At 72.6% G+C, this 57671-nt stretch carries 51 protein-coding genes (1 of these 51 running past the window's edge); 21 read left to right on the top strand and 30 right to left on the bottom strand.

Annotated features, from left to right (window positions below; genetic code table 11):
* The 5 genes from cydC to FLX08_RS28535 all read left to right on the top strand — a co-directional run.
* On the top strand, positions 1–1020 hold the 3' portion of the coding sequence (gene cydC, locus FLX08_RS28550) for a thiol reductant ABC exporter subunit CydC (RefSeq protein WP_244312956.1). It extends 705 nt beyond the left edge of the window; only the last 1020 of its 1725 coding nucleotides appear in the window; the start codon falls outside the window, past its left edge; the stop codon is at positions 1018–1020.
* Positions 1021–1185: 165 nt separating this feature from the next.
* Positions 1186–2478: an extracellular solute-binding protein gene (locus tag FLX08_RS41580; RefSeq protein ID WP_208761715.1), complete on the top strand. Its 1293-nt coding sequence runs from the start codon at positions 1186–1188 to the stop codon at positions 2476–2478.
* 95 nt (positions 2479–2573) lie between these two features.
* On the top strand, positions 2574–3473 hold the full coding sequence (locus FLX08_RS41575; RefSeq protein ID WP_208761714.1) for a carbohydrate ABC transporter permease: 900 nt from the start codon (positions 2574–2576) through the stop codon (positions 3471–3473).
* On the top strand, positions 3470–4300 hold the full coding sequence (locus FLX08_RS41570; RefSeq protein ID WP_244312955.1) for a carbohydrate ABC transporter permease: 831 nt from the start codon (positions 3470–3472) through the stop codon (positions 4298–4300). The genes FLX08_RS41575 and FLX08_RS41570 overlap by 4 nt, the downstream gene beginning before the upstream one ends.
* Before the next feature lie 59 nt (positions 4301–4359).
* Entirely contained in the window at positions 4360–5211 is an 852-nt protein-coding gene (locus FLX08_RS28535) for a MurR/RpiR family transcriptional regulator (RefSeq protein ID WP_142623238.1), read from the top strand.
* 85 nt (positions 5212–5296) lie between these two features.
* Here FLX08_RS28535 and FLX08_RS28530 read toward each other — a convergent pair whose 3' ends face one another.
* The 7 genes from FLX08_RS28530 to lon form a co-directional block, all read right to left on the bottom strand.
* Positions 5297–6592, bottom strand: coding sequence for a S1C family serine protease (locus FLX08_RS28530; protein ID WP_142623236.1), 1296 nt, complete (start codon positions 6590–6592; stop codon positions 5297–5299).
* Between the two features lie 134 nt (positions 6593–6726).
* A complete protein-coding gene (locus tag FLX08_RS28525) occupies positions 6727–8262 on the bottom strand; it encodes an acyl-CoA synthetase (protein ID WP_142623234.1) in 1536 nt (511 codons plus the stop codon).
* Between the two features lie 61 nt (positions 8263–8323).
* Positions 8324–9463: a Fic family protein gene (locus tag FLX08_RS28520; protein ID WP_142623232.1), complete on the bottom strand. Its 1140-nt coding sequence runs from the start codon at positions 9461–9463 to the stop codon at positions 8324–8326.
* 67 nt (positions 9464–9530) lie between these two features.
* Positions 9531–10364, bottom strand: coding sequence for a MetQ/NlpA family ABC transporter substrate-binding protein (locus FLX08_RS28515; protein ID WP_142623230.1), 834 nt, complete (start codon positions 10362–10364; stop codon positions 9531–9533).
* A gap of 21 nt (positions 10365–10385) precedes the next feature.
* Positions 10386–11042, bottom strand: a complete 657-nt coding sequence (locus FLX08_RS28510; protein WP_079319974.1) for a methionine ABC transporter permease — start codon at positions 11040–11042, stop codon at positions 10386–10388.
* Positions 11039–11983, bottom strand: a complete 945-nt coding sequence (locus tag FLX08_RS28505; protein ID WP_142623228.1) for a methionine ABC transporter ATP-binding protein — start codon at positions 11981–11983, stop codon at positions 11039–11041. Before FLX08_RS28505 ends, FLX08_RS28510 begins: the two co-directional genes overlap by 4 nt.
* Positions 11984–12258: 275 nt before the next feature.
* Complete coding sequence (gene lon / locus FLX08_RS28500) at positions 12259–14619, bottom strand: endopeptidase La (RefSeq protein ID WP_142623226.1); 2361 nt, start codon at positions 14617–14619, stop codon at positions 12259–12261.
* A gap of 153 nt (positions 14620–14772) precedes the next feature.
* Between lon and FLX08_RS28495 the strand changes: the two genes are divergently transcribed.
* Positions 14773–16209 (top strand): MFS transporter, encoded by a 1437-nt coding sequence (locus tag FLX08_RS28495; protein ID WP_244312954.1) that lies wholly within the window; start codon positions 14773–14775, stop codon positions 16207–16209.
* A gap of 124 nt (positions 16210–16333) precedes the next feature.
* On the opposite strand, the gene FLX08_RS28490 is transcribed toward FLX08_RS28495, so the two are convergent.
* A complete protein-coding gene (locus FLX08_RS28490; protein ID WP_142623222.1) occupies positions 16334–16912 on the bottom strand; it encodes an HAD-IA family hydrolase in 579 nt (192 codons plus the stop codon).
* A gap of 29 nt (positions 16913–16941) precedes the next feature.
* Positions 16942–17775: a hypothetical protein gene (locus tag FLX08_RS28485; RefSeq protein WP_142623220.1), complete on the bottom strand. Its 834-nt coding sequence runs from the start codon at positions 17773–17775 to the stop codon at positions 16942–16944.
* A gap of 180 nt (positions 17776–17955) precedes the next feature.
* Between FLX08_RS28485 and arfB the strand changes: the two genes are divergently transcribed.
* Positions 17956–18378 carry an alternative ribosome rescue aminoacyl-tRNA hydrolase ArfB gene (arfB, locus tag FLX08_RS28480; protein ID WP_142623218.1) on the top strand — a complete coding sequence of 141 codons (423 nt, stop codon included), beginning with the start codon at positions 17956–17958 and terminating at the stop codon, positions 18376–18378.
* Positions 18379–18463: 85 nt separating this feature from the next.
* Here arfB and FLX08_RS28475 read toward each other — a convergent pair whose 3' ends face one another.
* From FLX08_RS28475 to FLX08_RS28450, 6 genes are read right to left on the bottom strand one after another with little or no spacing between them, the layout of a single operon-like run.
* Positions 18464–18919, bottom strand: a complete 456-nt coding sequence (locus FLX08_RS28475; protein WP_142623216.1) for an SRPBCC family protein — start codon at positions 18917–18919, stop codon at positions 18464–18466.
* Positions 18916–19158 (bottom strand): hypothetical protein, encoded by a 243-nt coding sequence (locus tag FLX08_RS28470; RefSeq protein ID WP_030507053.1) that lies wholly within the window; start codon positions 19156–19158, stop codon positions 18916–18918. The genes FLX08_RS28475 and FLX08_RS28470 overlap by 4 nt, the downstream gene beginning before the upstream one ends.
* A 26-nt stretch (positions 19159–19184) precedes the next feature.
* The gene (locus FLX08_RS28465; protein ID WP_142623214.1) at positions 19185–20819 is read right to left on the bottom strand and encodes an amidohydrolase; all 1635 of its coding nucleotides are present in this window, start codon (positions 20817–20819) and stop codon (positions 19185–19187) included.
* A gap of 21 nt (positions 20820–20840) precedes the next feature.
* The gene (locus FLX08_RS28460) at positions 20841–22130 is read right to left on the bottom strand and encodes an MFS transporter (RefSeq protein WP_208761712.1); all 1290 of its coding nucleotides are present in this window, start codon (positions 22128–22130) and stop codon (positions 20841–20843) included.
* Positions 22131–22149: 19 nt separating this feature from the next.
* Positions 22150–23817 (bottom strand): urease subunit alpha, encoded by a 1668-nt coding sequence (locus FLX08_RS28455; protein WP_142623210.1) that lies wholly within the window; start codon positions 23815–23817, stop codon positions 22150–22152.
* Positions 23814–24380 carry an urease subunit gamma gene (locus FLX08_RS28450; protein WP_142623208.1) on the bottom strand — a complete coding sequence of 189 codons (567 nt, stop codon included), beginning with the start codon at positions 24378–24380 and terminating at the stop codon, positions 23814–23816. The genes FLX08_RS28455 and FLX08_RS28450 overlap by 4 nt, the downstream gene beginning before the upstream one ends.
* A gap of 122 nt (positions 24381–24502) precedes the next feature.
* Between FLX08_RS28450 and FLX08_RS28445 the strand changes: the two genes are divergently transcribed.
* On the top strand, positions 24503–25669 hold the full coding sequence (locus tag FLX08_RS28445) for a PucR family transcriptional regulator (protein WP_142623206.1): 1167 nt from the start codon (positions 24503–24505) through the stop codon (positions 25667–25669).
* On the opposite strand, the gene FLX08_RS28440 is transcribed toward FLX08_RS28445, so the two are convergent.
* Both FLX08_RS28440 and FLX08_RS28435 read right to left on the bottom strand, forming a co-directional pair.
* Positions 25666–26301: a hypothetical protein gene (locus FLX08_RS28440; protein ID WP_142623204.1), complete on the bottom strand. Its 636-nt coding sequence runs from the start codon at positions 26299–26301 to the stop codon at positions 25666–25668. The two genes, FLX08_RS28445 and FLX08_RS28440, sit on opposite strands and share 4 nt — an antisense overlap.
* Before the next feature lie 42 nt (positions 26302–26343).
* Complete coding sequence (locus tag FLX08_RS28435; RefSeq protein WP_142623202.1) at positions 26344–27123, bottom strand: HAD-IIA family hydrolase; 780 nt, start codon at positions 27121–27123, stop codon at positions 26344–26346.
* Positions 27124–27212: 89 nt separating this feature from the next.
* Here FLX08_RS28435 and FLX08_RS28430 point away from each other — a divergent pair, with 89 nt between their 5' ends.
* Entirely contained in the window at positions 27213–28265 is a 1053-nt protein-coding gene (locus tag FLX08_RS28430; RefSeq protein WP_142623200.1) for an LLM class flavin-dependent oxidoreductase, read from the top strand.
* Positions 28266–28271: 6 nt separating this feature from the next.
* Here the strand turns inward: FLX08_RS28430 and FLX08_RS28425 are convergent, their stop codons facing one another.
* The 3 genes from FLX08_RS28425 to FLX08_RS28415 all read right to left on the bottom strand — a co-directional run bounded on the left by FLX08_RS28425 (position 28272) and on the right by FLX08_RS28415 (position 31637).
* On the bottom strand, positions 28272–29540 hold the full coding sequence (locus FLX08_RS28425; RefSeq protein ID WP_167530607.1) for a molybdopterin-dependent oxidoreductase: 1269 nt from the start codon (positions 29538–29540) through the stop codon (positions 28272–28274).
* 193 nt (positions 29541–29733) lie between these two features.
* Positions 29734–30393 carry a response regulator transcription factor gene (locus FLX08_RS28420; RefSeq protein WP_142623196.1) on the bottom strand — a complete coding sequence of 220 codons (660 nt, stop codon included), beginning with the start codon at positions 30391–30393 and terminating at the stop codon, positions 29734–29736.
* On the bottom strand, positions 30372–31637 hold the full coding sequence (locus FLX08_RS28415; protein WP_244312953.1) for a sensor histidine kinase: 1266 nt from the start codon (positions 31635–31637) through the stop codon (positions 30372–30374). The genes FLX08_RS28420 and FLX08_RS28415 overlap by 22 nt, the downstream gene beginning before the upstream one ends.
* 135 nt (positions 31638–31772) lie before the next feature.
* Here FLX08_RS28415 and FLX08_RS28410 point away from each other — a divergent pair, with 135 nt between their 5' ends.
* A complete protein-coding gene (locus FLX08_RS28410) occupies positions 31773–32414 on the top strand; it encodes a class I SAM-dependent methyltransferase (protein WP_244312952.1) in 642 nt (213 codons plus the stop codon).
* Entirely contained in the window at positions 32407–33075 is a 669-nt protein-coding gene (locus tag FLX08_RS28405) for a DedA family protein (RefSeq protein WP_142623194.1), read from the top strand. Before FLX08_RS28410 ends, FLX08_RS28405 begins: the two co-directional genes overlap by 8 nt.
* Here FLX08_RS28405 and FLX08_RS28400 read toward each other — a convergent pair.
* Entirely contained in the window at positions 32981–33874 is an 894-nt protein-coding gene (locus tag FLX08_RS28400; RefSeq protein ID WP_142623192.1) for a TIGR03619 family F420-dependent LLM class oxidoreductase, read from the bottom strand. The genes FLX08_RS28405 and FLX08_RS28400 overlap by 95 nt on opposite strands.
* A 23-nt stretch (positions 33875–33897) precedes the next feature.
* Here FLX08_RS28400 and FLX08_RS28395 point away from each other — a divergent pair, with 23 nt between their 5' ends.
* Positions 33898–34743 (top strand): phosphotransferase, encoded by an 846-nt coding sequence (locus FLX08_RS28395; protein WP_244312951.1) that lies wholly within the window; start codon positions 33898–33900, stop codon positions 34741–34743.
* An 18-nt stretch (positions 34744–34761) separates the two neighbouring features.
* Complete coding sequence (locus FLX08_RS28390; protein WP_142623188.1) at positions 34762–35019, top strand: TFIIB-type zinc ribbon-containing protein; 258 nt, start codon at positions 34762–34764, stop codon at positions 35017–35019.
* A gap of 118 nt (positions 35020–35137) precedes the next feature.
* On the opposite strand, the gene FLX08_RS28385 is transcribed toward FLX08_RS28390, so the two are convergent.
* Positions 35138–36124: a hypothetical protein gene (locus FLX08_RS28385; RefSeq protein ID WP_142623186.1), complete on the bottom strand. Its 987-nt coding sequence runs from the start codon at positions 36122–36124 to the stop codon at positions 35138–35140.
* 43 nt (positions 36125–36167) lie between these two features.
* Positions 36168–37751: an ABC-F family ATP-binding cassette domain-containing protein gene (locus FLX08_RS28380; protein ID WP_142623184.1), complete on the bottom strand. Its 1584-nt coding sequence runs from the start codon at positions 37749–37751 to the stop codon at positions 36168–36170.
* 424 nt (positions 37752–38175) lie between these two features.
* Between FLX08_RS28380 and efeU the strand changes: the two genes are divergently transcribed.
* Genes efeU through efeB form a run of 3 tightly spaced genes read left to right on the top strand, consistent with a single transcriptional unit; the run spans position 38176 to position 41447 of the window.
* Positions 38176–39018, top strand: coding sequence for an iron uptake transporter permease EfeU (efeU, locus tag FLX08_RS28375; RefSeq protein WP_142623182.1), 843 nt, complete (start codon positions 38176–38178; stop codon positions 39016–39018).
* A 15-nt stretch (positions 39019–39033) separates the two neighbouring features.
* Positions 39034–40170, top strand: a complete 1137-nt coding sequence (gene efeO / locus FLX08_RS28370) for an iron uptake system protein EfeO (RefSeq protein ID WP_142623180.1) — start codon at positions 39034–39036, stop codon at positions 40168–40170.
* Entirely contained in the window at positions 40167–41447 is a 1281-nt protein-coding gene (gene efeB, locus FLX08_RS28365) for an iron uptake transporter deferrochelatase/peroxidase subunit (RefSeq protein WP_142623178.1), read from the top strand. The genes efeO and efeB overlap by 4 nt, the downstream gene beginning before the upstream one ends.
* Before the next feature lie 102 nt (positions 41448–41549).
* Here the strand turns inward: efeB and FLX08_RS28360 are convergent, their stop codons facing one another.
* The 4 genes from FLX08_RS28360 to FLX08_RS28345 all read right to left on the bottom strand — a co-directional run bounded on the left by FLX08_RS28360 (position 41550) and on the right by FLX08_RS28345 (position 48624).
* On the bottom strand, positions 41550–43538 hold the full coding sequence (locus FLX08_RS28360) for a CehA/McbA family metallohydrolase (RefSeq protein ID WP_142623176.1): 1989 nt from the start codon (positions 43536–43538) through the stop codon (positions 41550–41552).
* A gap of 99 nt (positions 43539–43637) precedes the next feature.
* Positions 43638–44636 (bottom strand): methylmalonyl Co-A mutase-associated GTPase MeaB, encoded by a 999-nt coding sequence (gene meaB, locus FLX08_RS28355; RefSeq protein WP_142623275.1) that lies wholly within the window; start codon positions 44634–44636, stop codon positions 43638–43640.
* A gap of 2 nt (positions 44637–44638) precedes the next feature.
* On the bottom strand, positions 44639–46729 hold the full coding sequence (gene scpA, locus FLX08_RS28350; RefSeq protein ID WP_425280647.1) for a methylmalonyl-CoA mutase: 2091 nt from the start codon (positions 46727–46729) through the stop codon (positions 44639–44641).
* Between the two features lie 80 nt (positions 46730–46809).
* Positions 46810–48624 carry a methylmalonyl-CoA mutase family protein gene (locus tag FLX08_RS28345; RefSeq protein ID WP_142623173.1) on the bottom strand — a complete coding sequence of 605 codons (1815 nt, stop codon included), beginning with the start codon at positions 48622–48624 and terminating at the stop codon, positions 46810–46812.
* A gap of 53 nt (positions 48625–48677) precedes the next feature.
* Here FLX08_RS28345 and FLX08_RS28340 point away from each other — a divergent pair, with 53 nt between their 5' ends.
* Positions 48678–50531, top strand: coding sequence for a serine/threonine-protein kinase (locus FLX08_RS28340; RefSeq protein ID WP_208761711.1), 1854 nt, complete (start codon positions 48678–48680; stop codon positions 50529–50531).
* A gap of 8 nt (positions 50532–50539) precedes the next feature.
* Here the strand turns inward: FLX08_RS28340 and FLX08_RS28335 are convergent, their stop codons facing one another.
* Entirely contained in the window at positions 50540–51313 is a 774-nt protein-coding gene (locus FLX08_RS28335; RefSeq protein ID WP_142623169.1) for a peptidoglycan recognition protein family protein, read from the bottom strand.
* 162 nt (positions 51314–51475) lie between these two features.
* Here FLX08_RS28335 and FLX08_RS28330 point away from each other — a divergent pair, with 162 nt between their 5' ends.
* The 4 genes from FLX08_RS28330 (at position 51476) to FLX08_RS28315 (ending at position 56941) form a co-directional block, all read left to right on the top strand.
* On the top strand, positions 51476–52597 hold the full coding sequence (locus tag FLX08_RS28330; protein WP_142623167.1) for a DUF5925 domain-containing protein: 1122 nt from the start codon (positions 51476–51478) through the stop codon (positions 52595–52597).
* Between the two features lie 108 nt (positions 52598–52705).
* Complete coding sequence (locus tag FLX08_RS28325; protein ID WP_244312950.1) at positions 52706–53827, top strand: C39 family peptidase; 1122 nt, start codon at positions 52706–52708, stop codon at positions 53825–53827.
* The gene (locus tag FLX08_RS28320) at positions 53824–55668 is read left to right on the top strand and encodes a S9 family peptidase (protein ID WP_244312949.1); all 1845 of its coding nucleotides are present in this window, start codon (positions 53824–53826) and stop codon (positions 55666–55668) included. Before FLX08_RS28325 ends, FLX08_RS28320 begins: the two co-directional genes overlap by 4 nt.
* Positions 55661–56941 (top strand): M20/M25/M40 family metallo-hydrolase, encoded by a 1281-nt coding sequence (locus FLX08_RS28315; protein ID WP_142623163.1) that lies wholly within the window; start codon positions 55661–55663, stop codon positions 56939–56941. Before FLX08_RS28320 ends, FLX08_RS28315 begins: the two co-directional genes overlap by 8 nt.
* A gap of 6 nt (positions 56942–56947) precedes the next feature.
* Here the strand turns inward: FLX08_RS28315 and FLX08_RS28310 are convergent, their stop codons facing one another.
* Together FLX08_RS28310 and FLX08_RS43035 are read right to left on the bottom strand one after the other, a co-directional pair.
* Positions 56948–57238, bottom strand: a complete 291-nt coding sequence (locus FLX08_RS28310) for a nucleotidyl cyclase domain-containing protein (protein WP_142623161.1) — start codon at positions 57236–57238, stop codon at positions 56948–56950.
* A gap of 66 nt (positions 57239–57304) precedes the next feature.
* Positions 57305–57427 carry a hypothetical protein gene (locus tag FLX08_RS43035; protein ID WP_280117139.1) on the bottom strand — a complete coding sequence of 41 codons (123 nt, stop codon included), beginning with the start codon at positions 57425–57427 and terminating at the stop codon, positions 57305–57307.
* Positions 57428–57671 lie beyond the last annotated feature (244 nt).

Genomic DNA, 57671 nt, shown 5'->3' with positions numbered 1-57671 from the left:
CGGAGGCAGGCCCGGATCAACGCCGCCGCGCTGGGCCTCGGCATGCTGACGCAGGGGCTGACCGTCGTCGCCGTGGTCCTGACGGCGCAGGCCGCCGGTCTCGACCGCGTCGCGACCGCCGTGGCCGCCCTGACCTCGCTGGTCGCCTTCGAGCCCGCGCTGCCGCTGGCGGCGGCCGGCGAGCGGTTCGCCGGCGTGGTCGCGGCGCTGCGCAGGCTCAGGGAGACCGCCGCCACTCCCCCGGCCGTGCGCGAGCCGGCGGACCCGGCGCCCGCGCCCGAATCGCCGCTGACGGTCGAGGTCGACGACCTCGTGGTGCGCCACGGCGGGCGCGAGCCCGCGCTGAACGGCGTGAGCCTGACGCTGACGCCGGGCCGCCGGGTCGCCGTGGTCGGCCCGAGCGGCGCGGGCAAGAGCACCCTGCTGTCGGCGCTGATGCGGACGGTGGAGATCGAGTCGGGCACGATCCGGCTCAACGGGACGGACGTGCGGCGCCTGTCCTCCGACGACGTCCGGGCGCTCGTCACGGGCCTCACCCAGGACCCGTACGTCTTCCAGGCCACGGTGGGGGACAACCTGCGGCTGGCCGGGCCGGAGGCGTCCGCCGAGGACGTCGGGGCGGCCGTGCGGCGGGCCCGCCTGGACACTTGGGCCGAGCGCACCGGCTGGGACACGGTGCTCGGCGAGGACGGCCGCACCGTCTCCGGCGGCCAGCTCCAGCGGCTCGCGCTGGCCCGGGCCCTGCTGTACGACCCGCCGGTACTGCTGCTGGACGAGCCGGCCGAGGCCCTGGACGAGGAGACGGCCGACCTGCTGATGGCCGACCTGCTCGACGCCACCCGGGGCCGCACCACGCTGCTGGTCACCCACCGCCTGCGCGGCCTGGAACAGGTCGACGAGATCGTCGTGCTGGAGGGCGGCAGGGTCACCCAGCGCGGCACGCACGCCGACCTCGTCGCCGTGCCCGGTTACTACCGGGATCTGTGGGAGTCCGAGGCCCTCACCCGCCACCGCGGCTGACCCCCCCCGCACCACCGCTTCGGGTGAACCTTCCGTGAAGAAGGCATTGCGGATCATGTCAGATGTAAGTAATTTTCAGACAATGCGATGGCCTTGCAGGGCATTTACCTACACGCGTGGCATGCATGGCGCTCGCCGGACTGGCTACGAGCCGAAGGGGATCTCATGAAGAGAGGGTGGATCGCGGGAGCGATCGGAGTGCTCACGGTGGCGCTGGCGGCCTGCGCGCCCGGAGGCGGCGCGTCCGGCCAGGGCGGCGAGGCCGGCGGTGACAAGGTCACGCTGAGCCTGTGGTCGTGGCGGGTGGAGGACGTCAAGGCGTACGACAAGATCCTCGCCAAGTTCGAGGAGTCGCACCCGAAGATCGACGTCGAGTTCAAGCCGTTCCAGGCCACCGAATACAACAACATCCTGGCCACCGGCCTGTCCGGCACCGCCGGGCCCGACGTCGCCCAGCTCCGGGCGTACGGCGGGCTCCAGCCGCTGGTCGAGGCGGGCCAGCTCGTGCCGCTCGACGGCAAGGTGGAGGCACTGTCGGGCTTCGACGCCAAGCTGCTCGAAGGCGCCAAGGGCCACAAGGACGGCAAGATCTACGGCGTGCCGTTCGCCTACCAGACGCTCCAGGTCTTCTACAACAAGAAGCTGTTCGGCGACAACGGCATCCAGCCGCCCGCCACCTGGGACGAGATGATCAAGGCGGCCGACACGCTGAAGGCCGCCGGGATCACGCCGTTCGCGGTCGCGGCCGGGCCCGACGCGACCTGGACGCTGCCGATCGTCCACGAGATCTTCGGCAACGCCCGCTATGGCAGCACCGCGTTCCGCGACGCGCTGCTGAGCGGCGGCAAGAAGTTCACCGACCCCGACTTCACGGCGTCGATCAAGCTGCTCAAGGACCTGGAGCCCTACTTCCCCAAGGACGTGGCGGCCGTCAAGATCCCCGACGTCCAGGCGTTGTTCGCCACCGGCAAGGCCGCGATGTATCCCACGGGCAGCTTCGACCTGGCGCCCGTGCTCGCGGCCGACCCGAGCCTGGAGATCGGCGCCTTCCAGGTGCCGCCGCCGCCCGGCTCCCCGGTGACCACGCCCGTCACGCCGGGCTGGGCCGACGGCTCGTTCGGCGTCAACGCCAAGTCGGCCCACCAGGCCGAGGCGCTCGAACTGGTCAAGTGGATGGCGACGCCGGAGTTCGGGCAGCTCTACGCGAGCGAGCTCAAGCAGCTTTCCGCGGTTCCCGGGGTCACGCCGTCGGACCCGCTGCTGGCCGAGATGGCGAAGAACTACGCCGCCAACGGCGCGCCGTACACGCTGCTCGTCGACTTCCGGTATGGCCAGCCGAACGGCGACGCGGTCTTCCGGGACGAGGTGCAGAAGATGCTGGTCGGCCAGACCGATCCCAAGGCGGTCGCCGAGAGCGTGCAGAAGGGCGTCGAGCAGTGGTTCAAGCCGGGGAACTGAGCACGCCCCGACGCTCCGCAGGGCGCTCCCCCGGGCGCTTTTCCGGGCGGTTCTCCCGTCCTCGCGCGGCACGCACCGGCTCCGGCCGCCGGTACGTGCCGCGCTGGCGGGTGCTGGCCGTCTTCCTGCTGCCCGCGTTCCTGCTCTACTCGGTCTTCATCGTCTATCCGCTGGTCACCGCGCTCGAATACAGCTTCTTCGAGTGGCGCGGGATCCGGCAGACGGGGTTCGCGGGGCTCGCCAACTATCGGGACCTGTTCACCATCTACCCCTACGACCAGCAGCTGTGGCGGGCGTTCGGGCACAACGCGCTGTTCTTCGCCGGGACCATGCTGATCCAGAACACGGTCGGGCTGCTGTTCGCCCTCCTGCTGTTCCGCCACGGCCGCGGCAAGCGGTTCCTGCAGGCCGCGTTCACCACGCCCTACCTGGTCGACCCGCTGGTCGTCGGCTACCTGTGGAGCCTGCTGCTCAACCCGACGTTCGGCCCGGTCAACTCGCTGCTGGAGGCGGCCGGGCTGGACTCGTGGGCGCTGCCCTGGCTGGGCGACACCCGTACGGCATTGCCGGTCGTCATCGTCGTCAACGCCTGGCAGTGGGTGGGCTTCCCCATGCTGCTGTTCTCCGCCGCGCTCGCCGGGATCCCGGCCGAGTATCACGAGGCGGCACGGGTCGACGGCGCGTCGGCCTGGCAGGCGTTCCGCCGGGTGACGCTGCCGCTGCTCACCCCGGCGATCGGCGTGGTGAGCGTGCTGACGTTCATCGGCAACTTCAACGCCTTCGGGCTGGTCTACGCGATGGCCGGGTCGACCGGGTCTCCGGCGGGCTCGACCGACGTGCTCGGCCTGCTGTTCTACCGGGTCGCGTTCGTGGAGGGCGGCACGGAGGCGATCGGGCGGTCGTCCGCGCTGGCCGTGCTGATGTTCGTGTTCATCTTCGGAGTGTCGATGCTGGCCGGCTCCTACTTCCGCCGCCGTGAACGGAGACTGCTGTGACGGCCCGGGGCCGGGCTCCAGGGCGCGTCGCGGTCCACCTGCTGCTGTGGGGCTACGCGGTCGTCGCGCTGCTGCCGCTGGTCGTCATGCTGCTCAACTCGCTGCGGCCCACGAGCGAGATCTTCACGACGCCGCTCGGGCTGCCGGCCTCGCCCACGCTGGACAGCTACGCCCGGGTGTGGACGGAGGCGTCGTTCAGCACCTACCTGCTGAACTCGCTGGCCGTCACCTGCGGCGCGGTGCTGCTCGGCACGGCCGTCTCCGCGCTCGCGGCCTATCCGCTGGCCCGCTACGACTTCGCCGGCAACCGGGTGCTCGGGGCGTACTTCCTGGCGGGGCTGATGCTGCCGATCCGGCTGGGCCTGGTGCCGATCTTCTACCTCATGGACTCCATGGGCCTGATCGACTCGCTGCTCGGGCTGACGCTGCTGTACGCCGCGTCCGGGGTGCCGTTCTGCATGTTCGTGCTGTCGGCGTTCTACCGTTCCCTGCCCGGCGAGCTGGACGAGGCGGCCCGGATCGACGGGGCGGGCGAGTTCCGGATCTTCGGGCAGATCATGCTGCCGTTGGTGCGGCCCGCGCTGGCGTCGGTGATGCTGTTCCAGTTCGTGCCGCTGTGGCATGAGTTCCTCTACCCGCTGGTGCTGCTGCGCTCCGACGAGAAGTTCACGATCCCGCGCGGGTTGTCGCAGTTCTTCGGCGAGTACACGACCGACTGGTCGGCGCTGTTCGCCGGGCTGGTCCTCGCCACGGCGCCGCTGTTCGTGCTGTTCGTCCTGGCGACCAGGCAGATCATCGCCGGGCTGACCGCCGGCATGAGCAAGTGAGGCAGGGCGGAGTGCGCTCCGGTGGTGACCATTCCGGTGACTATTCGAGCGGTATTCTCGTGCGGCTGCGCGGTGCCATCCGATCGCTGCGGCCCGCGGAGCAACGGGTCGCCCGCGCGGTGCTGGCCGACCCGCAGAGCGTCGCGGACCGGCCGATCGGGGCGCTCGCCCGCGAGTGCGGCACCTCGGAGGCAACCGTGCTGCGCTTCTGCCGGGCCATCGGGCTGCGCGGCTACCCCGAGCTGCGGATCGCGCTCGCCCGCGAGGCGACGCTGGAGGCCGAGCGCGCCGGGAGCGCCCGCCCGCTCGACGGCGACATCAGCGCCGACGATCCGCTGCGTGAGATCGTCGCCAAGATCGGCTACAGCGACTCCCGGGCGGTCGCGGAGACGGCCGGGCATCTCGACATCGCCGCTCTGGAGCGCGCGGTCGACGCGATCGCCGGGGCCCGCCGCGTGGATCTCTACGGCGCCGGGGCGAGCGGCTTCGTCGCGGCCGACCTGCACCAGAAGCTGCACCGGATCGGCCTGATGGCGTTCGCCTGGCAGGACTTCCACAGCGCGCTCACCTCGGCCGCGCTGCTTCGCGGGGGCGACGTCGCGATCGGCATCTCGCACACCGGCACCACCGTCGACGTCCTGGACGCGCTGCGGCTGGCCGCCGACCGGCGGGCGACCACGATCGCGATCACGAACTTCGACCCCTCGCCGATCACGGAGCTCGCCGACATCGTGCTGACGACCGCGGCGCGCGAGACCCCGTTCCGCTTCGGCGCGACGGGCAGCAGGATCGCCCAGCTCACCGTCGTCGACTGCCTGTCGGTCGGGGTGGCCGCCCGGCGCACGTACGACGAGACGCTCACCGCGCTGGAGGACACCTTCCGCGCGATCAGCGGCCGCCGGCGCGTGTAGGGGCTCTTCCCCGGAAAACTGCCCCGGAAAAGCCGATCGCCGGCGGGCCGTCCCCCCAGAGGCCCGCCGGCGATGATCGTGGGCGTCAGCCCGCGGACTGCTCCGCGAGCGCGGTGGTGATGGTGTTCTCCTTGCCGCCGCGGGTGAAGGTGATGGTCACCTTGTCGCCGGGGCGGGAGCTGCGGATGGTGCCGACCAGCGCCTCGGCGCTGTCCACCACCTTGTCGTTGATCTTCGTGATCAGGTCGCCCTCCTGGAGGCCGGCCTTCTGCGCCGGGCTGCCGGCCGTGATCGAGCTGACCACCGCGCCGGACGCCCCGCCGACCGCGTCGGCCACGCTCACCCCGAGGAAGGCGTGGGTCGCCTTGCCCGTCTTGATGAGCTGGTCGGAGACGAGCTTCGCGGTGTTGATGGGGATCGCGAAGCCCACGCCGATGTTGCCGGAGCTGGAGCCCGAGGTGGCGATCGCGGTGTTGATGCCGACGACCTGCCCGCTGGTGTTGACCAGCGCGCCACCGGAGTTGCCCGGGTTGATCGCGGCGTCGGTCTGGATCATGCCGCCGATCGTGTTGCCCTGGCTCTGCGGCTGCTGCTGCCCCATCCCCCAGGGGAACTGCGGCTGCTGCTCTTCCGGCGCCTCGGTCAGCGTGCGGTCGAGGGCGCTCACGATGCCGGAGGTGACCGACCCCTCCAGGCCCAGCGGGCTGCCGATCGCGAGGACCCCGTCGCCGACCTGGAGCTTGTCGCTGTCGCCGAGCGAGGCGGGGGTCAGGCCCGACACGCCCTGCGCCTGGATGACGGCGAGGTCCGTGGTGGGATCGGTGCCCTTGATGACGGCGTCGGCGGTCTTGCCGTCGCTGAACTTCACGGTGACCGTGCCGCCGCCCCCGCCGCCGATGCTCACCACGTGGTTGTTGGTCAGGATCAGGCCGTCGGCCGACAGGATCACGCCGGACCCCTCGCCGCCCGCGGTGGCGGTCTTCACCTCGATCGACACCACCGACGGCATGATCGCCTTGGCCACCGCGGCGATCGTGTTGCTGGAGGAGTTGGACACCCCCTTGACCACCGGGCTCGCGATCACCGTCTGCCCGCCGTTCACGCTGTTGGCGACGAGGGCCCCGGTGACCCCGCCGCCCAGCGCCACGGCCACGAGGGCGAGACCCGCGCCCGCCTTCTGGCGCGCGCTCAGCGTGCCCTTCCGCGCCGGAGGCGACGGAAACTGCGCCGTGTCAAAAGGTCCGCTCCCATAGGCGCCGTACGACTGGTACGCCCCGGTGTACTGCCCGTGCTGCGGCGGAGTGCTTCCGAACTGGCTCCAGCCGTGACCGGGGATTATCTGGGTGTTCTCGTCGCCGGGAACGTGCTCAGGTGAGCTCATCGCCATCCCCCTCAATGGATTCGCCGGTGATCCCGGCTCTCCGCCGGTACAGGTAATACGATGGCGCATCGGCGATAAGGTCTCGTTAAGCGATCAGTGGCGGGGATCCCCGAGCGCCCTACGCGTACTTTATGTCAGCTCGTCCGGGGCCAGTACGCATCTCTGAGCAGGCGCTTGTACAGCTTGCCGGTGGGGTGGCGGGGCAGCTCGTCCCGGAAGTCGACCGACTTCGGGCACTTGTAGTGGGCCAGGCGTTCCCGGCAGTAGGCGATCAGCTCGGCCTCCAGGGCGGGACCGGCGTCGGCCGGGTCCGCCGGCTGCACGACCGCCTTGACCTGTTCGCCCATCTCGGAGTCCGGCACCCCGAAGACGGCCACGTCGGCCACCTTGGGATGCATCGCCAGCACGTTCTCGGCCTCCTGTGGGTAGATGTTCACCCCGCCGGAGATGATCATGTAGGAGCGCCGGTCGGTGAGGTAGAGGAAGCCGTCCTCGTCCAGGTAGCCGATGTCCCCCAGCGTGGTCCAGCCGCGGCCCCTGGGATCCTGCACCGACGCGGTCTTCGCGGGGTCGCCGTGATACTCGAACCGGGGGCCGTCGGAGAAGTAGACCGTGCCGTGCTCACCGGGCGGCAGCTCGTCGCCCTCCTCGTCGCAGACGTGGGCGACCCCGAGCAGCGGCCGGCCCACCGTGCCCTTGTGGGTCAGCCAGTCCTCTGGGCTCGCGTACAGGAAGCAGTTGCCCTCCGTGCCCGCGTAGTACTCGTGGACGATCGGCCCCCACCACTCCATCATCCGCTCCTTGACCTCGACGGGGCAGGGCGCGGCGGCGTGGACGGCGCAGCGCAGCGACGACAGGTCGTAGCGCCCGCGCACCTCCTCGGGCAGCTTGAGCATCTTGACGAACATCGTGGGCACCCACTGCGCGTGGGTGACCCCGTGGCGCTCGACGAGCGCGAGCGCCTCTTCGGGATCGAACCTCTCCATCACCACGACGGTCGCGCCGAGACGCTGGAAGGACATGCTGTAGCGCAGCGGGGCGGCGTGGTAGAGCGGCGCGGGCGACAGGTACACGCTGTCGGCCGAGGGCGCGAACAGGCCCTGGATGAGCTGCACCAGGACCCCGGGGGCCTCCAGCGGCGCCCGGCTGAGCGGCGGCTTCACGCCCTTGGGACGTCCCGTGGTGCCCGACGAGTAGAGCATGTCGGCGCCCTGGCACTCGTCCTCGACCGGCGTGACGGGCTGCCCCGCCACCGCCTCCTCGTAGGAGGTGAAGCCCGGGACGACGCCGTCGGCCATGAGCCGCAGCTCGACCCCGGGGGTCGCCGCGGTGACGGCGCTCGCGACGCCGGCGAGCTTCGCCGAGGAGATGAAGACCCGCGCGCCGCAGTTGTCCACGATGTACGACAGCTCGTCGGCCTGAAGGCGGGAGCTGATCGCGGTGTAGTAGAGGCCCGAGCGGTGCGCGGCCCACGCGATCACGAGGAAGAGCGGATGGTTCTCCAGCATGAAGGCGATGTGGTCGCCGGGCTTCAGCCCCCAGGCCCGCAGCAGGTGGGCCAGGCGGTTGGATTCCTCGTCCAGCTCGCGAAAGGTGACCACGCGGCCGGAGCCCGCCATGATCACCGCAGGCTTGTCCGGCGTCACCGCCGCGATCGCCCCAGGGTGCATAACCGAACGTTACTCGGTTTGCCGCCGATGTGGTAGGAGTCACATCCCGATGCGGATGTGATCAGCCCTCCAGCGCCCGGTAGGGGTCGCGCAACGGTGCGGCCCGCTCGGCGAACGCCGCCTTGATCTCGGTCATCTTCGGCCCCGGCGCGTAGAAGCGGCCCTTCGTCTCGCCGTACGGCTGGAGCCACCCGGTGGCCGCGAGCTCGCGCAGGTCGCGGGCGGCCTGGCCCTGGCTCAGCCCCTCGTCGGCCTGGTACATGCCCCGGCGCAGCCGCCGGGAGACGAACACCTGGTAGAGCGCGGAGACCGTGCGCGGGTGGAGGCCCTGCGCCGCGGTCCGGTCCTCCAGTAGCATCCAGACCTCGCCCGCCTCGGCGAGCCGGCGCCCCACCCGCTGCGCCTGCATGTGGTGGCAGCGCAGCACGAACCGCACCCACGAGAGGGTGTCCCCGTGCGGGCTCCACCGGCGGCGTCCCACCTCACCGAGCACGTCGTAGTAGTCGTAGGTGGTGCGGCCCTCGCCCAGCCACTCCTCGATCGAGGCGAACTCCGGCGTGGTGATCTGGTCGCGGCCCAGCACGAGCGTCTGCAGCGCGCGCGACATGCGGCCGTTGCCGTCCCGCCACGGGTGGATCTTGACGAGGTTGAGGTGGGCCATGGCGGCGCGGACGTAGCTGGGCGCGCCGGAGTCGCCCTCGTTGAGCCAGTCGACCAGCTCCGCCAGCAGGCCGGGGACCTGCTCGTGGTCCGGGCCCTCGTAGACCACCTCGCCGGTGGCGGAGTTGCGGACATAGATCCCGCCGGGCCGCACGGTGCCCGGCGTCTTGTTCACGTGGTGGCCGATCATCATGAAGTTGAGCGCGTGCAGCAGGCCCGCGTCGTAGCGGAAGGCCGGCGCCCGCGAGAGGGCGCCGATGTAGGTGAGCGCCTGCCGATAGCCGGCGATCTCGCGCGCCACGGCCGCCGACGTCTCCAGGGGGTCCTCGCCGGACATGATCGACTCGATGTCCTCGACGCTGGCGTGGTAGCCCTCGATGGAGTTGGACCCCTGGATCGCCCGCGCCTGCAACTGCCGCCGCAGCAGGCCGTCCCAGCGGTGCGCCTCGGCCAGCCGGTATTTCAGGTCCCGCCGCATCTCCTCGATCTCGGCGAGCACCTTCTCGTCCGCGGCCTCCAGTGCCGGTGTGGCGTACAACATGCGGCCATGACAGCACGGACGAATCATCCAGTCAAACGACTGGATGATTCGTCCATGTATGCGTGCGTCAGGACGCGGGGATGACCGAGCCCTTGAACGTGTCCTCGATGTACTTCTTCACTTCGGGGCCGGCCAGCAGCCCGGCCAGCGTCTTCACCCGCGGGTCGCCCTCGTGCCCCTGCGCGACCACCAGGCCGTTCGCGTACGGGTTGCCCTCGGCCTTCTCCAGCACCAGCGCGTCGGACGACGGGTCGAGGTTCGCCTCCAGCGCGTAGTTGCCGTTGATCACGGCGGCGTCCACGTCGTCGAGCGAGCGCGGGAGCTGGGCGGCCTCCAGCGGGCGGAAGGTCAGGTTCTTCGGGTTGCCGGTCACGTCGCGCTCGGTCGCGGCGGTGCCCACGCCGTCCTTCAGCGTGACCACGCCGTTGTCGGCGAGCAGCTTGAGCGCCCGGCCGAGGTTGGTGGCGTCGTTGGGCACGGCGACCGTGCCGCCCTGCGGCAGCGAGGCGAGGTCCTTGACCTTCCTGGAATACAGGCCCAGCGGCTCCAGGTGCACCGGGGCGACGAAGCTCAGCTTCGTGCCCTTGGAGGCGTTGAAGTCGTCCAGGTAGGGCTTGTGCTGGAAGTAGTTGGCGTCAAGCTGGCCGTCCTGGAGCTGCAGGTTGGGCTGCACATAGTCGCTGAACTCCACGATCTCCAGCTTCAGGCCCTTCGCGGCGGCCAGGTTGTCGGCCACGTACTTCAGGATCTGCGCGTGCGGCACCGGGCTCACGCCGACCTTGAGCGGGGCGTCCGCCGCCGCCGTGCCGGAGGAGGACGCGGTGTCCGAGGACGAGGACCCGCAGGCGGACAACACGAGCGCGACCACGGCGGCGATGACGAGGCCGAGCGTTCTACGCATGGGAAAACTCCTTCAGAGGGATCAACGGTGAGAAAGACGACGGGCGACCGCGTCGCCCAGGGTCTGCGCGAGCTGCACCACGACGACGAGGACGACCACGGTGACGACCATGAGCGTGGTCTCGAAGCGCTGATATCCGTAGCGGACGGCGAGGTCGCCGAGACCGCCGCCGCCGATCACGCCGGCCATGGCCGAGTAGGAGATGAGCGTGACGACGGTGACGGTCAGCCCGGCGACCAGGCCGGGCAGCGCCTCGGGCAGCAGGACGCGGGCCACGATCGTGACGCGGCCCGCCCCCATCGCCTCGGCCGCCTGCACGACGTCGCGGCCCACCTCGCGCAGCGCCGTCTCGACCAGCCGGGCGAAGAACGGCACCGCGCCGATCGTCAGCGGCACCACCGCGGCGGCGGTCCCGATCGTGGTGCCGGTGAGCACGCGGGTGACCGGGATGACCGCGATCATGAGGACGATGAAGGGCAGCGACCGCCCGACGTTCACGACCAGCCCGAGCACGCGCCGTACGGCGGGCGCGGGGAACAGCCCGCCCCGGTCCGTCCCGGCGAGGCAGACGCCGAGCGGCAGCCCGAACAGCACGGTGAACAGCGTGGACCAGCCGACCATCACGGCGGTCTGCCCGGTGGCCTCCCACAGCAGGGGGCTCATCTCCGACCAGGTCATGCGTCCTCCTCCACCAGCAGCCCGCGCCCGCGCAGCTCCGCGAGGGCGGCGGCCGCGCCGGCTCCGGTGATCCGCAGCCGCAGCCGGCCCGCCGGGACCCCGGCCACCTGTTCGACCGCGCCCGCGGCGACGGCGACGTCCACGTCGCGCGTACGCGCGAGACGCGACAAGAGGGTGGGGTCCGTGCCCAGGGCGACCGTCACGGCGCCGGGCTCGGCGGGCGGCAGCGGGAACAGCTCGGCCGCCAGGCGCGACCCCGGGGTGGCGAGCAGCTCGGGGATGGGCCCCGCCTCGGCGATCCGCCCGTCGCTCATGATCGCCGCGGAGTCGCAGACGGCCTTGATGACGTCCATCTCATGGGTGATGAGCAGGATGGTCAGCCCCAGCTCCCGGTTGAGCCGCCGGAGCAGGGCGAGGATCGACTGGGTCGTGGCGGGGTCGAGCGCCGAGGTGGCCTCGTCCGACAGCAGCACCGACGGCTCGGCGGCGAGCGCCCGCGCGATGCCGACCCGCTGCTTCTGGCCGCCGGACAACTGCGCCGGGTAGGCCCCGGCGCGGTCGGCCAGGCCCACGAGGTCGAGCATCTCCGCGACGCGCCGGGCCCGGGCGGCCCGGCCGACGCCCATGACCTCCAGCGGGAAGGCCACATTGCCCGCCACCGTGCGCGACGACAGCAGCGCGAAGTGCTGGTGGATCATGCCGATGCGCTGGCGGGCGCGGCGCAGGTCGGCCGCGCCGAGGGCGGTCAGCTCGCGCCCGTCGACGTTCACCACGCCCTCGTCGGGACGTTCGAGCAGGTTGACGCAGCGCAGCAGCGTGCTCTTGCCGGCGCCGCTGCGCCCGAGCACGCCGAAGACCTCGCCCTTGCCGACGTGGAGGTCGACGCCGTCGAGCGCGACGACGTCGCCGTAGGCCTTGCGCAGGCCGGAAACCGTGATCACTTGCTGTCCTTCTGGGGCGTGATCCGGCGCAGGAGCGGATCGGGCAGCGGGAGGAGCGTCATCAGGGGGAATGCCTTCGTGAGGAGGGTGCGGGCGGCGGGAGATCTCAGGCCGCGGGACAACACCCCAGCTCGGGCGGGTTCATCGGGTTCGATACGCTCACAAGCGGCTGAAACGGGTGTGAGGCTAATCCTTATTCCATACCGGGAATGTGTGCTTAGTCACAGGAGAAGGCCCGCGCCTCCGGGACGGAGACGCGGGCCGTGTGGAACGGGTCAGGCGACCGCCTGCCGGGCGACCGTCGCCGGGGTGAGGGCCAGGTCGAGGACCTCGCGCACGTCGCTCACCGCGTGGACGGTGAGGTCGGCGAGCACCTCGGCCGGCACGTCGTCGAGGTCGGGCTCGTTGCGCGCCGGGATGAGCACGGTGGTGATCCCGGCCCGGTGGGCGGCCAGCAGCTTCTGCTTGACCCCGCCGATCGGCAGCACGCGCCCGGTGAGGGACACCTCGCCGGTCATCGCCACGTCGGCGCGGACCGGCCGGCCCGACAGCAGCGAGGCCAGGGCGGTGGTCATCGTGACACCGGCCGACGGGCCGTCCTTGGGCACCGCGCCCGCGGGCACGTGGATGTGCACCGACCTGTCCTTGAGCGACCCGACCGGCAGCTCCAGCTCGGCGCCCCGCGACCGCAGGAAGGACAGCGCGATCTGCGCCGACTCCTTCATCACGTCGCCGAGCTGACCGGTCAGGGTCACCCCGGTCGCCCCGGTCTCCGGATCGGCCAGCGACGCCTCGACATAGAGGACGTCGCCGCCCGCGCCGGTCACCGCGAGGCCGGTCGCCACGCCCGGCACCGCCGTACGCTGCCGGGCCTCCGGCAGGGACGACTCGGGCACGTGGCGCGGCCGGCCCAGGTAGGAGACCAGGTCGCCGGCCGTGACCGTCAGCGGGAGCTCGGCCTCGCCGAGGGCGAGCTTCGCCGTCACCTTGCGCAGGATCCTCGCGATCGAGCGTTCGAGGGAGCGGACGCCGGCCTCGCGGGTGTACTCGCCCGCCAGGCGGCGCAGCGCCGCGTCCTCCACCGTCACGTCGTCGGCGGTGAGGCCGGCCTTCTCCAGGTTGCGCGGCAGCAGGTGGTCGCGGGCGATGGCGACCTTCTCGTCCTCGGTGTAGCCGTCGAGCGCGACGACCTCCATGCGGTCGAGCAGCGGCCCGGGCACCTGCTCCAGCACGTTGGCCGTGGCGAGGAACAGCACGTCGCTCAGGTCGAGCTCGACCTCCAGGTAGTGGTCGCGGAACGTGTGGTTCTGCGCCGGGTCGAGCACCTCCAGCAGCGCCGCCGTCGGGTCGCCGCGATAGTCGGCGCCGACCTTGTCGATCTCGTCGAGCAGCACGACCGGGTTCATCGAACCCGCCTCGCGGATCGCCCGGACGATGCGGCCGGGCAGCGCCCCCACGTACGTGCGCCGGTGGCCGCGGATCTCCGCCTCGTCGCGGACGCCGCCGAGGGCGACGCGGACGAACTTGCGGCCCATGGCGCGGGCGACCGACTCGCCGAGCGAGGTCTTGCCGACGCCGGGAGGACCGGCCAGCGCGAGGACCGCGCCGCTGCGACGGCCGCCGACGACGCCGAGGCCCTGGTCGGCCCTGCGCTTGCGCACCGCGAGGTATTCCACGATGCGGTCCTTCACGTCGGTCAGGCCCGTGTGGTCGGCGTCGAGCACCGCGCGGGCCCCGGCGATGTCGTAGGAGTCGGTCGTGTGGACGTTCCACGGCATGTCGAGCACGGTGTCGAGCCAGGTGCGGATCCAGCCGCTCTCGGGCGACTGGTCGGAGGCCCGCTCCAGCTTGCCGACCTCCTTGAGCGCGGCCTCCCTGACCTTCTCCGGCAGGTCGGCGGCCTCGATCCGGGCGCGGTAGTCCTCCTCCTCGTCGGAGGGGTCGCCGTTGAGCTCGGCGAGCTCCTTGCGGACGGCCGCGAGCTGCTGGCGGAGCAGGAACTCCCGCTGCTGCTTCTCCATGCCCTCCTGGACGTCCTTGCGGATGGTCTCCGCGACGTCCATCTCCGCGAGATGATCGCGGGCCCAGCCGACCAGCTTGTCGAGGCGCTCGGCCGGGTCGTTGAGCTCCAGCAGCAGCAGCTTCTGCTGGGTGGTCAGCCAGGGGGCGTATCCGGAGCTGTCCGCGAGGACGGCCGGCTCCTTGATCTGGTTGACGGCGTCGACGACCTGCCACGCGCCCCGCTTCTGCAGGATCGTGGTGGTCAAAGTCTTGTATTCCTTGGCGAGCTCCTCGGCCCTGGGCCCGGCCGGGACCGGTTCGAGCACGGTCGCCTCGACCCACAGCGCCGCGCCCGGGCCGGCGGTGCCGGTGCCGACCCGCATGCGGTCGACGCCGCGGACCACGGCCGCGGGCTCGCCGCCCGGCAGCCGGCCGACCTGTTCCACGACGGCGCTCACCCCAACCGGGCCGTAGCGGCCGTCTATGCGGGGCACCAGCAGGACCGTGCTCTCGCCACTCGCGCGTGCGGCGTCGATGGCGGCGCGGACCTCGGAGTCCGACAGATCGAGAGGCACGACCATGCCGGGCAGGACGACCTCGTCGTCGAGCGGAAGGACGGGAAGGATCTGGGACATCAGCACTCCACTAGGTTGAGTTATGCCGACTCAACTAACAGGAGTCCGATCCTGTTCCCTGTTCTGCGTCAGTTCGCTGTGAGCGATCGTAATTGTGTAATCCGACTTGCGCGAGGGTCAGGCCACTGCTCCGGGTAACGCATGATGGCGTCCATGACATCCGGAAATATCCGGCTCCGCTCGGCGCCAGGCCGGTGGGTGCTGGTCACCACGGTCCTCGGGTCGGGCATGGCGACACTCGACGGCACCGTGGTCAACGTGGCCCTTCCCGCTCTCGGGCGCGACCTGCACGCCGGAATGTCCGGCCTCCAGTGGACCGTGAACGCGTACACGCTCACCATGGCCGCGCTGATCCTGCTGGGCGGGTCGCTGGGCGACCGGCTGGGCAGGCGGAAGATCTTCGTCACCGGGGTGGTCTGGTTCGCCCTGGCCTCCGCGCTCTGCGGAGCCGCGCCCAACACGCCCGTGCTCGTGCTCGCCCGCGCGCTCCAGGGCATCGGCGGGGCCCTGCTGATCCCCGGGTCCCTGGCGATCATCCAGGCGAGCTACGTGCCGGACGACCGGCCGCGCGCCGTGGGCGCCTGGTCGGGGCTGGGCGGCGTGGCCGCCGCGCTCGGGCCGTTGTTCGGCGGCTGGCTCGTGGAGACGGCGGGCTGGCGCTGGGTGTTCCTGCTCAACCTGCCGCTCGCCGCCGTCGTGGTGGGCGTCGCCACCCGGCACGTGCCCGAGACCCGCGACGCCGGGTCGAACGGCCGCTTCGACGTGCTCGGCACCGTCCTCGCCGCGCCCGCGCTGGCCGGGCTGACGTACGGTCTGATCCTGGCGGGCGACGGCCTGGTGCCGCTGGCGGCCGGGATCGTCCTGAGCGTCTGTTTCGTGGTGGTGGAGATCCGGCGTTCCCCCCGGTCGCTCGTCCCCGTGGGGGTCTTCGCCTCGCGGGAGTTCACCGCGGTCAACGTCGTCACGCTGGTCATGTACGCGGCGATGGGACTGGTGTTCTTCCTGCTGGTCGTCCAGCTCCAGGTGTCGGCCGGGTTCTCCCCGATCGCCGCCGGGTCGGCGATGCTCCCGGTGACGATCCTCATGCTGCTGCTGTCGCCCCGGGCGGGCGACCTGGCCAAGCGGGTGGGCCCGCGCCTCCCCATGACGGCCGGCATCCTCCTGTGCGCGGCCGGGCTGCTGCTCATGAGCCGCATCGCCCCCGACGCGTCCTATCTCGCCGACGTGCTTCCCGCGGCCGTCGTGTTCGGGCTGGGCCTGTCCGCCGCCGTCGCCCCGCTCACCGCGACCGTGCTCGCCACCGCGGAGGAGCGGTACGCGGGCGTGGCGAGCGGGATCAACAACGCCCTGGCCCGGACGGGCGGCCTGCTGGCCGTCGCCGCCGTCCCGCCGCTGGTGGGCCTGACGGGGGCCGCCTACGACTCCCCGGCGGCGTTCACCCGGGGGTTCCACACCTCGATGCTGGCCGCCGCGGCCATGATGGCCGTCGCGGCGGCCCTCACGTTCGTCACGATCAGGCGGAACGTCCTCGTGTCCGTGCCCGAGCCGCCCGCCCCCGGCTGCCCGGTCGAGGCGCCTCCCCTGACCTGACGGGGACGCCGCGCGGCCGCCACGGGTCGTCACAGGTCGCCGGGGCCGCCGGAGGCTGCGCCCGCAGCACGATGTGCCCGGACGGGATCGTGGACCCGGCCGGGCAGCACGCGCCGGACGCTCCCTACGCGAGCAGCGTCTTGAGCTCCTCGCGCAGGGCGGCGGCGTCGCGGAAGTGGACGGCGGCCAGCCCCGCCCGCTCGGCCGCCGCGACGTTCTCCTCCCGGTCGTCCACGAAGACGAGGTCGCCGGGGGCCGCCCCGAGCCAGGCCACGGTCTCGTGGAAGATCTCCGGCTCCGGCTTCACCAGGCCCATGCGGCCGCTGTAGAACCGGGGGCCGATCGGCCGCATGAACGGCAGCGTGTCGATGGTCTCGGCGATGCAGACCGGCATGTTGGACAGCAGCGCCATGGGCACCCCGACGCCGGCCAGCTCGCCGGTGATCGCCACGGTCTCCTCGTTGGGCCGCGACCAGCTCGCCGCGTCGAGGGAGACGACCGCGTCCAGCTCGGCTCCGCCCATCGGCCTGCCGTACACGTGGGACCAGTACGCGGCCGGGTCGAGTGTGCCCCGGTCGAAGTCGAGCCGCGCCGCCCAGTAGCGGCCCTCGAATCCCGGATCACCTCCCGCCATGCGCGCGACGTCTTCGGGGTCCTGGGGAAGCGACACGACGTTGCCGTAGTCGAAAAGCACAGTCTTCATGGTCGTACGAGCATAACCCGTGTGCGGAATCAGATCACATAGGGCGTGAGGAACTCGTTGGCGCTCCCGCAGCGCAGGTAGTTGCGCACGGTGTGGAAGTCGAGCCAGTCGATGTCGCAGGAGACGTCCCGTTCGACGCCGTCGAAGCACGACGCCAGCACGGCCGGGATCGCGGCGATGTCGTCCTTGTCGGCGATGTTGATCCAGCGGCGCACGCCCGGCGGGCGCGCCCCGCGCCCCCGCACCGGGACCGGCGCGAGCCGCTCGAAGACGACGTCGCGCATGCCGAGCGGGCTGCCCAGCGTCACCAGCAACTCGACCGGGAGGTCGGGATGCGCCCACAGGGCCTCGTACGTCACGACGCTGCCGAGCGAGTGGGCGACCACCACCCGGGGACGGCGCCTGCGGATGACCTCGGCGACCGCCTCCCGGGCCCGCACGCGCGGGTCGCCGCCGCCCAGATAGGCGGCCACCTCCGGGCAGAAGTCCTGGGCGAACCGCACCGCCTGCGGGCCCATCCTCGTCAGCAGCCATTCGGCCAGCCGGTGCGCGAGACCGGTGAGCGACTCCCCCGCCGCCTCGCGGAACGGGCCGCCGAGCTGGACCGCCCAGTCGGCGAGGACCAGCTTGGCCGGGGTCGCCATCTGCCGCGGCGGCTTCGGCGGCTCGCTGCGCAGGTGATGGGCGTAGTAGGCGATCTCGGCGAAGTACTGACCGGTGCCGTCCGCCCGGCCGGTGAGGCCCTGGTGCAGATAGGTGTTCCACTTGGCCCGCACGGCCTCGGCGGCGCCGCCCGCCGACCCGCCGGCCTCCTCGAAGTAGTGGTATTTGCCGATGCCGTGGACGCCCACGATCGAGGTCATGCTCCCGCCCATCCCTGTCGCCCCGATGCCCGGGGCCCGCCGGATTCCGGGGCCACTGTGCACGACGCGATCGGCCGCGACAACCACGCGCCGCGTTTACGGTGATAAATGGAGAGCGGTGGTGATATTCACCCCGATAAGTTTGGTCGTCCCGTGCGTCCGTAGAAAAGGAGACAACCGATGTCAGGCCCGTTGCACGTGCGCGGCTCGATCGTCGTGCCCGAAGCGGAGCTCGCCTGGCGCTTCTCCCGCTCGTCCGGGCCCGGCGGCCAGGGCGTCAACACCACCGACAGCCGGGTCGAGCTGAGCTTCGACCTCGCCCACACCGCCGCCCTCGGCCCGGTGCTCAGGGCCCGCGCGCTCGAACGGCTCTCCGCCCGCGCGGTGGACGGTGTGATCACGGTCGCGGCCTCGGAGCACCGCTCGCAACTGCGCAACCGGGAGGCCGCGCGGGAACGGCTCGCCGCCCTCCTCCGCGACGCCATCGCGCCGCCGCCCAAGCGGCGCCGTCCCACCAAGCCGTCCAAGGGCGCGGTCGAGCGCCGTCTTGCGGCCAAGAAACACCGCTCCGGCCTCAAGCGCCTGCGCCGCACGGACGACTGAGACGCGCGGCGCTGTCGCGCGGGTGCGTGATGCCCATCTCCGGCGCCGCCCCCATCGCGCCCTCCTTCGGACCAACTTCCTGTACTTATTGGTCCATTTTGCCGAGATGGGCGGCGATGGCGTCCTCCCAGGAGCGCAGGAACGCCGGGTAGCCGGCGGCGAAGGCGGCCAGGTCGGCCTCGGCCGCGGCGGTGAGCGAGGTGAGGTCGTAGGTGACCGTCACGTCACTGTGCCCGCGCTCCGCCCGAGCGAGCGTCACGCCGACGGTGCCGGCGTGGACCCCCTCGCGCACCCGGGCGTAGGAGAGCGACCGGCCGGGCTCGCGGTGCAGGACGATCCACGTGGTGGTGGCCCCATGCGCATGGGTCTGGAAGACCGTGCCGGGCGCCGTGTCGTCCGTGGCCCGTTCCGGGAACCGCGGCTCCCATCCCTCCGCCCAGTCCCGTTCGCCGTACGGGGTGAACAGCCGGAACGCCTCGGCGGGCGCGAGCGCGACCCGGAGGCTGCCGGTGAGGCGGCGGCGCCGCGGGCCGGCGCTCACCTCTCCTCCAGCCGGTGGGCGTCGGCGGCCGTCAGAGTCAGGCCGTAGACCTCCTTGAGCTGCCCGATCTTCGCGAGGGTCTCCGGCCCGAACGGCGACTTGCCCTCGAAGGCGTGCAGGACGATTCCCTCCACGAGGTCGCCGAGGGACATGTCCAGATATTCGGCCAGGCCCTTGAGCACCTTCAAGGTGTTGCGCTCGACGCGAAGGCCGGTCTGCGTCCGCTGCACTGTTACCATGGTAACAACGTACCACTTACCACAGCCTATGCGGACAGGCCGGCCTCGTCGAAGACGAATGCGCCGCCGACGACCGTGGCCAGCACGGCGACGTCCTTGATCCGCTCGGGGGCGACCGCGAACAGGTCGTCGCCCAGGACGACGAAGTCGGCCAGTTTGCCGCGTGACAGCGTGCCCTTGTCCCGCTCCTCCCCCACGGCGTACGCCGAGCCGACCGTGTACGCGCGCAGTGCCTGCTCCAGGGTGAGGGACTCCGCGGGGGTGAACGGCACGCCACTCGCCGTACGGCGGTTGACCAGGTCGTGGATGCCGAGCAGCGGGGCGCCGTCGGCCACCGGGCAGTCGGAGCTGCCCGGGACGACGATGCCGGCCTCCAGGAACGACCTCTGCCGGTAGCAGCCGAGCGAGCGCTCGGGGCCGAGGGCGGCGAGCATGCCGTCACCGAGCTCGGAGACGAACCGGCCCTGAGGCACCGGGATGACACCGAGCCGGGCGATCCTCGCCACCTGGGCGTCGCTGGTCACCGCGCAGTGCTCGATGCGGTGGCGGGCACCGGGCCGGGGATCCCGCGCCTGCGCCTCCTCGTAGGCGTCGAGCACGACGTCGATCGCGTGGTCGCCGATGGCGTGGGCGGCGATCTGCCAGCCCGCGGCGTGCGCCCGCAGGATGAACGCGCGCAGCGCCCCGGCGCCCTCCTGCAGCAGTCCCCGGTTGCCCGGCTCTCCCTCGTAGTCGCAGCACATGGCGGCGGTGCGGCCGATGAGCGAGCCGTCGGAGAACAGCTTCACCGGCCCGATCCGCAACCGGTCGTCGCCGATGCCGGTGCGGAACCCGAGGTCGAGCCCGAACCAGCCGTCGCCGATGTCGTGCAGGTTGGGGGAGCCGGGCATCAGCGTGACCCGCTGCGGCAGCACGCCCCGCCGCACCGCCTCCTGGAAGGCCGCGAGGTCCCAGGCGCCGTTGCCGGCCAGCCCCCGGCCGATGCCGGGCTCGGTGAAGCTGGTCAGGCCCTCGGCGGCGGCCGCCCGGCCGGCCAGCGCGATGCCCTCGACGAAGTCCTCGAACGGCACCGGGCGCAGCACGGCGTACGCCAGGCCCTGGGCCTGCTCCGCGAGCAGCCCGTCGGGCCGGCCGGCGGCGTCCCGCCCGACCGTGCCGCCGGGGACGTCCGGCACGTCCTCGACGCGCTCGAAGCCCATGCGGGCGAACGCCGCCGTGTTCGCGACACCCATGTGGCCGGAGACGTGCTGGAGCCAGACGGGCCGGCCGCCGGCCGCCCGGTCGAGCGCCTCGCGGCTCGGATGCAGCCCGCCCAGCTTGTTCTGGTCGTAGCCCGCTCCCTTGACCCACGCGTCCTGCGGCAGGCCCGCCGCGCGCTCGGCGACCTTCGCGTACAGCTCGTCGAGCGTCCGCACCCGGCCGTCGCGCAGGTCCAGTTCGCGCAGCCGCTGGCCCCGCATGCTCAGGTGATGATGGGCGTCGTTGAATCCCGGCACCACCGGCGCGCCCCGGAGATCGACCACGACGTCGGCGGTGAGCCCGTCCAGGTCCTCGTCCAGCCCCGCGATCCGGCCGGCGAACACGCCGAGCCGGGTCGCGGCGGGCCGGTCGGGGTCCAGGGTGGTGAACCGGCCGTTGACGAACAGGACGTCCAGACGCATGGTGCTTCCCTCCGAGGTTGCTCAGGCGGCCGTGGTGGCGGGCCGGGCGTTCGCCGCGGCGGCGGAGCGGCGACGCAGGCCGGTGACGCACGCCATCGTCAGCAGGATGATCACGATGTACTGCGCCACGACGAGCCAGATCGATCCCGACCACGTCAGCAGGGCCTGAGCGATGAGCGGGGTGGTGCCGCCGATCAACGCGCCGCACAACTGGTAGGACAGCGAGATGCCGGTGTAGCGCACCCTGGCCGGGAACGCCTCGGCGAGGAAGCCCGCCAGCGCCGCGTACGACGCGCCGCCGAACACGATGCTCAGGGCGAGGCCCAGCGTGGCCAGCGGCGCGGAGCCCGTGCCGACCAGCAGGAACGTCACCGGTGTCATGAAGATCAGCACCGTGAACGCCGCCAGCATGAACTTCGCCGCTCCCCAGCGCTGCCCGAGCACGGCCCCTGCGGGCTGCGTGACGAACTGCACGACCGCCACGACGAGCAGCACGTTCAGCATCGTGCCCTTCGCGATGCCGAGGTCGGTGGTGGCCCACGACAGGATGAAGGTGTTGGTGAAGTAGGCCGAGGCGATGCCGACGCCGCTCGCGCCGATGCCGAGCAGCACCAGCGGCCAGGCCGTGCGGAAGACCTCCGCGACGGGGAGCTTGACGACCTCACGCTGCTCGCGCATCCGCACGAACTCCGGCGACTCCTCGAGCCGCAGCCGGATGACCAGCCCGATCACGAGCAGGACGGCGGAGGCGAGGAACGGGATGCGCCAGCCGTACGACAGGAACGCGTCGTCAGGCAGCAGGCTGACCAGCGCGAACATGCCGGTGGCGAGGATCGACCCCGCGGGCGAGCCCTGCTGGGCGAACGCCGCGTAGAAGATGCGCTTGGGCCCGGCGTGCTCGGCGGCGATCAGCACGGCGCCGCCCCACTCGCCGCCAACGGCGACGCCCTGCACCAGGCGGAGCGCGGCCAGCAGCACGGGCGCCGCCATCCCGATGGACTCGTACGTGGGCAGGATCCCCACCAGGGTCGTCGCGCCGCCCATGAGGAGCAGTGTGGTGATGAGTGTGCCCTTGCGGCCGATGCGGTCGCCGAGGTGCCCGAAGACCACGCCGCCCAGCGGACGGGCCAGGAACCCGACCCAGAACGTGGCGAAGGACGCCATGACGCCCGCCGTGGGGCTGGCCTCGGGGAAGAACAGCCTGCTGAACACCAGCGCCGAGGCCGTTCCGTAGATGTAGAAGTCGTACCACTCGATGGAGGTGCCGACGAAGGACGCGATGCCCGCGCCGCGGGCCTTGCTCGTACTCAATTGCGTATCACCAGGGGGGCTAGGCGAAATGATGCAGTCGGGACAGAGGCACCTCGGTGGCGGGGTCCACGTGGACCTCGGCGCCGTCCACCAGGACGGGACCGGGCTCCCGGGACACCTCGACCCGCGGGGTCGCCGTGTTGCGGCACATGTCGGCCCTGGTCAGGCCGCGCGTGCGGCGGATGGCCGCGTAACGCAGGCCCGTGGGCAGCGCCTCACGGGCGTCCGCGGAGTCCAGCGCCTCGTGGGCGACGAAGATCCGCGACAGGCGGGCCGGCGCGTCGCCGAGCCCGCCGAAGTACGGGCGGTAGATGCGGGGCTGGGTCAGCCGGGTCGAGCCCGAGCCGCTGCCGGACACGCCCCATGCGACGAAGCCGGCCTTGATCACGAGCTCGGGCTTGGTGCCGAACCACGCCGGGTTCCACAGCACGATGTCGGCCAGCCGCCCCGGCTGCAGGGTGCCGACCTCGTGCGCCATCCCGTGGGCGATGGCGGGGTTCAGCGTGAGCTTGGCCAGATAACGCAGGACCCGCGCGTTGTCCGGCTGCGCGGCCCCCGTGCGCAGCGCCTGCAGGTGGGCGAGCTGCCAGGTCCTGCGGATCGTCTCGGCGACCCGTCCCATGCCCATGGAGTCGGAGTTGACGATGCTGATGGCGCCGAGGTCGTGCAGCGCGTTCTCGGCCGCGATGGCGTGCGCCCTGATCCGGCTGCGGGTCACCTCGACGTCGCTGCCGATGTGGTGGTTCTGCCGGTGGACGGTCATCGTCATCGGGAACAGCTCGCCGACCGTGTTGGTGGTGTAGGGGATGGTCGGCGTCGTGGAGGACGGCAGGATGTTCGGCTCGGACAGGATCCGGAGCAGGTCGGGGTGTCCGCCGCCGCCCTCCACGTGGTAGGCGTGCACCGTGCGCCCCCGGGTGGCGGCGACGGTGTCGGCCAGGTAGCCCGACTCGTTCATCGAGTCGGTGTGCAGCGCGACCGGCAGATCCGCCTGCTCGGCGACCCCAAGACAGGTGTCCACGATCGCGGGCGTCGCACCGAAGTCCTCATGGATCTTGAAACCACCGGCGCCGGCGAGCACGGCCTCCTCCAGCAGCCTCGTCGAGCTGGAGGATCCGCGGGCGAGGAACGCCACGTTCAACGGGGTGCCCCGCCAGGCGCTCATCAGCGTGTGCAGGTTGTGGGCGGGGTTGCAACCCACGTCCCAGACGCCGCCGAGGCCCATGCCCACGACGGTCGTCACGCCGGAGGCGAGCGCGGCGGGCGCGATCTCGGGCGAGGACAGGTGCACGTGCGAGTCGATGACGCCCGGCGTCGCGATGAGGCCCTCGCCGGTGACGATCGCCGTGTGGGAGTCGATCGCGAAGTCCCCGTCGCCGTTGTTCGCGGCGCCGACGCTGACGACCCGGCCGTCCTTGACGCCGATGACCGTCTTGCGCACGCCGAGCACCGCGTCGAGCAGCACGACGTTGGTGACGACCAGGTCGAGCGCCGACTCCCGGTCGGCGCGCGGGGAGGCCAGCAGCCCGTCCCGCAGCGTCTTGCCGCATCCGCCGAGCAGCTCGTCGCCGTACGGTGTGTCGTCGTGCTCGACCTCGATCCACAGACAGGTGTCGCCGAGCCGTACGCGGTCGCCCGTGGTCGGGCCGTAGATCCTCGCGTAGGTCTTCCTCGGGATGGTCGTCACGCCTTCACCACCTCCACGAGCCGCTCGGTTCCAGGAGGGAAGGCGAGCGCGGTGCCTGCCGGGATGTCCAGGCGCATGCCCGCCGCTCGTGCCCGGTCGAAGGACAGGGCGGGGTTGACCTGGTCGAGCGGGAAGTGCGAGGAGACGTAGACGGTCTGCTCGCCCTCGTTGCGCACGGCGATCCGCCCCCGGTCGCGCCCCTCGTTGAGGTGCAGCTCGCCCTCGGCGGTCTCCACCGCGCCCGGGCCGCGCCCGTCCCCCACCCCGAACGGGGTGTCGACGCAGACCAGGGCTGTGCCGTTCGGGAACAGCGCCTCGACCTGCACCTGCGGCACCAGGTCGGGCACGCCCTCCATGACGTCGTCCATGGTGAGGAGCGACCGCGCCGCCGCCACGACCTCCTCCAGGGACGCGCCGTCCCAGGCGCGCTCGAGGATCTCGTCGCAGAGCAGGGCGACAGCCTCCGGGGCGTTGAGCCTGCGGCCCCGGGCCCGGCGCCGCCGCGCCAGTTCCGCGACCGTGAAAAGGGTGATCCGCTCCTGCTCGCGAGGTGTCAGGTGCACAGTCCGCCCTCGCTTTCGTCTCCGCTCGATGGCCCGTCCTTGCGGGCGAGTCAACCGTAGGCGCAGGTTAGGGAGCCACCCAACGGCATTCCGCCGCGGAATTCAGCGGCTAGATTGTGCAGATGAACACTCCCCCTCCAGCACCGGTGGCCGAGCTCGCGCTGCGCTGCCTCGACGACATCGACGACGTCGTCGAGGAGTGGCTGGCCCAGGTCGAACTCGTCGACCCGTACGGGTCGCCCGACCCACCCGTCTCCCGTGACGAACTGCGGGGCACGGCGTTGGCCGGGCTGGACATGTTGCTGCGGCACATCGCCACGGGATCGGTCGCCCCCGGCATGGCCGGGCTCTCCGAACGCGTCGGGGAGCGCAGGGCCGGCCAGGGGGTGCCGTTGGAGTCGCTGCTGGCCGCGGCGCGGCTCGACGCCCGGGTGCTCTGGCGGGCCATGAACGTGCGGGCGACACCGGAGGCGCTGCCCGGCCTGATCGCCGCGGCCCACCTGGTCTGGGAGGCGGTGGAGCAGCACGTGACCGGGCTGATGACGGGCTACCAGCGGGCGGTGCTGGAGATGGGACGGCAACGTGAGGACCAGCGCAGGGCGTGGTTCGCCCGCCTCATGGACAGCCAGGGCCGCAACCCCGACGTGGTGCGCGACGCCGGCCGCGTCCTCGGGTTCGCCCCGGCACAGCCGGTCCTCGCCGTGGTCGCCCATCCCGGCGAGGGGGCGGCGCTGCGCGCCGCGGCGGCGGCGATGGCCGGGATCGGCGTTCACTACCGCCACGAGTCGCCGACCGGTGACGTGCTGATCGTGCAGCCGACGGCCCGGACCGCCGGCGCGCCGCGGTCGGTCCTGACCGCGCTCACGGGGGTGCGCTGCGGCGTCTCCCCCGTCGTCTCCGGCCTGTCGGAGGTTCCCCGCGCCGTACGGCTGGCCGCGGCGGCCGAAGGAGCGTCGCGGGCCGGTGCGGGGCCGCGGCGGCTCGAGGACGCCTGGCTGGACGTCTTCGTCGGCGGCAGCGGGGAGCTTGCGGCCGAGCTCGCGCACCAGGTGCTCGGCCCGCTGGCCGCCCTGGGCGGCTCGGAGGGCGAGCGACTGCTGGAGACCGTGCGGATCCATCTGACCGGCTCCGGCTCCGTCGCCGACACGGCCGCGGCCCTCTACTGCCATCGCAACACGGTGCAGCACCGCTTCGCGCGCTTCCGCGAGCTCACCGGCCGGGACGTGCGCGTCCCCGAGGACGCCGCCGTCGTCGCCCTCGCGCTGCGCGCCGCCGACGCCCTCACCTAGATCCGGCGGTCTTCCATCTCCCAGATGTGGTCGACCACGTGCCAGACGATACGGCGGGCGGCGTAGCGGACGGGCCAGCCCTCACCACCGGCAGGAAACGCCTCGGCGGGCCGTTCGAGCACCCACACGATGTCCTCGCGCATGGCAGTCAGGCCGGCCTCGTCCTTGAACGGCTTGTGCCGTACGCCGATCTTCCGGGCGTACGCGCGCTCGGCCTCCACGACGTGGGAGACCATCTTGTCGCGGTCTCTGCCGCCGCCCCTGGGGCCCTTGCGCAGCTCCTCCGGGGACGTCGCGGCCACCTCGGCGAACACCGCCCACGCCGCGCGGGCGAGGGCGGCCGCACGCGCGGCCTCCGGCGCGTCCACCGGCTCCCGGTCGAAGTCCGGGATGGCGGAGATCGCGCCGAAGTCCGTGGTGCTGTCGCCCTTGACCCGCCCGACGACCGTCGGGTCGCCCGGCGTGAACTCCAGCCCCGCCCGCTCGGCGATCAGCCGGAAGCGCGGCGTGTAGTCCACGAGCGTGCCGAGCGCGGCCTCCTCCGTCCTGCCGATGCGGCACCAGCCCGGCCAGTCGATCGAGCAGGCGAAGACCTTCTTGGGGCCGATTTCCAGGTAGACGCGATGGTTCATGCCGTCCAGCCTGGCACCCGTACCTGACAGGCCGCGTCAGGTTCAGACCAGCTCGATGAGGTCGGCCACGGAGTTGACCACCTGCGTGGGCCGGAACGGGTAGCGGTCGATCTGGTCCTTCTGCGTGACGCCGGTGAGCACCAGGATCGTGTGCAGGCCGGCCTCGATGCCGCAGACGACGTCGGTGTCCATCCGGTCGCCGATCATCGCGGCGGTCTCGCTGTGGGCGTCGATCTGGTTGAGCGCGCTGCGCATCATCATCGGGTTGGGCTTGCCGACGAAGTACGGCTCCACCCCGGTCGCCTTGGTGATCATCGCGGCCACCGCGCCGCAGGCGGGAAGCGAGCCCTCGGTCGAGGGGCCGATGGGGTCGGGGTTGGTCGCGATGAAGCGGGCGCCGTTGTCGATCAGCCGGATCGCCCGCGTTATCGACGTGAAGCTGTAGGTGCGGGTCTCGCCCAGCACCACGTAGTCGGGGTCGAGATCGGTCAGCACATATCCGGCCGCGTGCAGGGCCGTGGTCAGCCCCGCCTCCCCGATCACGTACGCCGAGCCCTCGGGCCGCTGGTCGGCGAGGAACTTGGCGGTGGCCAGCGCGGAGGTCCAGATCGCCTCCGGCGGCACCTCGAGCCCGGCCGCGCGCAACCGGACGGACAGGTCGCGGGGGGTGTAGATCGAGTTGTTCGTCAGGACGAGGAACCGCTTCCCCGACTCCTTCAGGCGCCTGATGAACTCGTCGGCACCCGGCACCGGCTGCCCCTCGTGGACCAGCACCCCGTCCATGTCGGACAGCCACGACTCGATGGGCTTTCGCTCGCTCATGTGTCCAAGCATGGCAGGTGACGGAGTGACGAAGCACACCTCTCGCCATGTCCGGAAATATCGTGATGCGACCTCAGGTTGGCCCGAGCATGAGCGATGACAACATCCGTGGGGTGCCGCGCGGGACGGCCGAGGTGCCGCTGTCGATCCTGGAGCTCGCGACCGTGGGCGAGGGGTCGACGCCCACCGAGGCGCTGCGCGACGCCACCGAGCTGGCCCGCCGGGCCGAGGAGTGGGGCTACCACCGCATCTGGGTCGCCGAACACCACGGGATGCCCGGAGTCGCCAGCTCCTCTCCGGCCGTGCTGATCGCGCACCTCGCGGCGGCGACCCGGTCGATCCGGATCGGCTCCGGCGGCGTGATGCTGCCCAACCACGCCCCACTGGTGATCGCCGAGCAGTTCGGCACGCTGCACGCGCTGCACCCCGGCCGCATCGACCTCGGCCTCGGCCGCGCCCCCGGCACGGACATGGCCACGGCGAACGCCCTGCGCCGCTCGGCCGACGTGGACCCGGACGAGTTCCCCCAGCAGGTGGCCGAGCTGACCGGCTTCCTCGACGCCGCCTTCCCGTCCGGCCATCCGTACGCGAAGATCCAGGCGGTGCCGCGCGGTGACGACCGTCCGCCGATCTGGCTGCTCGGCTCCAGCGGGTTCAGCGCCAGGCTGGCCGGGCTTCTCGGGCTGCCGTTCGCCTTCGCCCACCACTTCAGCGCCGCCAACACCGAGCCCGCGCTCGACCTCTACCGCTCCTCGTTCCGGCCCTCGGAGGTGCTCGACCGCCCGTACGCGCTGATCGGGGTGGCGGCGGTCGCGGCCGACACCGATGAGGAGGCGCTGCGCCAGGTCATGCCGGGCGCGCTGTCGTGGCTGCGCCTGCGGCAGGGGCGGCCCGGCCGTACGCCCACGGTCGAGGAGGCGGAGGCCTACCCGTACACCCCGATGGAGCGGGAGTTCGTCCGCGACCGGCTGTCGAACGTGGTGCACGGCGGCCCCCAGACCGTGCGCGACGGGCTGGAGGAGCTGCGCAAGCGCACCGGGGCCGACGAACTGATGATCACCACGCAGGTCCACGGCGGCGCGGCGCGCCTGCGCTCCTACCAGCTGATCGCCAAGGCGTACGGGATGATCCAGGAGGCGTGAGGGCGGTCAGGGCATGTCGCTGGGCGGGGCCACGATCAGCTCCAGCGGGTGGTGCCCGTTGTAGCCGAGTCCGTGCTGGTTCCACACCACGTCCTCCGGGCGCGGCTGGACATTGCCCGCCTTGTCCCTGGCACGGGACATCACGCGATACTGCCCCGGTTTCACCCCGGGCCAGGGCACCTCGAACCGCACCCACATGTAGGGCTCGGCTGTGCTCAGCAGCGTGGCCGTCCGCCATGGCATCTCGGTGACCCACCGCCCGGGGGCGGCCAGCTTCTCCACGGAGACGTCGACCCGCTCGATCGCGCCCGCCCCCGACCACGCCCGCCCGCGCAGGGTGATGTCGCCGGGAGCGAGCGTGATCTCCCGGTCGTGCTCGATGGCGCTGCGTACGGGACCGACGGTCAGGGGGACCGGTTCGGGATAGGCGGGACCGGTGAGCAGGTGCCGTGTCTGCAGCCCCGACGGCGGAATGCGGTGCTTCGACACCTCGATCTCGCCGAGCCACTTGACATAGCTGACAGCGGCCCAGCCCGACAGGAGCAGGCGCAGCGGATAGCCGTGATCGACGGGCAGGTCCTGCCCGTTCATGCGATAGACCAGCAGAGTGTCGTCCTCGAGCACCTTCCCGGCGGGAGCGACCTGGGAGTAGTGGACCGAGCCACCCGGGAGGCTCGGGTTGCGGATGACGTCGAGGCCGGTGAACCTCACGTCCACCGGAGTTTCTGCGCCGGCCGCCGCCAGCACGTCCTTGGCCCGCACCCCCGTCCACTCGGCGGCCCCCACCGCGCCGAAGTGCCACTGGGTGTAGCCGACCGGAAGCCAGCGATCGCCGGCTCCGCCGGGCGGCAGCTTGGGGAAGAACGCGGCGCAGTTCGCGCCGCAGTCGATCGTGCGCTTCAGCGTCACGGACGGCATGGCCAGCAGGTCCTCGTAGGTGAACGACCGCGGCCGGGTGAGCGCGTCGCCGGTGAGTTTCAGCCGCCATATCCGGCGGTCGATCTCCGGCGGGCGGGCCCTGTTGTGGATGTACATCCGGTCGTTGGGGACCAGCTCCCCATATCCGACGTGTTCGCCGTGGAGGACCGCGTACCCGACCGGACCCCACTTCATCTCCTGGGAGCCGTTCTCCCGCTGGACGAAATACCACGACGGCGTCGCCTGCACGACGAAGTTGTTTTCGGGGGCCGGCGCCCCGGGAGCCTGGACGAAGTCTCTCGCGGCCGCCGTCGCGGGCGCCTGGGCGACGAGGTACGGCACGGCCGCGCCCGACATGGAACCCACGATGAACGCGCGCCGCGAGCATCCCGCCTCTGCTGTCAGTTCCGGTGGGCGGCCGGCCCCGCCCCCTCCGCGATCCCGTCGTCGCCTGGCCATGGGAGCCTCATCCACTGCCGATCGAAAGAATCGGACATATAGCCCTTTATTTCCATCTTCCGCCCTACCCGACAGATCGGCCCGACACCCCTCAGCCGCGCAGGAACGTGACGACGGCGAGGACACGGCGATGGGCGTCCTCGTCGGGAGGCAGGTCGAGCTTGGCGAGGATGTTCCCGATGTGCTTGCCGACGACGGCCTCCGACACCGCCAGCGCGCGGGCGATCGCGGCGTTCGACCTGCCCTCGGCCATCAGGGCGAGGACCTCGCTCTCCCTGGGGGTGAGCCGCCGCAGCGGGTCGCGGCGGCGGCGCAGGAGCTGACGCACGACCTCCGGGTCCACGACCGTCCCCCCGCCGGCGACGGTGGTCAGGGCGTCCACGAACTCCTCGACCTCCCCGATCCGGTCCTTGAGGAGGTATCCCACGCCGGTGCCGTCCCCGGAGTCGAGCAGTTCGGCCGCGTAGGTCTGCTCGACGTACTGGCTCAGCACCAGGACGGCGAGGCCGGGGTGCGCCGCGCGCAACGCCACGGCGGCCCGCAGTCCCTCGTCGGAGAAGCCGGGCGGCATCCGCACGTCGGTGACGACGATGTCGGGGGCGTGCTCCTCCACCGCTTTCACCAGCCCCTCGGCGTCGCCCGCGGTGGCGGCCACCCGGTGGCCGAACCTGGCCAGCAGCGTGGCCAGTCCCTCGCGGAGCAGCACGCCGTCCTCGGCGACGACGACGGTCAGGGAAGGGCCGGCAGACATTCGATCTCCGCGCGCAGCAGGGTGGGGCCGCCCGGCGGGCTCGACAGCATCAGTCTGCCCTCGAACGCCGAGACGCGGTCGGCGAGCCCGGCGAGCCCGGTGCCGGCGGTCACGTCCGCGCCGCCCACGCCGTCGTCCCGGATCTCGACGGTGAGCAGCCCGTCGCCGAGCCGGCCCCGCACCGAGGCCCGCTCGGCTCCGCTGTGCTTGGCCACGTTGGCCAGGCCCTCGCTGACGACGAAGTAGGCGACCGACTCCACCGGCCCCGGCAGGCGGGGCACGTCAACGTCGACCTCGACCGGGACGGGCGACCGGTCGGCCAGTTCCGCGACCGCGGCGGGCAGCCCGCGATCGGCGAGGATGCGGGGATGGATGCCGCGGATGAGGTCGCGGATCTCCGCGAGGGCGAGCTTCGCCTCCTCGTGCGCCCTGGCCACGAGCCCGGACGCTTCCTCCCCCGTGGAGACCTTGGCCAGGCCGAGCGTCATGGTCAGCGCGACCAGCCGCTGCTGCGCGCCGTCGTGCAGGTCGCGTTCGATGCGCCGCCGCTCGACCTCGAACGCCTCGACCAGGCGGCTCCGGGAGCGGGTCAGCTCGGCGAGCCGCTCGCCCGGCTCGCCCTTCTCCGACGTGAGCAGCAGCCGGGCCAGCAGGGCGTGCGCGGTGGCGAGGGCGGTGATCGGGTACGCCGCCAGAACGAGCACCGCGACCCCGAGGAGCGCGGCGGCGAACGCCTCGACGAGCGAGTCGAGCGGCCAGAACTTCAGCAGCACGATGGGCCCCGCCTCCGCCACGCTGATCGGGGCGCAGATCATCACGAGCGGCACAAGCAGGCCGTACGTCACGGCGATCAGCTCGACCGGGCCGAGCACGACGGCCAGCAGGCCCGCGTAGGCGAGTGCCCTCCACGTCGCCTGCTCGCGCAGGCGCGTCGCGAGCCATCCGCGCGGGCCGGGGGGCGCGGGGCGGTGGGGGCTCGGCGCGGGCTCGGCGTCCAGGATCCGCAGCCGCCGGCGTTCGAGCGCGCCCAGCGGCACGGCGGCGACCACCGGGAGCGCCAGCAGCGGCACGCCCACCAGGAGAACGGTGAGCACCGCCCCGGCGGTCAGCGAGACGACCAGCGACGCCAGCACGACCACGCCCACGACCGCGCCCGTCACCAGGTAGGCGAGGGCGCGCCAGGGCAGCGAGGTCGCCGGCAGGTCCTTGCGTGCGAGGACCTGCCACGGGCCGTTGAGGCGCACCCGACCCACCCTAGAGGCCGTCCGGGCCCGGTCGAAGACGGCCAGGCCCCCCTGCGGAGGTAGGGCCGGCCATACCCCCGCAGGGGGGCCGGGACGGCTGGCGGGCCCGGGCCCGGCACCGGTCTGATGGGCCGCATGAACGAGACCGGTCTGATGGGCCGCATGAACGAGACAGTCCAGCAGGTCTCCGACCTGAGGGCGTTCGCGGGCGTGGCGCTGCGCCGGCAGGGCGTCGTGGGCGCCGTGGCCCCGAGCTCGCGCTCGCTCGCGCGGGCCCTCACCGCCGTCGTCCCGACGACCGGTCCCGCCGTGGTCGTGGAGCTCGGGCCGGGCACCGGCGCGATCAGCGAGGCCATCAGGGAACGGCTCGCGCCCGGCTCCCGCCAGCTCGCCGTCGAGATCGACCCGGGGATGGTGGCGCACCTGCGCCGCGCCCGGCCCTGGCTGGACGTGCTCCAGGGCGACGCGGCCCGCCTCGGCGCGCTGCTGGACGAACGGGGAGTGTCTCGGGTCGACGCCGTGATCAGCACGCTGCCGTGGACGCTCTTCCCCGAGGACGCCCAGGAGGCGATCCTCGGGGAGGTCGGGCGGGTGCTGCGCCCGACGGGGGCGTTCACGACGGTGACCTATCTGCCCGCGGTGCCGCTGGCACGCGCGCGGCGGTTCCGGCGGCGCCTGCGCGCCGCCTTCGACGAGGTGCTCACGACCGGGCCGGTCTGGCGCAACATGCCGCCCGGCCTGGCATACGTGTGCCGGAGACCGGTGCACCGTGGCTGACCTGCTCGGCCGGCTTCCCGCTCCCCTCGTGCTCGCGGTCGCCGCGATCCTGATCGTCGCCGAGGCCGGCACGCTCGCCGGAGTGGCGCTGCCGGGGACGAGCGTGCTGGTGGCCCTCGGCTTTCTCAGCCGCCTCGACGTGCTGCCGTTCGCCGGGACGCTCGCCGTGGCCGTGGCGGCCGCCGTCGCCGGCCCGCAGCTGTCGTACGCCCAGGGCCGCAGACGCGAGGGCGCCGCCTCCGTCCACCCCCTGGCGGGCCGGTTCGCGCCCGCCGCGTGGGCGCGGGCCCGCCGCATGGTGGCGAGGCGAGGCGCCTGGGCCGTCGCGGGCGGTCAGTGGCTCGGCGCCGCCCGCACCCTCGTCCCGAGGCTCACGGGCTGGGCGGGCGTGCCGTACGCGGACTTCGCCCGCGTCAGCGTGCCCACGGCGGCGGCGTGGGCGGCGACCCTGGTGACTCTCAGCCGGTTCGTCCCCGACCTCGCGGACGCGATCACCGCCCACCTGGCCGTCGCCGGGCCGCTCGCCGTGGGGCTCGTCCTCGTCGTGTCCCTGGCGGTCTCGGAGCTCAGCGGGGGGCGAGAGCTTCGAGGGCCTCTTCGGCGCGTCGCATGGATTCGCGGGGGTCGGCCTCGGGGTTGCCGATCTCGGGGTCGAAGTTGAGGTCGTGGAAGACCTCGGTCACGCCCTTGTCCGCGAGCGCCTCGACGTCCCGCCGGATCTTGTCGTACGACCCGGTCAGCGGGCCCTCCTCGGACGGGCGGACACGGGTGACGCCGCGGACGATGAACCGCAGGGCGCCGGGGTCGCGGCCCGCCTGCCGAGCGGCCTCCTTCACGATGGCGATCTGCTGGTCGATGGTGTCCAGATCGGCGCGGCTGGAGCTGATCCAGCCGTCGGCGATCCGCCCGGCCCGCTCCAGCGCGACCCGGGCCGTGCCGCCGAGCATCACCGGCGGCGGCGTGGCCGGCTTGGGGTCCTGGTGGGAGCGCGGGACCTCGTAGAACTCGCCCTTGTGCTCGACGACGTCCTCGGTCCACAGCCGCCGCAGCAGGCCGACGTACTCCTCGCCGCGCCTGCCCCGCCGTTCCATCGGCACGCCGGAGGCGGCGAACTCCTCGGGCAGCCAGCCGAGCCCCAGGCCCACGTCGAGCCTGCCGCCCGACACCTCCTGGAGAGAGGCGAGCTGCTTGGCCATCAGCACCGGAGAGACGAACGGCAGGTTGAGCACGGCCACCCCGAGCCGCACCCGCTCGGTGACGCCCGCCAGATACGCCAGCGTGACGACGGGGTCGTGCACGCTCCGGTAGACCGGACCCATCGGGTTGCCGACGGGATAGAGCAACCGCTGGAACGTCCACACCCCGTGGTAGCCGAGCTCGTCCGCGCGGCGCGCGATCCGCCTCATGTTCTCCGGGGTCGCCCACGAGCCCGACACCGGCACACCGAAACCAACCTTCATGGCGACACCCTAGGGTGTCCCCCGTGATCGAGGAACTGGCGCGGCTGGCGCGCCGCGACGGGCCGGTGTCGGTGCTCAAGCAGACCCGCGTGCTCGTGGTCAGGGCCGGCGACGTCGTCGTCAAGGCACATCCCCCCGGCACCGACGAACGCGCCCTGCGCGCCCGCCTCGACGCCGCCGCGAACCTGCCGGGCGTCATGCTGGCCCCGCTCGGCCTCGAACGGCTGGACGGCAGGCTCGTCACGATCTGGCCCGCAGGCGAGCCGCTCACCATCGCCGACGTGGACGCCGGGAGCACCCCGTGGGAGGAGGGCGGCCGGCTGCTCGCCCTGCTGCACTCCCGGCCGGCGCCTCCGGGGCTGCCTCCCGCCGGGGGACCGTCGCGGCTGCCCAGGGCCATGGCAGACCTGGCGGCGGCGGGCGTGCCCGACCCGGTCGCGGCGCCCATCCGCGCGGCGTACGCGACGCTGCCGCCGGTGCGGGAGGGCGGCGCGCTGACGCACGGCGACTGGCACCTCGGCCAGATCGTCCGGCACGACGGCGCGTGGCTGCTCATCGACCCCGACGACCTGGGCCCGGGCGACCCCGCGTGGGACCTGGCGCGCCCGGCCGCGTGGTACGCCGCCGGCCTGCTCGGCCCGTACGAGTGGGAGCGTTTCCTGACCGCCTACTTGGCGGCGGGCGGGACCGCCGTCTCCGCGGACGACCCGTGGCGGGAACTCGACGCGCCGGCCCGGGCGTTGACCGTCCAACTGGCGGCGACGGCGGTGGCAACGGCGGCGCGGGCGGGGGAACCTCCCGACGACGCCGCCGAGGCACTGGTGTCCGCCTGCAAGAGGATCGTCGCGGCCGTGGAGGCCGAGACCTGATCGAGGAGAGTTCGTCACATGGAGTGCCCCAAGTGCCGTGGCCGGATGCGGACGCTGGACCGCAACGGCGTCCACATCGAGCAGTGCGACAACTGCCGCGGGATCTTCCTGGACTACGGCGAGCTGGAGACGCTGAGCCGGATGGAGGCCCAGTGGGCCCAGCAGCACTACGCTCCCCCGCCGCCGGCGCACGGAGGGCCCGCCTGGGGCGGCCACCACGGAGGCCACTACGGCCACCGGCGGGGCAGCTGGGTCGGCATGCTGTTCTCCAGCTGAACCCATCCTGAAGGCTTCACCGGAGGCCGCGGCCCCAACCCCGGGCCGCGGCCTCCGGCGTGCCCGGGGTCGTGCCGGGCAGGGCCGGAAAAGCTCCCGGTCATGCCGGGGAGAAAGGTCACGCGGGGAAGGCGTCCGGGTCCACGTCGCTCGTGGTGGCGTTCCCGCCGAACACGGCGTCGAGAGTGAGCGTCCAGTCGCTCCACCTCACGCTGTATCCGCTGTAGACGGTCTGGAACTTCACCGCGTCGTCGAACTTCGAGAAGCCGCAGTTCCGGGTGAAGGCACGGGCGCCCCGGTCGTAGTCCACTCCGGTGGTGAAGTAGACGCGGTAGGTGCCGTCCTTGATGTTCGCGACCTTGGCGGTCGACCGCTTGCGCACGTAGAAGCTGACCGCCTTGCGGCCTCCGCGCACCAGGGTCACCACGCCGTCCTGCGTGCCGCCGTTCTTCACGGTCAGGCTGCCCCGGCCGCCCCGGATCGCCGAGAGCAGGATCGTGCCGTTGCCGAGCCGGCGCGTGCGCCGGGCCGGAGGCGTGATCCGGACCACGGGGTAGTCTCCGGCCTTCGCGAGGTCGCCCGCGGCAGACCTGAGGTCCTTGAACTCGCCCGACCGGCCGAGGCCGGCCAGCACGGCAGTCCCGTTGCACAGGACGCGCGACGACACGTCCTCTTCCAGCGCGCCGAGCCTGCCGTTCAGGCCCCGTAGCGCCGCGACGTAGTCGGCGTGCTCGGCGGCGACGTCCGCGGGAGGCCGCAGCCCGCCGAGCCGCTCCTGCGCGGACCCCAGAGCGCTTTCCGCCCGGCCGATGCGCTGGCGAAGCGATTTGAAGGTCCGTGCCTTGGCGATGGCGGCGAGCGTCGAGCGGGCGGGGCGGCCGGCGGCGTCGAGCGCCTCCCGGTACGCCGCCGGCGTCAGCGCCGGCGGGCCCGAATCGGCGGTCGTCGTGGTGGCGGCGGACGGCGCCTCCTCCTCGCCGGAGGCGGCCTTTCCCGGTCCGCCGGGCGATCCCGTGCAGGCCGCGAGCGTGACGGACGCGGCCAGCACGGCGCCGGCCTGGACGGTGCGTGCGAAGGTGCGTGAGTAGGTCCGGGGGGTGATCACCCGAAACACTGTCAGGCGGTGAGCGGATGCTGTCAAGCCGCGGTCACGCCGACGACGTCACCCCCTCGGGGCCCAGCGTCACCCACCGGGTGATGCCGATCGACTCCAGGAACGGCAGGTCGTGGGAGACCACCACCAGCGCTCCCCGGTAGGCCGACAGCGCCTGCGCGAGCTGGCGCACGCTGGCCAGGTCGAGGTTGTTGGTCGGCTCGTCCAGCAGCAGGAGCCGCGGCGCGGGCTCGGCCAACAGCAGCGAGGCCAGCACGGCGCGGAAGCGCTCGCCTCCCGAGAGCGCGCCCGCCGGGCGTTCGGCCCGGGCGCCCCGGAACAGGAACCGGGCGAGCCCGGCCCTGACGGCGTTGACCGACGCCGCGGGCGCCACCGCCCGCACGTTGTCGACCAGGCTGAGCGCGTCGTCGAGCACGTCGAGCCGCTGCGGCAGGTAGCGCACCGGGACGTCGAGCCTGACCGAGCCCTCACCCGGCGGGATCTCCCCCAGGATCGTGCGCAGCAGCGTCGTCTTGCCCGAGCCGTTCGGCCCCAGCAGGGCGACCCGTTCCGGGCCGCGGATGATCAGGTCGCCGATCGGCCCGGCGGCCGTGCGCAGGCCGTCCAGTTGGAGCACGGTGCGCCCGGACGGCACCTCGGTGGCCGGCAGCGCCACCCGGATCTCGGCGTCGTCGCGCACCGCCTCCTCCGCCTCGGCCAGCCGCTCGCGGGCGGCCGCCACCTTCTCCTCGTGCATCGTGCGGTGCTTGCCCGCCGAGACCTGGGCCTGCCGCTTGCGCTCCTGCATGATGATCTTCGGCTCGCGCTTCTGCTCGTACATCTTGTTGCCGTACCGCACGCGCCGCGCCAGCTTGGTCTGCGCCTCGGTCAGCTCGCGCCGCTGGCGGCGCAGGTCGCCCTCGGCCGCGCGGACCGTCCGCTCGGCGGCCTCCCGCTCGACCGCGAGCACCTCCTCGTACGCGCTGAGCGTGCCGCCGAAGGTGCGGCGGGCGGGCAGGTCGGCGATCTGGTCCACCAGGTCGAGCAGCGCGCGGTCGTGGCTGACGACGACCAGCGTCCTCGTCCACGACGAGACGGCGTCGTACAGGCGCCGCCGCGCGTCGAGGTCGAGGTTGTTGGTCGGCTCGTCGAGCAGCAGCACGTCGGGCTCGGCGAGGAAGCGCGCGGCGAGCCCGACCATGACGGTCTCGCCGCCCGAGAGCGTCGCGACCGTCCGGTCGAGGTCCACGCCCGTCAGCCCGAGACGGTCGAGCTCGGCGCGGGCGCGCTCCTCGACGTCCCAGACCACCGCGTCGTAGTTCGCCTCGCTCAGGTCGCCCCGTTCGATCGCGTGCAGCGCCTCCCGCGCGGGTGTGATCCCCAGCAGGTCGGACACCGTACGGCTCGCGCCGAGCGGGAGGTTCTGCGGCAGGTAGCCGAGTCGTCCGGTGACCGACACCGAGCCGCGCGTGGGGGTCAGCTCTCCCGCGATCAGCTTGAGCAGGGTGGACTTTCCGCTGCCGTTGACGCCGATGAGCCCGGTGCGACCGGCACCGAACGCGAAGTCGAGCTCCTCGAAGACAGACGTCCCGTCGTGCCAGGAAAAGGACAGATCCGTACAGACAATGGAATAAGACATAGAGCGGCTCCGGGTATCCCCAAGGGCGGAATGGTGAACGAACCGTGGAGACACCGCGGGCACGGGCCGCGAGGCGAGGGTCTGCCTGAGGTCGCTGCGCCGGACCACCGATGGCGGCCGTAAGCGCGGTGTCGGGACCTCAGAGCTCCAAGTGACCCTCCAGGGTGCGGCGGCAGGACGTCCGTCACGATAACGGGGAGCGGAGATGGGACGCCACCGAATTAAACGCCCGTCAATCCACCGCCCGTTCGGGGCGGCGCCCGGATCGCTCCGCCGCTCGTCGATCCACCGCCCGATGAGGGCGTCGCCTCACCCGCCCCTGAAGGTGACAAAAGGCATACCCCGCTCCACGCGTTCGGGACCTTGTCGGTAAGGTGAACCTGCCCTAAGTTAGGTAAGGCTTACCGACAATCCCGGAGGCGATGTGTTCGCGAGCTACCTCATCGGCCTTCGCGAGGGTCTGGAGGCCACTCTTGTGGTCTCCATCCTGGTGGCCTTCCTTGTCAAGAGCGACCGCCGCGAGCGGCTGCCCCTGGTCTGGGCCGGCGTCGGCGCGGCCGTCGCGCTGTCCGTCGCGTTCGGCGCGCTGCTGACCTTCACCGCGGCCCACCTCGCGACGCAGCAGCAGGAGATGTTCGACGCCGTGACCTCCCTGGCCGCGACCGTCTTCGTCACCTTCATGGTCTTCTGGATGCGCACGGCCGCCCGCAAGATGTCGGGCGAGCTGCGGGAGAAGATGGGCCAGGCCCTCGAACTCGGGGCCACCGCCGTGGTCGTGGTGGCGTTCCTGTCCGTCGCGCGCGAGGGCCTGGAGACGGCGCTGCTGTGGTTCGCCGCCGTCCAGGGCGCGACCAGCAGCGCGAGCCCGCTGGTCGGCATCACGCTCGGGTTGCTGACCGCGGTCGCGCTGGGCTGGGGCCTCTACCGCAGCGCCCTGCGCATCAACCTCACGAAGTTCTTCACCTGGACGGGCCTGCTGCTGATCCTCGTCGCCGCCGGGATCTTCAAGTACGGCGTGCACGACCTGCAGGAGTCGGGGCTGGTGCCCGGCCTGAGCACCTACGCCTTCGACATCAGCGGCGTGCTCGACCCCAGCGCCTGGTATTCGACGCTGCTGAGCGGGATGTTCAACGTCACCCCGCAGCCCAGCGTGCTGGAGGCCGTCGCCTGGGTCGTCTACGTGGTTCCCGTCCTCTTCCTGTTCCTGCGGCCCGCGGCCAAGAGGCCGGCGAGCCCCGCTTCCACGTCTCCCCAGCCCACTTCCTGACCGGAGTCCACCGACATGCGCACCCCCACCGTCCTGGCCGTCGCGACGCTGGCCCTCGCCGGGCTCACCGCCTGCTCGTCCACGGGCGCCGGCACCGCGACCCAGGCGACGGCGGCCGGCGACGGGAAGATCGCCGTGGCCGCCACCGACACCGAGTGCAAGGTGGCGAAGTCCGACCTGGCCGCCGGCACCTCGACCTTCTCGATCACCAACAACGGCAGCAAGGTGACCGAGTTCTACGTGTACGCGGCGGGCGACCGGGTCATGGGCGAGGTCGAGAACATCGTGCCCGGCCTGACCCGCGACGTCGTGGTGGAGCTTCCCCCGGGCGTGTACGAGACCGCCTGCAAGCCGGGGATGACCGGCAAGGGCATCCGCGGCCCCCTCAAGGTCAGCGGCGAGCACAAGCCGCTCGCCGAGGACGCCAAGCTCGCCGAGGCCGTCGCCGGCTACAAGCGCTACATCAAGAGCCAGTCCGACACGCTGCTCGCCAAGACCAAGGAGTTCACCGAGGCCGTCAAGGCCGGCGACGTGGCCAAGGCCAAAGAGCTCTATCCGGTCGCCCGCACCTACTGGGAGCGGATCGAGCCGGTCGCCGAGGTCTTCGGCGACCTCGACCCGGCCATCGACGCGCGGGAGAACAACGTGGCCGACGGCGAGGAGTGGACCGGCTTCCACCGCATCGAGAAGGACCTGTGGGTCAAGAAGGACGTCGGCGGCGACGGCCCCATCGCCGACAAGCTGATGACCGACGTGAACACGATCGTGACGAAGTCCGCGACGGTCGACCTGTCCCCCGTACAGCTCGCCAACGGCGCCAAGGGGCTGCTCGACGAGGTGGCGACCGGGAAGATCACAGGTGAGGAGGACCGCTACTCGCACACCGACCTCTGGGACTTCGACGCCAACCTGCAGGGCTCGAAGGCCGCCGTCCAGGCGCTGCGCCCGGTGCTGGAGGAGCGCGACGCCGATCTGGTGAAGACGCTCGACGCGAAGTTCGCCGACGCCGAGCAGGCGCTCGCCGCGCACCGCAGCGGCGACGGCTGGAAGCTGCACACGGAGCTGTCCAAGGGCGACCTCAAGGCGCTGTCCGACGCGATCAACGCCCTGGCCGAGCCGATCAGCAAGGTGGCCTCGGTGGTGGCCGGATGAGCCCGCGCAACCCCGAGGCCCGCTCCGAGGGCAGCGGAATCAGCCGCAGGCGGCTGTTCGGGCTGGGCGCCGCGGGCGTGGCCGCCGTCGGGGCCGGCGCCGTCGTCACCCGCTCGTTCGCCGAGGAGCCGGTCGCCCACGCGGCCTCGACCTCCGACCCCGTGCCCTTCTACGGCCCGCACCAGGCGGGCGTCACCACTCCCGCCCAGGACCGGCTGCACTTCGTCGCGTTCGACGTGATCACGAAGGACAAGGCCGAGCTCGTGGAGCTGCTCCAGGAGTGGACCGCCGCCGCGGCCCGGATGACCCAGGGCAAGGACGCCGGCACGTTCGGCGCCGTGGGCGGGTCGCCCGAGGCGCCGCCGGACGACACCGGCGAGGCGCTCGGCCTGCCCGCCTCCGGCCTGACGCTGACCGTCGGCTTCGGCCCGTCGCTGTTCGACGACCGGTTCGGCCTCGCCGACCGCAGGCCGCCCGCACTCGCCGACCTGCCCGCCTTCCCCGGTGAGGACCTGCAGCCCGAGATCTCCGGCGGGGACATCTGCGTGCAGGCGTGCGCGCACGACCCGCAGGTGGCGGTGCACGCCATCCGCAACCTCGCGCGGCTCGGCTTCGGCAAGGTCTCCGTCCGCTACTCGCAGCTCGGGTTCGGGCGCACCTCGTCCACCTCGCGGTCGCAGGCGACGCCGCGCAACCTCATGGGCTTCAAGGACGGCACCAACAACCTCAAACTCGAAGACACCGCCATGCTGCGCGACCACCTGTGGGCCGCGCCCGGCGACGGCCCGGCCTGGATGGACGGCGGCACCTACCTGGTGACCCGCAAGATCCGCATGCACATCGAGACCTGGGACCGCGCCCCGCTTGCCGAGCAGGAGGCCATCTTCGGCCGCGACAAGGGCGAGGGCGCGCCGCTCACCGGGCACAAGGAGTTCGACGCGCCGGACTTCGCCAAGAAGGGCGCGGACGGCACGCCCGTGATCGCCGGCAACGCGCACGTACGGCTCGCGCACCCCGACGCCCACGGCGGCGCGCGGCTGCTGCGGCGCGGCTACAACTTCGTCGACGGCTCCGACGGCCTCGGACGGCTCGACGCCGGCCTGTTCTTCATCGCCTACCAGCGCGATCCCCGCAAGCAGTTCGTCCCCATCCAGCGGATGCTGTCGCAGAAGGACGCGCTGAACGAGTACATCAAGCACGTCTCCAGCGGCCTGTTCGCCTGCCCGCCGGGGGTGGCCGACGGCGGCGACTACTGGGGCCGCACGCTGTTCGCCTGACACCTCCGGCGGCGCGAGCCGGCCGGCCGCACGATCGCCGACCCGATGCAGCAGGCTCCGGCGGGGCGCCACCCGCCGCTGTCGCTGATCGCATACCGCCGGCTACAGGCGGGATTCGTACACCGCGCGAGCCTTCTCGATGAGGTCGAGGTGGTCGCGCAGCTGGGCCCGGGTCCGCAGGCGGGCCCTGGCCCGCACCAGCTCGTCGAGCAGGTCGAGCCACCGCAGGCACCAGCGCACGTCCTCCTCCCGCGCCACGTGCCGCCCCCGCACGTCGAGGTAGACCGGGCTGGTGTGGGCGTACGCGCGCCCGCGCGGGGCGCGCGGGTGGGGGCCGCCGTGGGCCACGGCGACCACATAGCCGGCGTCCGTCACCGGCAGCGAGGCGGTCACCTCGCGACCCGCGCTCTCGGCGAGCACGCCGGCTGCGGTCCTGATCTCGATGCGCTCCACCTCGGGCCCGACGGCCCGGGCCCGGACGGCGACCGTCTCGCCGCCCGCGAGGTCGAGCGTCTCCCCCGGCCCCAGGCCGTCCACGGTGAGCTCCAGCCAGGGGCCGGTGGTGGCGAACGTGCGCCCCCGCCGTACGGCCTCGGCGAACGACTCGGCGCTGAGCGGCCCGTCCACGCGGGCGTAGACGCGCTCCCAGCCCGGCGGGCTGGAGACCGTGTCCTGGCGGGTGAACGACAGCATGGTGTCGGTCCCGGCGAGCGCGGCGAGCCGGTTGCCCGCGCCGACCAGCCTCCGGTAGACCTCGGCGGTCCCCGGCGCGTGCGACAGGTCGCTGAAATGCAGCACCTCCACCCCGTCGACCATGCCGAGCGCGGCGTCGACCACCAGGGCGCGGCCGGTGCAGTTCCTGGTCCCGCCCCCGGTCACGTCCTCGGGGGAGGAGACCGGGCCGTGGAAGGGGTGGGCGTATCCCAGGACCGCGCGCGGCTCCCGCAGGTCTCCGCAGACGGCCGCATTGGGCGGCCAGTCGGCGTCGGCGCCGAAGCCCGTGTGATAGACGGCGGGCGGCGCGGCCACCCCGAAGACGTGGACGTGCCCGAACAGGTCGTTGCGATACTCCACGCCCATCCGGGCGACGTGCCCGGCGTCCGACCACGGCAGGTCGCGCCCGGCCCAGTGCTGGAGCGCCTCCCGGTCGTAGACCCGGTCGCCCGCGACGTTGCCGGCGACGAGGTTCAGCACGTGCAGGTCCTCGCCGAGCTGCGCGGCGGCCGCCTCCGCCGGGGCGGCGACCAGGTCGCCCGCCCAGTTCATGTGGACGTGCAGGTCTGCGCCATACCAGCCGCGGGCGGCGGCGTCGTACAGCCGCTGCGGCGCGAGCCCGACCAGCGTCTCCTCCCCCGTCCTGGGCACGACCGTCGTCTCGGCGACGTCATACTCCATGCCGCGCGTGACCCGGATCGTGACCGGCTCGCAGGGCACGGCGAGCACGACGTCGTCGCCGTGGAAGAACGGCCGGTCGTCGTTGTCGCGCCGTTCCGGCGCCCCCTCCGGATACCACCCCTGGCCGCCGGCCGACGTGACGCTCCACCGGCACGGGAGGCCCGCGCGCAACCGCAGCCGCGCGGCCGGCGCCGGCCGGGCCAGCCCGGACAGGTCCACCTCCTCGCCGTCCACCGTGAGCAGGGTCGCGGTCGTCACGTCGAGGAGCCGGGCCCCGCCCGCCGTGATCCCGAACGGCACGCCGTCGGCGGTCACCTCGACGGGGTGCGGCAGCGCGGAGTCGACCAGCAGGATGACGGGCACCGGTCCCGGCGACAGCAGCGGCCGGGCCGTGCCGTGCTCCAGGCGGTGCTCCAGGCGGTGCTCCAGGCGGTGCTCCAGGTGGTTGCCGTCCGTGGTCAGCCGCAGCGCGACCAGGCCCCGGGGGACCTCGCCGTCCAGCGTGTCGCGAAACTCCGCGTCGAGGTCGGGCCGGAGGCTCATCCGCTCGGCCTGCTCGGGGAACCGGAGGAACGGCATCATGCGGACGTAACCCAGCGCCGGCTCCCCCCAGGTGATCCCATGCGCGGACAGTAACGCCCGATACTCCCGCAGCGCGCGCTCCACCTGCGGCGGCATCATCGGATCGTGGTTCATCGCACCTCCCCGTAGTCGAAAGCGGCCACATCGTGGCACGGTTCCGGCCGGGGAAAACGTGCAACAGTGCATTCCCGGTCGCACGGGTAGCGATCTCTCTCACTCGGGAGGAAAGGTGATCCCCCGGGTGTCATGAGAGGCGTCCGCCTGGTCGTCGTCGGCCAGGAAGGCCGCCAGGATGCGGTCGGCGGCCAGCGCGGGAGTGAGGGTGCCGGCGAGGACCTGCCGCTCGATGTCGGGCGCGATCTCCGCGGTGGCGTCGCGGAGCATGGCCAGCAGCCGCTCCCGGACCAGCGCCCACGTCCACTCGACCTGCTGGCGGCTGCGCCTGGCGGCGAGGTCGGCGCCCTCCTGGTGGCGCACGACGTGGGCCCACAGCTCCTCGAGCCCGGCACCGGTGAGACCGCTGCAGGTCAGCACGGGCGTGTCCGAGCGCAGCAGCCGCAGCGCCCCGGACAGCTCACGCGCCGCCCTGCGCGCGGCCGTCTCGTGCTCGCCGTCGGCCTTGTTGACCGCGATGACGTCGGCCAGCTCCAGCACGCCCTTCTTGATGCCCTGGAGCTGGTCACCCGTGCGGGCGAGGGTGAGCAGGACGAAGGTGTCGACCATGTCGGCGACCGCGGTCTCCGACTGACCGACCCCGACCGTCTCGACGAGCACGATGTCGTAGCCCGCCGCCTCGACCACGACGATGGCCTCACGGGTGGCCTTCGCCACGCCGCCGAGCGTCCCGGCCGTGGGGGACGGCCGGATGAAGGCGTTCGGGTCGGCCGACAGCCGGGCCATCCGGGTCTTGTCCCCCAGGATGCTGCCGCCGGAGCGCCGCGACGAGGGGTCCACAGCCAGTACGGCCACCCGGTGCCCCTGCCCCGTGAGACAGGTGCCGAGCGCCTCGATGAAGGTCGACTTGCCGACCCCGGGCACCCCGGACACCCCCACCCTGCGGGCCTTGCCGGCGTGCGGGGTCAGCTCGACCAGCAGCCGCTGCGCCATCTCCCGGTGATCGGCCCTGGTCGACTCCACCAGCGTGATGGCCCGGGCGATCCACCGCCGGTCGCCCGACAGCACGCCCTTGACGTAGTCCTCGATCGCCGGCACGGTCACCGATGGCCCAGCCGGGCGGACAGCTCGCGCAGCAGCTCCAGGGCGGCGTCGGCGATCACCGTGCCGGGCAGGAAGATCGCCGAGGCGCCCGCGGCGCGCAGCTCCTCGACGTCGTCCGGGGGGATCACCCCGCCGACCACGATCATGATGTCGTCCGCGCCGAGGCCGGCGAGCGCCTGGCGCAGCGCGGGCACCAGCGTCAGGTGCCCGGCCGCCAGCGAGGAGACCCCGACCACGTGCACGTCGGCCTCGACGGCCTGCCGGGCGACCTCTTCGGGCGTCTGGAACAGCGGGCCGACGTCGACGTCGAACCCGAGGTCGGCGAAGCCGCTCGCGATCACCTTCTGGCCCCGGTCGTGACCGTCCTGGCCCATCTTCGCGACGAGGATCCGGGGCCTGCGGCCCTCCGCCTTCTCGAACTGCGCGCACGCCTCCCGCACCCGATCCGCGGCGTCGCCCACCTCCGCGCGATACACGCCCGATATCGTACGGATCTGCGCGGAGTGCCGTCCGAAGACCTTCTCCAGCGCCTCGGAGATCTCCCCGACCGTGGCCTTGGCCCTGGCGGCGTTCACCGCGAGTTCCAGCAGGTTCTCCCCGCCGGCCGCGCCCTTCGTCAGCGCCTCCAGCGCCTCGGCGACGGCGTCGGGCGAGCGCTCCTCGCGCAGCCTGCGGAGCTTGTCGATCTGCTGGTTGCGCACGGCCGTGTTGTCGACCTTGAGCACCTCGATCGGCTCGTCGGCCTCGGGGCGATACTTGTTCACGCCGATCACCGGCTGCCTGCCGGAGTCGATGCGCGCCTGGGTGCGGGCCGCCGCCTCCTCGATGCGCATCTTGGGCAGCCCCTGGTCGATGGCCCTGGCCATGCCGCCGGCCCGCTCGACCTCCTGGATGTGGCCCCAGGCCGTCCGCGCCAGCTCGCGGGTGAGGGTCTCGACGTAGTAGGAGCCGCCCCACGGGTCGATCACCCGCGTGGTGCCCGACTCCTGCTGGAGCAGGAGCTGGGTGTTGCGGGCGATGCGCGCCGAGAAGTCGCTCGGCAGCGCGAGCGCCTCGTCCAGGGCGTTGGTGTGCAGCGACTGCGTGTGCCCCTGGGTGGCCGCCATCGCCTCGACGCAGGTCCGCACGACGTTGTTGAAGACGTCCTGCGCGGTCAGCGACCATCCGGAGGTCTGGCTGTGCGTGCGCAGCGACAGCGACTTGGGGTTCTCCGGGCCGAAGCCCTTGACCAGGCGGGCCCACAGCAGCCGGGCGGCGCGGAGCTTGGCGACTTCCATGAAGAAGTTCATGCCGATGCACCAGAAGAACGACAGCCGCGGCGCGAACGCGTCGATGCCCAGCCCCGCGTTGACGCCGGCGCGCAGATACTCCAGCCCGTCGGCCAGCGTGTACGCGAGCTCCAGGTCGCAGGTCGCCCCGGCCTCCTGGATGTGGTAGCCGGAGATCGAGATGGAGTTGAACTTCGGCATCTTCTTGGAGGTGTACTCGAAGATGTCGGAGATGATCCGCATCGACGGGCCCGGCGGGTAGATGTAGGTGTTGCGGACCATGAACTCCTTGAGGATGTCGTTCTGGATGGTCCCCGCCAGCTTGTCGGGCGTGACGCCCTGCTCCTCGGCCGCGACGATGTAGAGCGCCAGGATCGGCAGCACCGCGCCGTTCATGGTCATCGACACGCTCATCCGGTCGAGCGGGATGCCGTCGAACAGCTGCCGCATGTCGTAGATCGAGTCGATGGCCACGCCCGCCATGCCGACGTCTCCGGCGACGCGGGGGTGATCGGAGTCGTAGCCCCGATGGGTCGCGAGGTCGAAGGCGACCGACAGGCCCTTCTGCCCGGCCGCCAGGTTGCGCCGGTAGAACGCGTTGGACTCCTCGGCGGTGGAGAACCCGGCGTACTGCCGGATGGTCCACGGCTGGGTGACGTACATCGTCGGGTAGGGGCCGCGCAGGAAGGGCGCGATGCCCGGGTAGGTCCTGAGGGACGGGCCGTCCTCCAGGTCGGCCGCCGTGTAGAACGGCTTGACCGCGATGCCCTCAGGGGTCTCCCACGCCGTGTCATCTTGCGCCGTGTCATCTTGCGCCATGTCATCTTGCGCCGTGTCACCGGGGTGGACGTCCGGCGCCGCGGCGCTCGACCCCAGGTCAATCTCCGAGAAGTCCGGAATCATCGAGCCACTCCCAGATCGTCGAACGTCGCGCGGAGCACCCCGAGCGCGTCACAGCCGGCGTACAGGGTGGCGTCCACCCCCTCATACTCTCCCTTCCCCGCCAGCCACACCGTGCGCGCCCCGGCCTCCCGCAGCGCCGCGGCCACGGCCGCGGCGTGCTCGCCGTACAGCCGGTCGCTGGAGCACAGGCAGGCCACGGGGGTGCCGCAGTCGCGGAAGGCGGCGGCGATCGCCTCCGGGTCGGTGCCGGGGCCGCTGGTGACGGTCGCGACGCCGCCCGCCGCGAACAGGTTGGCGGCGAACGTCGCCCGCGCGGTGTGCGCGGCGACCGGCCCGATCGTGGCGAGGAACACGGTGGGCCGGCTCGGCTGGGCGTCGGCGAGATCGCGCAGCGCCTCGAACTCCTCGGCGTAGCGCGTCACCGGCAGCCCGCCACCGGACGCGCCGCCGGCAGTGACGGCGGGTGTGACGGCGAGCCCGGGGCCGGGCCGCCGGGACACCGGCCTCTCCTTCAGGTCGGGAAACTCGCTGACCCCGGTGATCGGATCGCGGCGGTGCGCGATGGCGTCCGCGCGCCTGGCCCTGGTCGCCGCCAGCCGCTCGGGGACCAGCCGCTCCAGCGCGGCCGCCATCCCACCGGCCCGCTCGATCTCCCGGAACCACTCCCAGGCCCGGGCGGCAAGGTCGGCGGTGAGCCGTTCCACATACCACGAGCCCCCGGCCGGGTCGGCCACGCGGGCGACGTTCGCCTCCTCCACCAGCAGCGACTGGGTGTTGCGGGCGATGCGCCGGGCGAACGCATCGGGCAGCCCGAGACAGGCGTCGAACGGCTGGACGGTCACCGCGTCGGCCCCGCCGACTCCGGCCGCGAAGCAGGCGACGGTCGTGCGCAGCATGTTCACCCAGGGGTCCCTGGCCGTCATCATCGCCGAGGAGGTGACCGCGTGCTGGAGCTGGGCTCCCGGCCCGCCGACCACCTCGGCGACCCGCGCCCACAGCCGCCGGGCGGCCCGGAGCTTGGCGATCGTGAGGAACTGGTCGGCGGTCGCGGCGTAGCGGAACTCGACCTGCCCGAACGCCTGCTCGGCCGTCAGGCCCGCGTCGGTCAGCGCCCGCAGATAGGCGACGCCGGTAGCGATCGAGCAGCCGAGCTCCTCTGCGTCGGCGCCGCCCGCGTCGTGGTACGGCAGGGCATTGACCGTGATCGACCGCAGACCCGGATGGCCGGCGACGCAGCGGCGGGCGAGCGTCACGGCGGCGCCGGTGTCCACGGGGGCGCCGGTGCGGGCCGCCAGCCCGATCGGGTCGGCGCCCAGGTTGCCCCCGGGCAGCGCCACCCCCTCCGCCAGGCGCAGGAAGGTCTCCGCCGCCTCGGCCGTACGCGGGCCGGCGTCGAGGACGACCGGAGCGAGGTCGAGCAGGACGCCGTCGAGCACGGCCGGCAGCGCGGCGGGGTCGATGGCGTTCAGATCGAGCCACAGGGACGTGACGCCGTTCTCCAGGTCGGCGTGGATCGCCTCCCGCGTCGCGGCCGGATCCGGGTCGGCGTGCCGCTGGCGCACGTCCCACGGACCGGGCGCGCGCGTCGTCCTCGGCGCGGCGGGCACGTCGGCGGCGTCGTACAGCGGGGCGACCGCCACCCCGTCGTAGGTCGTGGTGGTCAGGGCGGCCTCGACCTCGTCAGGCGAACCCTCCCAGCCTGACTTGCGCAGCACCTCGGCCGCGAGCGCCCTCCACTGCTCCCGCGTGGCCTGTGGGAATCCCGCTGCGGGATCGGCGAGGTCGTCGAGTTCAACAGGCGGCACCGTCATGAACCGGATGCTAGATGCCCCGGCCCCGCCCCGGAGCCCCCGGGTCCCGGTCTGTGGACAACTCCGTCTGGGGCGTAGCCGCGATCTTCCTCAGTATTGTGATCTCGGTCATGGACGGGGAGGGCGGGACGATGAGCGCGGACGGGGCCGGGACGTCGCTGGGCAGCGGCTACGTGTTGCTGGACGAGATAGGCGCCGGCGCGATGGGAAGCGTCTGGCGGGCGCGGCACCGCGACACCGGGGAGACGGTGGCGGTGAAGCTGCTGCGCGAGGGCCTCGGCGACGACCAGGACCTGGTCCTGCGGTTCGTGCAGGAACGCAACGTGATGCGGTCGCTGCGGCACCCCAACATCGTCGCCATCCGCGACTTCGTCGTCGAGGGCAGGCGTCTCGCCCTGGTGATGGACCTCGTCGAAGGGCGGAACCTGCGCACCCACCTCCAGCGGCGCGGCACGCTGCCCCCGGCCGAGGCGGCCGGGCTGCTCGCCCAGGTGGCCGACGGCGTGGGGGCCGCCCACGCCGAGGGCGTCGTCCACCGGGACATCAAGCCGGGGAACATCCTGGTCGAGGAGAACACCGGACGGGTCCGGCTCACCGACTTCGGTGTCGCCCGCGTCCTGCACGGCCCGGGCCTCACCCAGACCACCTCGATCATCGGCACGCCCACCTACCTCGCTCCCGAGGTGGCCGAGGGAGGCACCCCCACCACCGCGGTGGACGTGTACGCGATCGGGCTGATCCTCTACGAGCTGCTCGCCGGGCGCCCGCCGTACGTCGCCGACCATCCGATGGTGGTGCTGCGGCGGCACGCGACGGCCGTGCCCCGGCGCCTGCCCGGGATGCCGGACGCGCTGTGGCAGATCGTCTGGGCCTGCGTCTCGAAGGATCCCGCCGGCCGCCCGGAGGCGGCGCAGGTGGCGGCGGCGCTGCGCGACGCGGCGCCGTCGCTCGCCGGCCTGCCCGCCCTGCCGCCGATCGCGTGGTCGGATCCGCCGTCCGCCACGTCGGAAACCGTGCCTCCGGCCGCCCCGGCGACCCCGGACACCCCGGCCGCTCCGGCGGGACCGCCCACCCCGGCCGCGCTGCCTCCCGCTGCCCCGACGGGTGAGGAGACCACGGCGTCACCGCGGGGCCGGGGCTCGCGGCGGCGCCTGGTCGCCGTCGTCACGGCCGCCACCGCCCTGGCGCTCACCGCGTCGGTCCTGGCCGTCCTGTCTCCGTGGCGGTCGGGGGCGAGCGACGGAGCGGCCGGCACGACGGCGCGGGAGGCGGCGGAAGCGCCCGCGACCCCCGTCTCCACGCCGTCGCCGTCCGCCGAGCCGTCGCGCCGTCGCACCCGTGAGGCGGCGCAGCGCACCCCTGAGCATGATCCCGGCGCGGCGGCCTCCACGCCGCCGGCCAAGCCGCGCCCCGCGACGTCGCCCACGCACCGGCCCGCCACACAGCCGTCGCCCGCGCGGCAGACCGCCGCGTCACCCCGGCCGCGCCGGTCGGAGGCCCAGGCGACGGAAGACGGCGGGGCCGACGAGGCGAGGCGCCCCCGCCAGAGCCCGGAGTGGCGGTGCCGGTCCTGGATCTCGGTCGGCGACGACATGGGCACGGAGATGTCGCCCTGCTTCGCCATGGTGGGCGACGTCTTCTATCTCATGGGCCGGATCAGAGGGGACGCGTCCGTACGGTCCGACATCCACATCCAGCTGTACGACAGCACGGCGGAGCAGAACGTCTCGCAGCCCTTCATCTGCTCGGGCGTCTCCCCTTCCGGCGACGGCGCGACCGTCACGTGCGGTCCCTTCACCGCCACGGCTCCGCGTACGGGAGGCGAGCACAACGTGCGGCAGCGGTGGCGGAAGACGGGCACCTCGGCCTTCGGCGGCGGCGCGGAGAGCCCCGGCGTCGTCTGGTGACCGTTTGACTAGGACGTGGCGAAGGCGGCGTTCCAGGTGACGGGGCCGACGATGCCGTCCACGTCGAGGCGCCGGTCCTTCTGGAACCTGCGGCACACGTCGCGGGAGTCCGGCCCGTACGCGCCGTCCACGACGATGTCGTAGCCGAGCTCCTTCATCCGGGCCTGCCAGGTGCGCACGTCGTCGCCGCGCATCACCGGCGGATATCTCAGCAGCCGGCCGGGCCACTTCTGCACGGGCTCCGGTTCGGGGTCCGGCTGCGGCTGGGTGGCGCCGGGGCGGGGCGCGCCCTTCTTGATCCAGGCGTACAGCGGGTCGCCGGGGCAGTCGGTGGAGTAGCCGTCGCGGTGGCCCTTGATCTCCTTGCCCGCGCCGCCCTTGGCACGCAGATACTCCACCGCGTCGAGGATCGCGTGCAGGATGCCGTCGGTCGGCTGGACCAGGCCGGCGTTGCCCACGAGACCGAGCACCGCGTAGTGGCCGGAGTTCAGACCGGGTCCGTTGGCGGCCGGCAGGTGTCCCGGCCCCCGCCCGGCGAATACCTTTCGATGCGGACAGGCCACCATCGAATAGCCGATATCGATCCAGCCGTTGCCGTCGATGTGGAAGCTCTGGATGGACTTCACCATGGCCACGCACTTGGCATGGTCGCCGACGATGCCCGGGTCCACCCGGCCGCCGGTGTAGTGGACCTTCACGCCGCGGGTCGAGGACAGCGACGAGTACGAGCCCCTGGGTGGACGCGCGCCCCATTCAGCGCGGGACACGAGATCGATGGCCACAGTGCTCTCCGTTGAAAGCCGTACGACTGGATACCGAGCGTAGCGGTAACGCGCCAACAGGTACTGCCTTTTGCCCACAAGAAACCGCTTAAACGGCAAGCAAACTGAATAAGCCTATAAATCCATTCGACAGAGCGCGTCGCACGTCGAGATCATCGCGATATGTCCGTTGTCAAGGAGGTCGACTTCTCTCCTCACTCCACGCCGCCGCGGCCGTTGCCGATGCGGATCTGGCTCGACGACACCGACAGCCCGGCCGACGTCATCGACGCCCTGGCGCTGTCGCCGTTCGCGACCGGCGAGCAGCCCTGGTCGCGCACCACCAGCCTCGGCCGGGTCCGCGCCGACGCCCCGCTGACCCCCGAGGGCGGCCGGCTGCTGCGGGTCGCCCAGCACACCGACGGGTACGAGACCCGGCTCATCGCGGGCGAGGGATGGACGCTGCGGGTGGTCCGCAACTCCAACCGGTCGGCGACGCTGACCGCCACGGCGGTGAGCGAGGAGCTGGCCGGCGCGGTCCTGGAGCAGGCGACCAGGGACGCGGAGGAGGCCGCCCCCGAGGCCGACCACGTGCGGATGGGCTTCTGGTGGCGGTCGAGCCACGGGCCGCACCGCTCCGCCAAGCCCATCACGACCGCCTCCTGGAAGGAGATCAGGAGGAACTACCCCACGGCCGCCACCGGCCGCCTGGACGCCCTCATGGCGACCACCGCGGCCGACGTGACGGGCCGGCTGGTCCTCCTGCACGGCCCGCCCGGCACCGGCAAGACGACGCTGCTGCGCACGCTCGCGCGCGAGTGGGCGCCGTGGTGCCAGGTCGACTGCGTGCTCGACCCCGAGCTGCTGTTCAACGACCCGGGGTACCTGATGGACGTCGCCGTCGGCTGGGACGGCCCGGGCGACGACGAGGAGCCGCGGTGGCGGCTGCTCGTGCTGGAGGACTGCGACGAGCTGATCCGCGCCGAGGCCAAGCAGTCGACGGGCCAGGGCCTGTCACGCCTGCTCAACCTGACCGACGGGCTGCTCGGGCAGGGCAGGGACGTGCTCGTGGCGATCACGACCAACGAGGACCTCAGCAGGCTCCACCCGGCCGTCGTACGGCCCGGGCGGTGCCTGGCGCAGATCGAGGTCGGCCGGTTCGACGCCGGGCAGGCGGCCGAGTGGCTGGGCCGCGCCGAAGGCGCCGGTCCTGGCGGTGCCACGCTGGCCGAGCTGTTCGCCCTGCGGGACGGCCGCCCCGCCGTCGCGGCCGAGGCCGCCCCCGCCACCGGCCTGTATCTCTGACCGGACCACGTCTGACCGACCACGGCGGCCGATGCCGTACTGTCCGATTGTGTCGGATACGTAAACCATCCGATGTGCCAGGTCGGGGCGGTAACAACAATCGGCGAGGTGGTCACCCTGCTGTCGGCCGGACCGAGCCCCCAGGTGAGCCCCGTCGTCCTCCACCGGTGGTCCGTCGAGGCTCGCGAGACGGGGACGGCGAAATATCTGGATCCGTTCGCGCCCGGCGGCGAGCGGGAGTGGCCCTACCTCCGCTGGACGTCCCCCGAGCGGGAGATCGGCTTCCCGGCCACCGAGCTCGTGCCGTCGTGGACGGCCGCCGCGCCGCCCGGCGCCTGGCTGGAGATCGAGATCCAGGCGCGGACCGTCACCGGCGAGCCGACCAAGTGGTACGTCATGGGCCGGTGGGCCGAGACCGACGCCGACATCCACCGCACGTCGCTGCCCGGCCAGGGGGATGCCGACGGTGACGTCGCGGTCGACACCTTCGTCGCCGCCCGCCCCGTCGCCTCCTACCGCGTACGCGCCACCCTCTATGGCAGCGGCGGCGACGTGCGGTCGCTGGCCGTGATGGCCTCGGCCGTGGGGCAGGCGGGCAGAGGCGGCCCGCCGGGGCTGCGGGCGGTCGAGCTCGACGTCCCGCGCCGTTCGCAGAAGGCCCACACGGGGCACTACCCGCAGTGGGACGGCGGCGGGGAGTCCTGGTGCAGCCCCGCGTCGTTCACGATGGTGCTGGACTACTGGGGGCGCGGGCCCACGCCGGCCGACCTCGCCTGGGTCACCCCCGGCGACCCGTGCCCGGCGGTCGACCACGCCGCGCGCGACATGTACGACCACAGCTACCAGGGCACCGGCAACTGGCCCTTCGGCGTCGCGTACGCCGGGCGGTACGGGCTGGACGGCTTCGTCACGCGGCTGCGCTCGCTGGCCGAGCTGGAGCGGTTCATCGCCGCCGGGATCCCGGTGATCACCTCTCAGGCGTTCCGCGATCACGAACTGCCGGGTGCCGGATACTCCACGGGCGGGCACATCATGGTCGTCACGGGTTTCACGGCCGACGGCGACGTCATCGCGAACGACCCGGCCGCGCCGGACGACGACGGCGTGCGGCGGGTGTATCCGCGTGCGGCGTTCGAGAGCGTCTGGCTGCGCGCCACGAGCAGCGGGGGGATCGCGCACATCGTGCATCCCCCCGGCACTCCGCTTCCAGAATCCGGGGGGAACTGGTGACCATCAGGGCCGTCGACGTCGCGAGGGTGGACGACCGCCCGCTGTGGGTGGAGATCTCGGGAGACGAGGTCTGGTGGGACGAGCCGCGCCCGCGTGAGGGCGGCCGGCGCTGCGTGGTGCGGCGCAGGGCCGACGGCGTGACCGAAGACGTGCTCCCGCAGGGCTGGAACGCCAGGAACCGGGTCATGGAATATGGCGGGCGGTCCTGGCGGGCGCACGAGGGCCGTCTGGTGTTCACCAACTGGGCGGACGGCCGGATCTACCTGTGCTCCCCCGGCGGGGAGCCGGTTCCGCTCACCCCCGACGAGCCCGCCCGCTACGCCGACCTCGTCGTCCACGGCGACGAGGTGTGGTGCGTACGCGAGCGGGGCGACGCCCGCAGCGGAGAGCGGGACATCGTCGTGGTGCCGCTCGACGGCTCCCCGCTGCGCAGCGTGGTGAAGACCCACCATTTCCTGATGAACCCGCGCGTCTCGCCGGACGGCCGGTCGCTCGCCTGGATCGGCTGGAACCACCCCGACATGCCCTGGGACGCCACCGAGCTGTGCGTCGGGTCCGTCGACGGCGGTCCCCATCGCGTCCTGCTGTCCGGCGCGTCCACGTGCCAGGCCGAGTGGCGCGACGACGAGAGCCTGTACGCCGTCACCGACCCCACCGGCTGGTGGAACATCCACCTCGTCGGCCTTGACGGCACGGCGCGCGACCTGACCCCGGTGCCGCTGGAGTTCGGCGACGCCACCTGGAAGATCGGCGCCACGTTCTTCGCCGTCGCGGACGGGCGGATCGCCACCGTGTACGGCACGGCCGACGAGCGGCGGCTCGGGATCGCCGACGACCCGGCGGGCACCGGTTCGATCCGGGACGTCGGCGGCGGCTACACCCACTGGGCGTCCGCCCTGTCGGCCCGGGGCTCCCACGTCGTGGGGGTGGCGGGCTCGCCCCACCGGCCGTACGAGGTGGTGCGGGTCGACCTGGACACGGGGGCGCACGAGGTGCTGTCTCCCGGCAAGCCGGTGCCCGAGGACGCCGAGCTGCCCACGCCCGAGGCGGTGACCGTCGAGGGGGTCCACGCGCACCTGTACGCCCCGGCGGCCCGGTCGGAGGACGGCGGGCCCGCGCCGTACGTGGTGTTCGTCCACGGCGGGCCGACGAGTTCGGCGCCGCCGGTGTTCGACCTGGAGATCGCCTACTTCACCAGCAGGGGCATCGGCGTCGCCGAGGTCAACTACGGCGGCTCCACCGGCTACGGCCGGGCCTACCGTGAGCGGCTGCGCCACAGCTGGGGCGTGGTGGACGTGCGCGACTGCGAGACGGTGGCGCGGTGGCTGCTGGACAGCGGGCGGGCCGAGAAGGTGGCGATCAGGGGCGGCAGCGCGGGCGGCTGGACGTCGATGGCCGCGCTCGTCCACAGCGACGTGTTCTGCGGCGCGGTGTCCCACTACGGCATCTCCGACCCCGAACACTGGGCGGCCGAGACGCACGACTTCGAGTCGCGCTACCTCGACGGGCTGATCGGCCCGCTGCCCGAGACCCGGCAGCGCTACGCGGACAGATCGCCCGAGCTGCACGCGGAACGGGCGTCCGGCCCGGCCCTGCTCCTGCACGGCCTGGAGGACAGGGTGGTCGATCCCGCGCAGTCGGAGCGGTTCGCCGCGGCGCTGGCCCGTCACGGGCGTGAGTGGGCCTACCTTACGTTCGAGGGAGAACAGCACGGGTGGCGGCGCGAGGAGACGATCGTCCGGGCTCTGGAGGCCGAGCTGGCGTTCTACGGGATCGTCTTCGGCTTTCCCACCCCCGAGGTGCCACCGCTGACGCTCCACAAGGGGGAAGACAGTGAGTGAGGTCGGCGAGATCTGCTCGGAGCTGCTGCGGATCGACACCACCAACGACGGGTCCGGCGACGGGCCGGGCGAGCGGCGGGCCGCCGAATACGTCGCGTCCCTGCTCGCCGAGGTCGGCATCGAGCCGGTGGTGTTCGAGTCGGCGCCGCGCCGCACCAGCGTGGTGGCCCGCATCCCCGGCGACAGCCCCGACGCGCTGCTCCTGCACGGGCACCTCGACGTCGTGCCCGCCGACCCGGCCGAATGGCGTACGCACCCGTTCTCGGGCGAGATCGACGACGGCTGCGTGCACGGCCGGGGCGCGGTCGACATGAAGGGCACGCTCGCCATGACCCTCGCCTGGGCCCGCGAGAACGCCCGCAGGGGCGTGCGTCCCCGGCGCGACCTCGTGCTCGCGTTCCTCGCCGACGAGGAGTCCACCGGCGAGTACGGCGCGGGTCACGCGGTCGAGCGGCACCGCGAGCTGTTCGAGGGCTGCACGGAGGCGATCAGCGAGTCGGGCGGCTTCTCCTGGTATGAGAACGACGTCCGCATCTACCCGGTGGCCGTCGGGGAGCGCGGCACCGCCTGGATGCGCCTGACCGCGCGCGGCGTGCCCGGTCACGGGTCCAAGCCCGCCGTGGACAACCCCGTGGCCGAGCTGGCCCGGGCCCTCGCCCGCCTCGCCGACCACTCCTGGCCCGTACGGCTGACGCCCGAGGTGGCCCGGCTGATCGACGAGCTGTCGCGGGCGCTCGGCGGGCCGATCGACCTCGACCGGCTGGAGGAGGAGATCGAGCGGATCCCCCGCGCGGCCGCGCTGTTCAAGGGCGTGCTGCGCAACTCGGCCAACCCGACCATGCTGGACGCGGGATACAAGGTCAACGTCATCCCCGGCACCGCCGAGGCCCACGTGGACGGCCGGTTCCTGCCGGGGCAGCGCGACGAGTTCCTGGAGACCGTCGACCGGCTGCTCGGCCCGAAGGTCACCCGCGAGTTCGTCAGCTTCGAGGAGGCCGTCTCCTCTCCCGCCGAGGGCCTGTTCGACGAGCTCACCGCCGCCCTGCTCGCCGAGGACCCGGCCGGCAAACCCGTGCCGTACGTCATGAGCGGCGGCACCGACGCCAAGTGGTTCGCGAGGATCGGCATCAGGGGCTACGGCTTCGCGCCGCTGCTGCTGCCGCCCGACCTCGACTACTTCGGCATGTTCCACGGTCTCGACGAGCGCGTTCCGGTCGAGGGCCTGGAGTTCGGCGTCCGCGTCCTCGACCGCCTGCTCGTCGCGCCCGCGTAGAACCGGTCAGCCCTGGTAGAAGGTCAGGTCCACGCCGGAGACGGTGTGCCGGACGCGGGTGAACCCGCCCGGTCCCGCCTGCGCGGCGACCGCCTCGCTCAGGCAGACCGTGCCGGGCGCGGCGAGGTCCTGGGCCATCTTGGACGCCTGGTTGACCGGCGCTCCGGCCACGTCGCGGCCCCCGTCCGGCGTCCCGCCCGGCGTCCGCCCGGACAGCACCGGCCCGCCGTCCAGCCCGATGCGGCAGGTCATCCCGGCCTCGGCCAGGGCGGCGCGCAGCTCCAGGGCGAAGGGCACGGCGGCGCCGGGGTCGTCGAACGGGTAGATGGCCAGCGGACCGGCGACCTTGACCTCGACGGCGGCCTACGCGGGCAGAAGGCGCGGCCCGATCTCCCGCATGCGTGCCGACAGGTCGAGCCCGGTCAGGAGCGCGATCTCGGGAACGTCGGCTTCCGCTCCGGGCTCGCCGCGCTCGGCCAGGACCACCGTCCGCTCCCGAAGGTGCTTGTCCGCGAGCGCCGCGGCGAGCCCGGCGTCCCGGGATCGAGGCGCAGCAGATCGTCGTAGAAGGCCGCCGGATAGGGGCACCGGGGCGGCCACCCAACTCGTCCGAGAGTGCGTACGCGCGCTGCTCGGCGGCGCGTTCCCAAGGCGTGCGTTCCCAGTCCTCACGGAAGGGCCGTGCTCGAACAGCCCGAAACGCTCTGCGAGCCGTCTCCGGGTGGGACGT

The sequence above is a fragment of the Microbispora hainanensis genome (assembly GCF_006874475.1).
GTDB lineage: Bacteria > Actinomycetota > Actinomycetes > Streptosporangiales > Streptosporangiaceae > Microbispora > Microbispora hainanensis.
Note: the sequence above shows the minus strand (reverse complement) of the source record. Positions and strands in the feature narration are given on the sequence as shown.

Coding starts and splice junctions, on each gene's coding strand:
- FLX08_RS41580 (WP_208761715.1), top strand. CDS start 1,186: ATGAAGAGAGGGTGGATCGCGGGAGCGATCGGAGTGCTCACGGTGGCG.
- FLX08_RS28530 (WP_142623236.1), bottom strand. CDS start 6,592: ATGAGCTCACCTGAGCACGTTCCCGGCGACGAGAACACCCAGATAATC.
- FLX08_RS28525 (WP_142623234.1), bottom strand. CDS start 8,262: ATGCACCCTGGGGCGATCGCGGCGGTGACGCCGGACAAGCCTGCGGTG.
- FLX08_RS28520 (WP_142623232.1), bottom strand. CDS start 9,463: ATGTTGTACGCCACACCGGCACTGGAGGCCGCGGACGAGAAGGTGCTC.
- FLX08_RS28515 (WP_142623230.1), bottom strand. CDS start 10,364: ATGCGTAGAACGCTCGGCCTCGTCATCGCCGCCGTGGTCGCGCTCGTG.
- FLX08_RS28510 (WP_079319974.1), bottom strand. CDS start 11,042: ATGACCTGGTCGGAGATGAGCCCCCTGCTGTGGGAGGCCACCGGGCAG.
- lon (WP_142623226.1), bottom strand. CDS start 14,619: ATGTCCCAGATCCTTCCCGTCCTTCCGCTCGACGACGAGGTCGTCCTG.
- FLX08_RS28495 (WP_244312954.1), top strand. CDS start 14,773: ATGACATCCGGAAATATCCGGCTCCGCTCGGCGCCAGGCCGGTGGGTG.
- FLX08_RS28490 (WP_142623222.1), bottom strand. CDS start 16,912: ATGAAGACTGTGCTTTTCGACTACGGCAACGTCGTGTCGCTTCCCCAG.
- FLX08_RS28485 (WP_142623220.1), bottom strand. CDS start 17,775: ATGACCTCGATCGTGGGCGTCCACGGCATCGGCAAATACCACTACTTC.
- arfB (WP_142623218.1), top strand. CDS start 17,956: ATGTCAGGCCCGTTGCACGTGCGCGGCTCGATCGTCGTGCCCGAAGCG.
- FLX08_RS28470 (WP_030507053.1), bottom strand. CDS start 19,158: ATGGTAACAGTGCAGCGGACGCAGACCGGCCTTCGCGTCGAGCGCAAC.
- FLX08_RS28465 (WP_142623214.1), bottom strand. CDS start 20,819: ATGCGTCTGGACGTCCTGTTCGTCAACGGCCGGTTCACCACCCTGGAC.
- FLX08_RS28445 (WP_142623206.1), top strand. CDS start 24,503: ATGAACACTCCCCCTCCAGCACCGGTGGCCGAGCTCGCGCTGCGCTGC.
- FLX08_RS28440 (WP_142623204.1), bottom strand. CDS start 26,301: ATGAACCATCGCGTCTACCTGGAAATCGGCCCCAAGAAGGTCTTCGCC.
- FLX08_RS28435 (WP_142623202.1), bottom strand. CDS start 27,123: ATGAGCGAGCGAAAGCCCATCGAGTCGTGGCTGTCCGACATGGACGGG.
- FLX08_RS28430 (WP_142623200.1), top strand. CDS start 27,213: ATGAGCGATGACAACATCCGTGGGGTGCCGCGCGGGACGGCCGAGGTG.
- FLX08_RS28425 (WP_167530607.1), bottom strand. CDS start 29,540: ATGTCGGGCGCGGCCGTGCCGTACCTCGTCGCCCAGGCGCCCGCGACG.
- FLX08_RS28420 (WP_142623196.1), bottom strand. CDS start 30,393: ATGTCTGCCGGCCCTTCCCTGACCGTCGTCGTCGCCGAGGACGGCGTG.
- FLX08_RS28410 (WP_244312952.1), top strand. CDS start 31,773: ATGAACGAGACCGGTCTGATGGGCCGCATGAACGAGACAGTCCAGCAG.
- FLX08_RS28400 (WP_142623192.1), bottom strand. CDS start 33,874: ATGAAGGTTGGTTTCGGTGTGCCGGTGTCGGGCTCGTGGGCGACCCCG.
- FLX08_RS28390 (WP_142623188.1), top strand. CDS start 34,762: ATGGAGTGCCCCAAGTGCCGTGGCCGGATGCGGACGCTGGACCGCAAC.
- FLX08_RS28380 (WP_142623184.1), bottom strand. CDS start 37,751: ATGTCTTATTCCATTGTCTGTACGGATCTGTCCTTTTCCTGGCACGAC.
- efeO (WP_142623180.1), top strand. CDS start 39,034: ATGCGCACCCCCACCGTCCTGGCCGTCGCGACGCTGGCCCTCGCCGGG.
- efeB (WP_142623178.1), top strand. CDS start 40,167: ATGAGCCCGCGCAACCCCGAGGCCCGCTCCGAGGGCAGCGGAATCAGC.
- FLX08_RS28360 (WP_142623176.1), bottom strand. CDS start 43,538: ATGAACCACGATCCGATGATGCCGCCGCAGGTGGAGCGCGCGCTGCGG.
- scpA (WP_425280647.1), bottom strand. CDS start 46,729: ATGGCGCAAGATGACACGGCGCAAGATGACACGGCGTGGGAGACCCCT.
- FLX08_RS28345 (WP_142623173.1), bottom strand. CDS start 48,624: ATGACGGTGCCGCCTGTTGAACTCGACGACCTCGCCGATCCCGCAGCG.
- FLX08_RS28330 (WP_142623167.1), top strand. CDS start 51,476: ATGTCCGTTGTCAAGGAGGTCGACTTCTCTCCTCACTCCACGCCGCCG.